Annotated in this window: 43 protein-coding genes and 1 tRNA gene; 26 read left to right on the top strand and 18 right to left on the bottom strand. The window is 68.9% G+C overall.

All coding sequences use genetic code 11. The features are described 5' to 3' along the window. The coding region (locus ACK4I0_RS11185; RefSeq protein WP_409610953.1) for an ATP-binding protein at nt 1-929 on the top strand (929 nt) is incomplete at its 5' end. Nucleotides 930-983: 54 nt separating this feature from the next. Here ACK4I0_RS11185 and ACK4I0_RS11180 read toward each other — a convergent pair. After that, on the bottom strand, nt 984-1,610 hold the full coding sequence (locus tag ACK4I0_RS11180; protein ID WP_409610951.1) for a TetR/AcrR family transcriptional regulator: 627 nt from the start codon (nt 1,608-1,610) through the stop codon (nt 984-986). A gap of 21 nt (nt 1,611-1,631) precedes the next feature. Then, a tRNA-Thr gene (locus ACK4I0_RS11175) sits at nt 1,632-1,707 on the bottom strand. A 66-nt stretch (nt 1,708-1,773) separates the two neighbouring features. Here ACK4I0_RS11175 and ACK4I0_RS11170 point away from each other — a divergent pair. Next, nucleotides 1,774-2,124, top strand: a complete 351-nt coding sequence (locus tag ACK4I0_RS11170; RefSeq protein WP_409610949.1) for a DMT family protein — start codon at nt 1,774-1,776, stop codon at nt 2,122-2,124. Between the two features lie 60 nt (nt 2,125-2,184). Here ACK4I0_RS11170 and ACK4I0_RS11165 read toward each other — a convergent pair whose 3' ends face one another. Continuing rightward, nucleotides 2,185-2,622: an HIT family protein gene (locus ACK4I0_RS11165; protein WP_409610947.1), complete on the bottom strand. Its 438-nt coding sequence runs from the start codon at nt 2,620-2,622 to the stop codon at nt 2,185-2,187. A gap of 103 nt (nt 2,623-2,725) precedes the next feature. On the opposite strand from ACK4I0_RS11165, the gene ACK4I0_RS11160 reads away from it, so the two are divergent. The 7 genes from ACK4I0_RS11160 (at nt 2,726) to ACK4I0_RS11130 (ending at nt 8,300) form a co-directional block, all read left to right on the top strand. Further along, entirely contained in the window at nt 2,726-3,076 is a 351-nt protein-coding gene (locus tag ACK4I0_RS11160; RefSeq protein WP_409610945.1) for a phage holin family protein, read from the top strand. A 174-nt stretch (nt 3,077-3,250) separates the two neighbouring features. After that, on the top strand, nt 3,251-3,724 hold the full coding sequence (gene rplM, locus ACK4I0_RS11155) for a 50S ribosomal protein L13 (protein WP_209316095.1): 474 nt from the start codon (nt 3,251-3,253) through the stop codon (nt 3,722-3,724). A 2-nt stretch (nt 3,725-3,726) separates the two neighbouring features. Then, nucleotides 3,727-4,218, top strand: coding sequence for a 30S ribosomal protein S9 (gene rpsI, locus ACK4I0_RS11150; protein WP_135062267.1), 492 nt, complete (start codon nt 3,727-3,729; stop codon nt 4,216-4,218). A 74-nt stretch (nt 4,219-4,292) separates the two neighbouring features. Next, nucleotides 4,293-5,222 carry an N-acetyl-gamma-glutamyl-phosphate reductase gene (gene argC / locus ACK4I0_RS11145; RefSeq protein ID WP_409610942.1) on the top strand — a complete coding sequence of 310 codons (930 nt, stop codon included), beginning with the start codon at nt 4,293-4,295 and terminating at the stop codon, nt 5,220-5,222. Nucleotides 5,223-5,300: 78 nt separating this feature from the next. Continuing rightward, on the top strand, nt 5,301-6,437 hold the full coding sequence (locus ACK4I0_RS11140; RefSeq protein WP_409610940.1) for an acyl-CoA dehydrogenase family protein: 1,137 nt from the start codon (nt 5,301-5,303) through the stop codon (nt 6,435-6,437). Between the two features lie 11 nt (nt 6,438-6,448). Continuing rightward, entirely contained in the window at nt 6,449-7,501 is a 1,053-nt protein-coding gene (locus tag ACK4I0_RS11135) for an enoyl-CoA hydratase/isomerase family protein (RefSeq protein WP_409610957.1), read from the top strand. 55 nt (nt 7,502-7,556) lie between these two features. Next, complete coding sequence (locus tag ACK4I0_RS11130) at nt 7,557-8,300, top strand: DUF1223 domain-containing protein (RefSeq protein WP_409610938.1); 744 nt, start codon at nt 7,557-7,559, stop codon at nt 8,298-8,300. 57 nt (nt 8,301-8,357) lie between these two features. On the opposite strand, the gene ACK4I0_RS11125 is transcribed toward ACK4I0_RS11130, so the two are convergent. Together ACK4I0_RS11125 and ACK4I0_RS11120 are read right to left on the bottom strand one after the other, a co-directional pair. Further along, on the bottom strand, nt 8,358-8,912 hold the full coding sequence (locus ACK4I0_RS11125) for an ActR/PrrA/RegA family redox response regulator transcription factor (RefSeq protein ID WP_409610936.1): 555 nt from the start codon (nt 8,910-8,912) through the stop codon (nt 8,358-8,360). 41 nt (nt 8,913-8,953) lie between these two features. Continuing rightward, a complete protein-coding gene (locus ACK4I0_RS11120; protein ID WP_409610934.1) occupies nt 8,954-10,453 on the bottom strand; it encodes an ActS/PrrB/RegB family redox-sensitive histidine kinase in 1,500 nt (499 codons plus the stop codon). On the opposite strand from ACK4I0_RS11120, the gene ACK4I0_RS11115 reads away from it, so the two are divergent. The 3 genes from ACK4I0_RS11115 to ACK4I0_RS11105 all read left to right on the top strand — a co-directional run bounded on the left by ACK4I0_RS11115 (nt 10,452) and on the right by ACK4I0_RS11105 (nt 13,151). Beyond that, nucleotides 10,452-11,075, top strand: a complete 624-nt coding sequence (locus tag ACK4I0_RS11115; protein WP_409610932.1) for an SCO family protein — start codon at nt 10,452-10,454, stop codon at nt 11,073-11,075. The two genes, ACK4I0_RS11120 and ACK4I0_RS11115, sit on opposite strands and share 2 nt — an antisense overlap. Nucleotides 11,076-11,179: 104 nt before the next feature. After that, nucleotides 11,180-12,460: a polyhydroxyalkanoate depolymerase gene (locus ACK4I0_RS11110; protein ID WP_409610930.1), complete on the top strand. Its 1,281-nt coding sequence runs from the start codon at nt 11,180-11,182 to the stop codon at nt 12,458-12,460. Continuing rightward, nucleotides 12,426-13,151, top strand: coding sequence for a M48 family metallopeptidase (locus ACK4I0_RS11105; protein WP_409610928.1), 726 nt, complete (start codon nt 12,426-12,428; stop codon nt 13,149-13,151). The genes ACK4I0_RS11110 and ACK4I0_RS11105 overlap by 35 nt, the downstream gene beginning before the upstream one ends. Before the next feature lie 4 nt (nt 13,152-13,155). Here ACK4I0_RS11105 and ACK4I0_RS11100 read toward each other — a convergent pair whose 3' ends face one another. Next, the gene (locus ACK4I0_RS11100; RefSeq protein WP_409610926.1) at nt 13,156-13,464 is read right to left on the bottom strand and encodes a hypothetical protein; all 309 of its coding nucleotides are present in this window, start codon (nt 13,462-13,464) and stop codon (nt 13,156-13,158) included. 166 nt (nt 13,465-13,630) lie between these two features. On the opposite strand from ACK4I0_RS11100, the gene ACK4I0_RS11095 reads away from it, so the two are divergent. Then, a complete protein-coding gene (locus ACK4I0_RS11095) occupies nt 13,631-15,265 on the top strand; it encodes a leucyl aminopeptidase (RefSeq protein ID WP_409610924.1) in 1,635 nt (544 codons plus the stop codon). Here ACK4I0_RS11095 and greA read toward each other — a convergent pair. Continuing rightward, nucleotides 15,259-15,738 carry a transcription elongation factor GreA gene (gene greA / locus ACK4I0_RS11090; RefSeq protein ID WP_409610922.1) on the bottom strand — a complete coding sequence of 160 codons (480 nt, stop codon included), beginning with the start codon at nt 15,736-15,738 and terminating at the stop codon, nt 15,259-15,261. The genes ACK4I0_RS11095 and greA overlap by 7 nt on opposite strands. A 107-nt stretch (nt 15,739-15,845) precedes the next feature. On the opposite strand from greA, the gene ACK4I0_RS11085 reads away from it, so the two are divergent. Next, complete coding sequence (locus ACK4I0_RS11085) at nt 15,846-17,057, top strand: TIGR03862 family flavoprotein (RefSeq protein ID WP_409610920.1); 1,212 nt, start codon at nt 15,846-15,848, stop codon at nt 17,055-17,057. Between the two features lie 9 nt (nt 17,058-17,066). Next, on the top strand, nt 17,067-18,212 hold the full coding sequence (locus tag ACK4I0_RS11080) for a serine hydrolase domain-containing protein (protein ID WP_409610918.1): 1,146 nt from the start codon (nt 17,067-17,069) through the stop codon (nt 18,210-18,212). A 5-nt stretch (nt 18,213-18,217) separates the two neighbouring features. Here the strand turns inward: ACK4I0_RS11080 and ACK4I0_RS11075 are convergent, their stop codons facing one another. Genes ACK4I0_RS11075 through ACK4I0_RS11065 form a run of 3 tightly spaced genes read right to left on the bottom strand, consistent with a single transcriptional unit; the run spans nt 18,218 to nt 21,138 of the window. After that, nucleotides 18,218-18,979: a prepilin peptidase gene (locus ACK4I0_RS11075; RefSeq protein WP_409610916.1), complete on the bottom strand. Its 762-nt coding sequence runs from the start codon at nt 18,977-18,979 to the stop codon at nt 18,218-18,220. Between the two features lie 27 nt (nt 18,980-19,006). Further along, nucleotides 19,007-20,869: a ferrous iron transporter B gene (locus ACK4I0_RS11070; protein ID WP_409610914.1), complete on the bottom strand. Its 1,863-nt coding sequence runs from the start codon at nt 20,867-20,869 to the stop codon at nt 19,007-19,009. Beyond that, a complete protein-coding gene (locus ACK4I0_RS11065; protein ID WP_409610912.1) occupies nt 20,869-21,138 on the bottom strand; it encodes a ferrous iron transport protein A in 270 nt (89 codons plus the stop codon). The genes ACK4I0_RS11070 and ACK4I0_RS11065 overlap by 1 nt, the downstream gene beginning before the upstream one ends. Nucleotides 21,139-21,288: 150 nt before the next feature. On the opposite strand from ACK4I0_RS11065, the gene ACK4I0_RS11060 reads away from it, so the two are divergent. Beyond that, the gene (locus ACK4I0_RS11060; protein WP_409610910.1) at nt 21,289-21,792 is read left to right on the top strand and encodes a c-type cytochrome; all 504 of its coding nucleotides are present in this window, start codon (nt 21,289-21,291) and stop codon (nt 21,790-21,792) included. Nucleotides 21,793-21,795: 3 nt separating this feature from the next. On the opposite strand, the gene ACK4I0_RS11055 is transcribed toward ACK4I0_RS11060, so the two are convergent. The 4 genes from ACK4I0_RS11055 to ACK4I0_RS11040 all read right to left on the bottom strand — a co-directional run bounded on the left by ACK4I0_RS11055 (nt 21,796) and on the right by ACK4I0_RS11040 (nt 27,819). Next, nucleotides 21,796-24,981, bottom strand: coding sequence for an efflux RND transporter permease subunit (locus ACK4I0_RS11055; RefSeq protein WP_409610955.1), 3,186 nt, complete (start codon nt 24,979-24,981; stop codon nt 21,796-21,798). Continuing rightward, a complete protein-coding gene (locus ACK4I0_RS11050; protein ID WP_409610908.1) occupies nt 24,981-26,135 on the bottom strand; it encodes an efflux RND transporter periplasmic adaptor subunit in 1,155 nt (384 codons plus the stop codon). Before ACK4I0_RS11050 ends, ACK4I0_RS11055 begins: the two co-directional genes overlap by 1 nt. Before the next feature lie 119 nt (nt 26,136-26,254). Then, nucleotides 26,255-27,055 carry a hypothetical protein gene (locus ACK4I0_RS11045; RefSeq protein WP_409610906.1) on the bottom strand — a complete coding sequence of 267 codons (801 nt, stop codon included), beginning with the start codon at nt 27,053-27,055 and terminating at the stop codon, nt 26,255-26,257. Then, nucleotides 27,055-27,819, bottom strand: coding sequence for a class II aldolase/adducin family protein (locus ACK4I0_RS11040; RefSeq protein WP_409610904.1), 765 nt, complete (start codon nt 27,817-27,819; stop codon nt 27,055-27,057). Before ACK4I0_RS11040 ends, ACK4I0_RS11045 begins: the two co-directional genes overlap by 1 nt. 163 nt (nt 27,820-27,982) lie before the next feature. Here ACK4I0_RS11040 and ACK4I0_RS11035 point away from each other — a divergent pair, with 163 nt between their 5' ends. From ACK4I0_RS11035 to ACK4I0_RS11015, 5 genes are all read left to right on the top strand, one after another. Beyond that, a complete protein-coding gene (locus ACK4I0_RS11035) occupies nt 27,983-29,116 on the top strand; it encodes a DUF2336 domain-containing protein (RefSeq protein ID WP_409610902.1) in 1,134 nt (377 codons plus the stop codon). Nucleotides 29,117-29,147: 31 nt separating this feature from the next. Beyond that, the gene (locus ACK4I0_RS11030) at nt 29,148-29,939 is read left to right on the top strand and encodes an NAD kinase (protein ID WP_409610900.1); all 792 of its coding nucleotides are present in this window, start codon (nt 29,148-29,150) and stop codon (nt 29,937-29,939) included. Nucleotides 29,940-29,995: 56 nt separating this feature from the next. Next, entirely contained in the window at nt 29,996-30,463 is a 468-nt protein-coding gene (locus ACK4I0_RS11025) for an Hpt domain-containing protein (RefSeq protein WP_409610898.1), read from the top strand. Nucleotides 30,464-30,533: 70 nt separating this feature from the next. Continuing rightward, nucleotides 30,534-30,938 carry a hypothetical protein gene (locus tag ACK4I0_RS11020; protein ID WP_409610896.1) on the top strand — a complete coding sequence of 135 codons (405 nt, stop codon included), beginning with the start codon at nt 30,534-30,536 and terminating at the stop codon, nt 30,936-30,938. A 170-nt stretch (nt 30,939-31,108) separates the two neighbouring features. Further along, nucleotides 31,109-33,427, top strand: coding sequence for a TonB-dependent receptor domain-containing protein (locus tag ACK4I0_RS11015; RefSeq protein ID WP_409610894.1), 2,319 nt, complete (start codon nt 31,109-31,111; stop codon nt 33,425-33,427). Here ACK4I0_RS11015 and ACK4I0_RS11010 read toward each other — a convergent pair. Further along, nucleotides 33,424-35,331, bottom strand: a complete 1,908-nt coding sequence (locus ACK4I0_RS11010; protein WP_409610892.1) for a BCCT family transporter — start codon at nt 35,329-35,331, stop codon at nt 33,424-33,426. The two genes, ACK4I0_RS11015 and ACK4I0_RS11010, sit on opposite strands and share 4 nt — an antisense overlap. A 142-nt stretch (nt 35,332-35,473) precedes the next feature. Between ACK4I0_RS11010 and clpB the strand changes: the two genes are divergently transcribed. From clpB to ACK4I0_RS10995, 3 genes are read left to right on the top strand one after another with little or no spacing between them, the layout of a single operon-like run. Beyond that, nucleotides 35,474-38,074, top strand: coding sequence for an ATP-dependent chaperone ClpB (clpB, locus tag ACK4I0_RS11005; protein ID WP_409610890.1), 2,601 nt, complete (start codon nt 35,474-35,476; stop codon nt 38,072-38,074). A 56-nt stretch (nt 38,075-38,130) separates the two neighbouring features. Beyond that, entirely contained in the window at nt 38,131-38,661 is a 531-nt protein-coding gene (locus tag ACK4I0_RS11000; RefSeq protein WP_409610888.1) for a hypothetical protein, read from the top strand. Continuing rightward, entirely contained in the window at nt 38,658-39,008 is a 351-nt protein-coding gene (locus ACK4I0_RS10995; RefSeq protein WP_409610886.1) for a hypothetical protein, read from the top strand. Before ACK4I0_RS11000 ends, ACK4I0_RS10995 begins: the two co-directional genes overlap by 4 nt. 34 nt (nt 39,009-39,042) lie before the next feature. On the opposite strand, the gene ACK4I0_RS10990 is transcribed toward ACK4I0_RS10995, so the two are convergent. After that, complete coding sequence (locus ACK4I0_RS10990) at nt 39,043-39,393, bottom strand: hypothetical protein (RefSeq protein WP_409610884.1); 351 nt, start codon at nt 39,391-39,393, stop codon at nt 39,043-39,045. Nucleotides 39,394-39,603: 210 nt separating this feature from the next. Between ACK4I0_RS10990 and ACK4I0_RS10985 the strand changes: the two genes are divergently transcribed. After that, the gene (locus ACK4I0_RS10985) at nt 39,604-40,167 is read left to right on the top strand and encodes a hypothetical protein (protein WP_409610882.1); all 564 of its coding nucleotides are present in this window, start codon (nt 39,604-39,606) and stop codon (nt 40,165-40,167) included. A 63-nt stretch (nt 40,168-40,230) separates the two neighbouring features. Continuing rightward, nucleotides 40,231-41,934: a methionine--tRNA ligase gene (gene metG / locus ACK4I0_RS10980; protein WP_409610880.1), complete on the top strand. Its 1,704-nt coding sequence runs from the start codon at nt 40,231-40,233 to the stop codon at nt 41,932-41,934. Nucleotides 41,935-41,941: 7 nt separating this feature from the next. Here metG and ACK4I0_RS10975 read toward each other — a convergent pair whose 3' ends face one another. Together ACK4I0_RS10975 and ACK4I0_RS10970 are read right to left on the bottom strand one after the other, a co-directional pair. After that, a complete protein-coding gene (locus tag ACK4I0_RS10975) occupies nt 41,942-43,585 on the bottom strand; it encodes a TadG family pilus assembly protein (protein WP_409610878.1) in 1,644 nt (547 codons plus the stop codon). A 2-nt stretch (nt 43,586-43,587) separates the two neighbouring features. Further along, nucleotides 43,588-43,995 carry a TadE family protein gene (locus ACK4I0_RS10970; protein WP_409610876.1) on the bottom strand — a complete coding sequence of 136 codons (408 nt, stop codon included), beginning with the start codon at nt 43,993-43,995 and terminating at the stop codon, nt 43,588-43,590. Nucleotides 43,996-44,266: the final 271 nt, after the last annotated feature.

Here is a 44,266-nt window from a genome sequence, read left to right as displayed (position 1 = left end):
TGCTGTTCATCGGCCCGCCCGGTTCGGGCAAGTCGATGATGGCCCAGCGTCTGCCGGGCCTGTTGCCGCCCCTGACGTCCCGCGAACTGCTGGAGACCTCGATGATCTGGTCGGTCGCCGGCCTGATCGAGCGCGGCGCCCTGACGCGCGACCGGCCGTTCCGCGCGCCCCACCATTCGGCCTCGATGGCGGCCCTGACCGGCGGCGGGCTGCGGGCCAAGCCGGGCGAGGCGTCTCTGGCGCACAACGGCGTGCTGTTCCTGGACGAGCTGCCGGAATATGCGCCCCAGGCCCTGGATTCCCTGCGCCAGCCGCTGGAGACCGGCGAGGTGGTGGTGGCCCGCGCCAACGCCCATGTTCGGTATCCCGCGCGGTTCCAGCTGGTGGCGGCCATGAACCCGTGCCGCTGCGGCCTGGGCGGGGCCGGGCGCGGCGCGTGCGGCAAGGCTCCGCGCTGCCAGGCCAGCTATCAGAACCGCATCTCAGGGCCCCTGTTCGACCGCATCGATCTGACCGTCGAGACGCCCGCCGTCACCGCCGCCGACATGGCCCTGCCGCCGGCGGCCGAAGGCACGGCCGATGCCGCCGCTCGCGTCGCCGCCGCCCGCGCCTTGCAGGCCGATCGCGCGGCCGAGGCCGGGCTAGACCCCGTTGCGTCGATCAACTCACGCGCCTCGGGCGACTTCCTGGATCGCACCGCCCGGCCCGACGACGCCGGGCGGATGCTGCTGATGCGGGCCGCCGAGGCGGGCGGCCTGACCGCGCGCGGCTGGACCCGCACCCTGCGCCTGGCCCGCACCATCGCCGATCTGGACGGCTGCGACGGCATCCTTCGCCGCCACATCGCCGAGGCCCTGCTCTATCGCCGCACCACCGTCGGCGCCCAGGGCGACTTCGACCGCCAGACGGCGAAATCACCAGTCTTCTGAAAACTAACGCGGCCCCTCAAAGCCGGGCGCGGTGCGCGCCATAGTGGTCGGTTTCTAGCGGCCTGTGGTCAGCCGCACGACAATCAGCGCGGTGGTCTCGACGATGGCCTCGTCGTCGTCGGCGCGGCGCAGCAGGTCGATGCCCGCGGCCACGCCCTCGACCAGGCTGGCGACCTCGTAGGAGGCGAGGCGTGCGCTCAGGGCCTCGGGCAGGAGACCGCTGGACTGGGCCTGGGCGATGCGGCGCTCCAGCGCCAGGTGCAGGCGGCGCAGTCGGCGGATGCGGCATTCCGCGAAGGCCTCATCGCCCTGATCGGCCAGCATATGCTCGATGCGCAGCACCGGCCCGTGGTCACGCCACAGGGCGATCATGTCGGCCACCAGGGCACGCGCCCCCTCCAGCGCCCGCTCGCCGGTCCAGTCGGTCTGAAGATGCCTCGCCAGCCGGTCGCCCTCGACGGCGATCTGCTCGCTCAGCGCCAGCACCGGCTCTTCGACCGATTTGAAGTAGGTGTAGAAGTTCGAGGGCGAGACGCCGGCCTCCGCCGCCAGGTCGGCGACCCGAACTTCGCTGAACCGCCGTTGGGTCAGCAGGCGCCGCGTGGCGTCGAGGATGGCCAGGCGGGTGCGTCCGCCGCGCGCGCCGATCCTGTGGCCCAGCTTATTGGTCTGTTCGGCCATGGACGGGCCTTCGAAAGCGAATGGTGCCGGTTGCAGGAATCGAACCCGCGACCTTCGGTTTACAAAACCGCTGCTCTACCAGCTGAGCTAAACCGGCGCCGACCTTGCGGACGGGAGCGTCTTATGATGGCGCTGAGCGCGCTGTGCAAGCCAGGCCTCGATCATGACCCTTCCGCCCCAAATCGCCCCCATCGTTCTGCTCGTCGGTTCGAACGTCTTCATGACCTTCGCTTGGTATGGCCACCTGAAGTTTGGCTCGAAGCCGCTGTGGATCGTCGTGCTGATCAGCTGGGGCATCGCCTTCTTCGAATACTGCCTGGCGGTGCCGGCCAACCGGATCGGCCACACCGTCTATTCGGCGGCCGAGCTGAAGACGATGCAGGAGGTGATCACCCTTGTGGTCTTCGCCGTCGTGTCGGTGACCTATCTCGGCGAAAAGCTGACGATGAACCATGCGGTCGGCTTCGCCCTGATCGCCGGCGGGGCCTGGTTCATCTTCCGCGGACCGCTTTAAGCGAAATCGGTTGGGTTGGACGGCGTCCAGCCCAACTCAGATCTTCGCCATCTTGCCCGGTCAGTCGAGTTGGGCGGCGATGCGTTCGGCCAGGGCCTTGAGCGCGGCCGTGTCGGCCATGGGCGCGTGGCCGTGGCCCTTCAGCTCGCGACCCGACCAGCGCGGCACGACGTGGAAATGCAGGTGGAAGACGGTCTGCCCCCCCGCCTCGCCGTTGAACTGCAGGATGCTGACGCCCTCGGGCTTCAGCGCCTTTTCGACCGCGCGCGCCGTGCGCTGTACCGCCAGCGCCAGCCGCGACAGCGCCTCGGGTTCGATCTCCAGCAGATTTCGGGCCGTCGAGGCCTTGTCGATCACCAGCACATGGCCCTCGGACTGCGGAAACACGTCCATGAAGGCCAGGACATGATCGTCCTGCCACACCGTCACCGAGGGGATGTCGCCGCGCAGGATCTTGGCGAAGATGTTGTCGGGGTCGTAGGCGCCGTGAAGGCTCATGGGCAAGCTCCGTGTCCGAGGCCGGCAGACTAGCAGGCGATTGCGCTGGAGCGGAACGGCGCCTCGTGCGCTATATGGTCAAGCTGAACAGTGGGAGCGCGTCATGCTGAGGTTCATCGTCCAGGCCGTCGTGACGGCCATCGGCCTTTGGCTGTCGGCTCGGATCGTGCCGGGGGTGGACTTCACCTCAACCGGATCGCTGATCGCCGCGGCCGTCATCCTGGGTCTGGTCAACGCCTTCGTGCGACCGATCCTGGTGGTGCTGACCTTCCCGATCACCGTGCTGACCCTGGGACTGTTCCTGCTGGTGGTGAACGCCGCGATGATCGGCCTGACCTCCATGTTCCTGGGCGGATTCACTGTCGCCGGCCTGTGGGCCGGCATCGGCGCGGCCATCGTCACCGGCGTCGTCAGCTGGATCGCCGGGGCCTTCATCGGCGACGATCGGCGTTGAAGTGTCGGGTATTTTAATACCGCAAGCGGAAAACCGTTGTAGATCATATAACTAGGCTTGATTGGCACATCTGAACCGCATTGACGACGGGCCGCGCCTGCTCTAAGAGCGCGCCTTCCGTTCGGCCCGTCCGGCCGGACCCTCGTTTTTCGTCGTCCCAGGACCCTCGTCATGCTGAAGAGCACTACGGCTTCGCTGAAGCCGGCCGAGGTCGAGAAGAAGTGGATCCACATCGACGCCGAAGGCGTCGTGGTGGGCCGTCTCGCGACCTTCATCGCCAACCGTCTGCGCGGCAAGCACCTGCCGACCTACACCCCCCACGTCGATTGCGGCGACTATGTCGTCGTCACCAACGTCGACAAGGTGGTGTTCACCGGCAAGAAGAACACCGACAAGGTCTATTATCGCCACACCGGTCACCCGGGCGGCGTCAAGTCGACCACGCCTGAGAAGGTGCTGAACGGCCGCTTCCCCGAGCGCGTGCTCGAGAAGGCCGTCGAGCGCATGCTGCCCAAGGAAAGCCCGCTGGCCCGCAAGCAGATGACGCACCTGCGTCTGTTCGCCGGCTCCGAGCACAGCCACCAAGCCCAGTCGCCCGAGACGATCGACTTCGCGTCGGCCTCTCCCAAGAACACCCGGAGCGTCTGAGCATGACCGACGTGACCAACACCGAAGCCACCGGTTTCGACGCCCTGAAGGGCCTGTCCGCCTCGGCCGAGAATGAAGCGCCCGTCCACGTCCAGAAGCTGGACGCCCAGGGCCGCGCCTACTCGACCGGCAAGCGCAAGAACGCCATCGCCCGCGTGTGGGTGAAGCCGGGTTCGGGCAAGATCACCGTCAACGGCAAGGAGCTGGCCCAGTATTTCGCCCGCCCCGTGCTGCAAATGATGGTCGCCCAGCCGCTGAACGTCTCGGACCGCGCCACCCAGTTCGACGTGGTCTGCACGGTCGAGGGATCGGGCCTGTCGGGCCAGGCCGGCGCCATCCGCCACGGCCTGTCGCACGCCCTGACGCACTATGAGCCGGAACTGCGCAAGGTCCTGAAGCCGCACGGCTTCCTGACCCGCGACAGCCGCGTCGTCGAGCGCAAGAAGTACGGCCGCGCCAAGGCTCGCCGCAGCTTCCAGTTCTCGAAGCGCTAACTGGCGACCGCCAGTCGGTTACGAAGGGGCGCTTCGGGGAAACCCGGAGCGCCTTTTTCTTTGGAGGCCAGATCATGACCCACACCATCTTCATCGACGGCGAGGCCGGCACCACGGGGCTGGAGATCCGCGAGCGGCTGGAGACGCGCCGCGATCTGCAACTGATGCTGCTGGGGGACCGTCGGCGTGACGTCGCGGCCCGGCGCGAGGCGCTGAACACCGCCGATGCGGTCATTCTGTGCCTGCCGGACGACGCCGCCCGGGAGGCGGTGGACATGGTCGAGAACCCGGCGGTGCGGATCATCGACGCCTCGACGGCGTATCGGGTCGATCCGGACTGGACCTATGGGTTCGCAGAGATGGCGCCGGGGCAGGGCGAGCGGATCGCCAGGTCCACGCGCGTCAGCAATCCAGGCTGCTATCCGACCGGCTTTCTGGGCCTGATCGCGCCGCTGGTGCGGGCGGGGATCGTGCCGGCGGACCTGCCGGTCACCGTCAACGCGGTTAGCGGCTACTCCGGCGGCGGCAAGGCCATGATCGCCGAGTTCGAGGGCGGCGCCGATCCCTTCCGCGCCTATGGCCTGAGTTTGAAGCACAAGCACGTGCCGGAGATGACCCAGCAAGCCGGCCTGACGCGGCCCGTGCTGTTTGCCCCGGCGGTGGGAAACTATCGCCAAGGGATGCTGGTCGAGGTCCCGCTGCATCTGTCGGCCCTGCCGGGCTCGCCTTCCATTGAGGTGCTGCATGGCGCCCTGGTCGAGGCCTACGCCGGCGCCCGCTTTGTCGAGGTGGCGGAGCTGGAGGCGACGGAAGCCCTGGGCGGCCTGACGCCGGAGGGTCTGAACGGCACCAACCGGCTGCGGCTGCATGTGTTCGGCGATCGCTCCGGCGAACAGGCGCGGCTGGTGGCGCTGCTGGACAATCTGGGCAAGGGCGCTTCGGGCGCGGCGGTGCAGAACCTGAACCTGATGCTGGGCCTGGACGAGGGCGAGGGGCTGCGCTGACCAGCGGGGCTGCATCGGCCGTCCGTCTGGTCTAGAAGCGCCCCAACAGCGGGGTCTGCCCGCGAGCCGGAGGACCCCATGGATTTCGCCCTCACCGAAGACCAGCGCGCCATTCAGGACGCGGCCCGCGCCTTCGCCGACGATCAGCTGGCGCCGAACTCGGCCCGCTGGGACGAAGACAAGCACTTCCCCGTCGACGTCATGAAGGCGGCGGCCGAGATGGGCTTCTGCGGCATCTATGCGGGCGAAGAGCATGGCGGCATGGCGCTGGGCCGGGTCGAGGCGGCGGTGATCTTCGAGGAGCTGTCGCGCGGCGACGTGGCGACGGCGGCCTTCATCTCGATCCACAACATGGCGACCTGGATGATCGACCGCTTCGGCTCGGACGATCTGCGGGGCCGCTTCGTGCCGTCGCTGACGAGCATGGAGAAGATCGCCAGCTATTGCCTGACCGAGCCGGGCTCGGGATCGGATGCGGCGGCGCTGCGCACCACGGCGGTGCGCGACGGCGATGATTTCGTCCTGAACGGGGCCAAGGCCTTCATCTCGGGGGCAGGCACGTCGGACGTCTATGTCGTCATGGTCCGCACCGGCGGCGAGGGGCCCAAGGGCATCTCCGCCCTTGTGGTCGAGGCCGGCACGTCCGGCCTGTCGTTCGGCGCCCAGGAAAAGAAGATGGGCTGGAACGCCCAGCCCACCGCCATCGTCCAGTTCGACGACTGCCGCGTGCCGGCCGCCAACCTGCTGGGCGAGGAGGGCGCGGGCTTCCGCTACGCCATGGCCGGGCTGGACGGCGGGCGGCTGAACATCGCCGCCTGCTCCCTGGGCGGCGCGCGGCTGGCGCTGGAGACAGCCCAGGAATACGTCGCGTCCAGGAAACAGTTCGGCAAACCGATCGGCGAGTTCCAGAACACCCAGTTCCAGCTGGCAGACATGGCCACCGACCTGGAGGCGGCGCGCCTGATGGTGCTGCGCGGCGCCTGGGCCATCGACACCGACCATCCCGAAAAGACCAAATGGTGCGCCATGGCCAAGCGGCTGGCCACCGACGCCTGTTTCCAGATCGCCGACCATGCGCTGCAACTGCATGGCGGCTACGGCTATCTGAAGGACTATCCGCTTGAGCGGATCGTGCGGGATTTGCGGGTGCACCGCATCCTGGAAGGCACGAACGAGATCATGCGCGTTATCGTGGCGCGGGAGCTGGCGCGATGAGCGAAGTCGAGATGACCCCCGAACCCGAAATCCTCGCCCGCGTCGAAAACGGCGTCGGCCGCCTCACCCTGAACCGGCCCAAGGCGATCCATGCGCTGAACAGGGCCATGTGCGAGGCGATGATCGGCGCCCTGCTGGACTGGCGCGCGGACGAGGCGGTCAAGTCGGTGCTGATCGACCATGCTGGTGAGCGCGGCTTCTGCGCCGGGGGCGACATCCGCATGATCGCCGAGAGCGGCGCGGGCGATGCCTCCGAGGCCAAGGCCTTCTTCCTGGTCGAGTATCGGCTGAACGCCCTGATGTTCGACTATCCCAAGCCGATCACGGCCATCGTCGACGGCATCGTCATGGGCGGCGGCGTCGGCATTTCCGAGCCGGCCGAGGTGCGCATCGCCACCGAGCGGACCACCTACGCCATGCCCGAGACCGGCATCGGCCTGTTCCCCGACGTAGGCGGCGGCTGGTTCCTGCCGCGCCTGCCGGGCCAGACCGGCGTCTGGATCGCCCTGACCGGGGCGCGGCTGAAGGCGGCGGACACGGTCTTCCTGGGCATCCACACCCACTATCTGCCGACCGACGCGCTCGAGGCCTTCCGGGCGATACTGGCCGCCGACCCCGCCCATCCGGCCGATGTCGCCGACGGGCTGGAGGACGACGCCGGCGAGGCGCCGATCGAGGCGCATCTGGAAGCCATCGACCGCCTGTTCGCCTTCGACACAGTGGAGGAAATCTTCGCCGCCCTGGAGGCTGACGGTTCGGACTGGGCGCGCCAGCAGCTGGACATCCTGAGAACCAAGTCGCCCCAGTCGCTGAAGGTGTCGCTGCGCCAGATCCGCACCGGCGCGACACTGGACAGCTTCGCCGACAACATGGCGATGGAATACGCCCTGGGCGGCCGTGTGGTTCGCACCCACGACTTCCAGGAAGGCGTGCGCGCCGTCATCGTCGACAAGGACAATGCGCCGAAATGGTCGCCCGCGACCCTGGACGGCGTTACCGACGCCGATCTGGACGCCTTGTTCGCTCCATTGCCGCGGGGCGACGCTTTCACCCCCCTTCCTTGACGCCTCACGCGATTATGAGGGGCGCCGCAGCCGTCGTGGGCGTAAGAGTCCGAACATGAACGTCAGGGGCTGGATCATTGCAGCGGGGCTCGCCCTCGCAGGCGGCATGGCCGCGGGCTCGTCGGCCCAGCCGGCGGCCTCGGCGCCGCGCGTGGTCGTCGCCCGCGATGCGCCGGTCGTGGTGGAGCTGTTCACCGCCCAGGGCTGCGCCGGCTGTCCGGAAGCCAACCGGGCGGTCGAGCAGGCGGCGGAAACACCCGGCGTGATCGCCCTGACCTACGGCGTCGATTATTGGGACTATCTGGGGTGGCCAGACACCTTCGCCCGGCCTGAGTTCGCCGAGCGCCAGCGCGCCTATCGGCATTCGTTGAAGCTGCGCGCCGTTTCCACGCCCCAAGTGGTGCTGGACGGACGTCGGCAGATGTCGGGGGCGCGCGCGTCAGAGCTGGCCAGCGCCATCCGCGAGGAGGCGGAGCGCCCGGTCTTTCCTCCGCAGATAGAGTTTCGCGCCACCGGTGACCGCGTCGGCGTCGGCTCGGGCCGCGCACCGCGAGGCGGGGCGGAGGTCGTGGCGGTCATCTATCGGCCGGGCGCCCAGGTGGTGACCGTCGAGAACGGCGACAACCGGGGCCAGGCCGTTCGTCACGTCAATGTGGTGCGCGACGTGGTTCGTCTTGGAGATTGGAGCGGACGGTCGGCCCTGTTCACGCTTCCCGCCAGCCGCCAGCCCGGCGAGGCGCTGGCCGTCATGGTGCAGTCCAAGGCCGATCGGCGCATTCTGAACGCTGCGATCCAATAAGCTTGCGCGCGCTCAAGCCGCGAGCGACCGCGTCGCAAGCGTAGCGCAGGACAATGCCTACTTCGGCGCGCGTTTGGCCAGGATGCGTTGCAGGGTGCGGCGGTGCATGCCCAGGCGACGCGCGGTTTCCGAGACATTGTGGTCGCACAGCTCATAGACGCGCTGGATGTGCTCCCAGCGCACGCGGTCGGCGCTCATGGGGTTTTCCGGCGGTTCCGGCGCTTCGCCCGTCGCCAGCAGGGCCTTGACCACGTCGTCGGCGTCGGCGGGCTTCTGCAGATAGTCGACCGCGCCGGCCTTGACCGCCGCGACCGCCGTGGCGATGGCGCCATAGCCGGTCAGCATGATGATCCGGGCGTCCTCGCGGCGCGCGCGCAGGTCCTCGACGATCTTCAGGCCGTTGCCGTCCTCAAGCCGCATGTCGAGCACGGCGAAGGCGGGCGCGGCCTGGCGCAGATGCTGGCTTGCCTCGGCCACGGATTCTGCGGTGGTGACCTCGAAGCCTCGGGTCTCAAGCGCGCGCCCCAGGCGTGTGCGCAAGGCCTGGTCGTCGTCCAGCAGCAGCAGGCTGCGGTCCGGCAGGGCGGCGATCTGGTCTTCGATCTCGGACATCGTCGTCATCTCCATCCCCTTCAAGTCGGAGCCCGTGAAGCTCAGGTCAAGCTTTCCGGTTCCCCCTGCGACACTTCGAGCGCCTGGCGCGGCCAGCGGACCGCGACGCGGGCGCCCTTCTGGCGGCCCTTGCCGTCGCCCGCGCCGGCCGAGACTTCGCCGCCGGTCCGCTCCAGCAAGGTGCGTGCGATAAAGAAGCCCAGGCCCATTCCGCCCTGGCTGGGCGCCACCAGCTCGGCCGGCGGCATGGTTTTCAACGCCTTGCGGCCGCCGGGGCGCGCGGCGGCGGCGGCCAGCTGGGCCGCCAGGGCCAGACGCGCCTTGCCCTGCGGCCGGCTGGTCACATAGGGCTCGCCCAGTCGAGGCAGGATGTCGCTGGCGAAGCCGGGGCCGTCGTCCACCACTTCGATGGTGATCCAGCCGGCATCCACAATAGCCGCCACCCGGACGGTCGAAGTCGCGAAATCGGCGGCGTTCTCGACGATGGTCGACAGGCCGTGGATGACCTCGGGCAAGCGCTTCACGCGCGGATGGGCGTGGCCTTCTGGCGCGCGCACCGCCACTTGGAAGTCCAGATCGAAACCGCGATGCGGCTCGACCACCTCCTCCAGCAGCGCGTTGAGGCCCACATCGGCATAAAGCGCGTCGCCGTCCTCTGGCTGCTGCGAGAGCCGAGTCAGGATTTCGCGGCATCGCTCCGCCTGCTGCAGGATCAAGGCCGCGTCCTCGGCCGCGCCCGTCCCGGCCGGCGAGGCGCGCAACAGTTCCTTGGCCACGATCTGGATGGTGGCCAGCGGCGTGCCCAGCTCATGCGCCGCCGCCGCCGCCAGTCCGCCCAACGCCGCCAGCCGCTGCTCGCGCTGAAGCACGTCCTGGGTCGTGGCCAGGGCCAGCTCCAGCTTCTCGGCGTCGGCCGCCACCCGCCAGGCGTAGCCGGCGGTGAAGACAACACCGGTCACCAGCGCCAGCCCCATGCCTACGTGATAAAGGCCCGGCAACCGCAGATGCTCGCCCTGACGCCATGGCAGATCCAGCGACCAGGTGAACAGAACGGCGGTGACGAGAAGCACCAGCACGCCCAGCGCCGCCGCCTGGCGCCCGGGCAGCGAGGCCGCCGCAATGGTGACGGGCGCGATTAGAAGAATGCAGAACGGGTTGTCCAGCCCGCCAGTCAACGCCAGCAGCGTCGCCAGCTGCAGGATGTCGAACCCCAGATGCATCGCCGTACGCGGCCCGTCGGGCAGGCCCGCCTCTGGCAAGCGCAGCCTCAAGCCCGCTGTCAGGTTGAACGCCACGCTGGCGCCGATCACCGCCAGGCACAGGCCCAGAGGCAAGGGAAATTCGAGCACATAGTGCGCGAACAGTATGGTCGCCGACTGCCCGGCGATCGCCAGCCACCGCAGCAGCACCAGGGTGCGCAGGCTCAGCCCCCGGCCCCTGCGGACGGGATCGGCGCCCTGCTGCGGCGTGAAGGGGTCTTGGGCCAAGCTCACCTGAGCCTTATAGACGCCTCCGACGCCCGCCGCGAAAGGTTCCTTCATGCCCCGTCGCCCTGTTCTGCTATTCGCTGGCGCCTGCATCGCCCTGGCCGCCGCCATCGCCATCGCCGCGATCGTGGTGACGGCGGGTCGCGATGCGCCGGCTGGGACGAACGAAGTCACATCGACGGGCCAGCCGCAGGTCGGCGGACCCTTCCAGCTGGTGGACCAGAACGGCCAGGCGGTCGATCAGACCCTGCTGGACGGCAAGTGGAGCCTGGTCTTCTTCGGCTTCACCCACTGCCCTGACTATTGCCCCGCGACCCTGGGCACGCTGGCGGCGACCAAGGAGCGGCTGGGCGCGCAGGCCGACGACCTGCAGATCGTCTTCATCAGCGTGGACCCCGAACGCGACACGCCGCAGCTTTTGAACGACTATCTGTCCTCAGACGGCTTCCCGCGCGGCGTCATTGGCCTGACCGGCACGCCCGAGCAGGTGGCCCAGGCCGCCAAATCCTATCGCGCCCATTACGAGAAGGCCGGCGAGGGCGAGGCCTATACCATGAACCACTCGCTCACGATCTATCTGATGGGCCCCGACGGCCAGTTCCGCTCGGCCCTGGCCCACGACCTGGGGCCGGATCGGTCGGCCGACGTGATCCGCCGGGCGATGGAGCGGGGTTGAGCTGATCTCCGCTGAAGTCGTGAGCGACCGGCTCTTTTAATCCTTTTGCGCCGCCGCGCGTTCTATGCTGCCCTGCACAACCCGGCGGCCAAGAACAGGACTTCATGCTCTACGCCCTTCACGAGCTCGCCTATCATTCGGCGACGCCTTTCCGGATCGGCGCCCAGATGGCGCGCCAGTTCTGGACCTCGCCCTTCAACCCCGCGTCCGACACCGCGATCGGACGCACGGCCTACGCCTCGGCCGAGCTGTTCGAGAGCGTCACGCGGCGCTACGGCAAGCCGGCCTGGGGCCTGGAGACCGTCGAGATCGACGGCAAGCCGGTGCGCACCACAGAACAGGTCGTCTGGTCTTCGCCCTGGTGCCGCCTGGTGCGCTTCGCCCGCCACGTCGGCGATCTGAAGCGGGCCGGAAAGCCGGCGGCGGCCCCGGCCGTCATGGTCGTGGCGCCCCTATCGGGCCACTACGCCACCCTGCTGCGCGGCACGGTCGAGACCTTCATCCAGGATCACGACGTCTACGTCACCGATTGGACCAATGCGCGGCAGGTGCCGATGCTAGAGGGCCGGTTCGACTTCTACGACTACATCGACCATGTGCGCCAAATGCTGGCTGTGATCGGCCCGCGCGCCCACGTCGTCGGCGTGTGCCAGCCGGGCCCGCCGGTGCTGGCCGCCTGCGCCGTGATGGCCGAGGAGAACGACCCCAACCGACCGGCGTCGATGACCTTCATGGGCTCGCCGATCGACGCGCGATTGTCGCCGACGGTGACCAACCAGCTGGCGGAGGAAAAACCCTTCACCTGGTTCAAGTCCAACATGATCCACACCGTGCCCTGGCCCTATCCGGGGTTCGGCCGGCGGGTCTATCCGGGCTTCGTCCAGCTGTTCAGCTTCATGTCGATGAACGAGGACAAGCACATCGACGCCCACCGCCGGTACTTCGACGACCTGGTGTCGGGCGACGGCGACGGGGTCGAGAAGCACGAGCAGTTCTACGACGAATATCTGTCGGTGCTGGACCTGACCGAGGAGTTCTATCTCCAGACCATCGACATCGTCTTCCAGCAGCACCTGCTGGCGCGCGGCCTGCTGGAGCATCGGGGCCGACCGGTCGATCTGGGCGCAATCACCGACATCGGCCTTATGACCGTCGAGGGCGAGAAGGACGACATCTCCGGCGTCGGTCAGACCCAGGCCGCGCACGGCCTGTGCGCCAACATTCCCAAGAAGCGCCGCGAGCTCTACGTCCAGCCCGAGGTCGGCCACTACGGCGTCTTCAACGGCCGTCGGTTCAGAGACGAGATCTATCCCAGGGTGCGCGACTTCATCGCCCGCAACGAGGCCGTCAGTGCGGTTCAGCCACGGTCAAAGACTGCCGCCTGAGGACGGGGTTCCGGCCCTTCTGCTCACGGTAAATCCGCGCGCGCGACGCCTGTCGGTGCGCATCGACGCGCGTCGGGGCGAGGCGGTGGTCGTGGCCCCGTCGCAACGCGGCCTGGTTCAGGCGGTCGCCTTCGCCCGTTCGCGCGGCGCCTGGATCGCCGAGCGTCTGGCGGCGCGCGCCGAAAGCCGGCCGCTGGAGCCGGGCGCGACCGTCAGCCTGAAGGGCCGCCCCATCCGTCTGGAGGCGACCGGCGGCGCCGGCGCGGCCCGGCTGGTCGAAAGGGACGGCGAGCCGGTCATAGCGTCCGGCGGAGAGGGCGAGGCCTTCGCCCGTCGGGTCGAGAACCTGTTCAAGCGGCAGGCAAGAGACCTCCTGACCGCCCGCACCGAACATCATCTGGCCAGCCTCGGCGGGCAGGCGGGGCGAGGCCCCGTGCGGGTTTCGATCGTCGACACCCGCTCGCGCTGGGGCTCGTGCAGCCCGCACAACCGGTCGATCCGATACTCCTGGCGGGTGGTGATGGCGCCCGAACCGGTCATCGACTACCTGGCCGCCCATGAGGTGGCCCATCTGGTCCACGCCGACCACAGCCCCGCCTATTGGGCGGTCGTGCATCGTTTGGTCGGCGACCAGCGTCCCTTCCGCCGCTGGCTGCGCGAGCATGGAGCGGCGCTCCACGCGGTCGGCTGACGGTTCAGTCGTCCAGCGCGACGAACCAGTCCGCATAGGGCGTATTGCGGGCCATGTGACGGTTGTAGTCCGGCGCCCCGTCGTCCCACCAGGGCGGCCCGCGTTCGCCCAGCGCGACCTTGGCGGCGTCGACGCGCGACCGGGCGTCCGCCAGGCCCTCGCCTGACCGGAGGGCTTCGCGCACGGCGCGACGGGCGGCCATCAGTTCGTCGACCAATTCGCCGCGCCGCTCGTCGGACAGGCCGGGATCGCTCAGCCGCCACAGGCGGCCGCGAACGACGAAGTATCGGCCGTCTGGGGTTCGGGGATGCATGGTGTCGCCAACGCCTGGGGACGCCCCTCGGATACGGTTGCAGACGGCCGGCTGTTCGCAGGGACAAAAGGTCGCGGGCGTCCTGGGGTGCGGCGCGGGCGCGGGACGGTCAAGGTGCCGCGCCTTTTCTGAACAGGCCAACGACAACCCCGGGAGTTTCACGTCCATGCGTTCCGTCGCCGCCTCCGCCCTCGCCGTCGCCCTCGGGCTGGCCGTCCTCGCCCCGAACTCGGCCGAGGCCCAGATCCGCCGTCAGAACCAGGCGTCGGCGACGATCGCAGGCGTTCAGCCGCACATCGCCGCGGCCCAGGTGAACCGGCCGGTGACCTTCGCCGCCCAGCCCGGCGCCGAAACCGGCACTCTGATCTTGCCGCTGTCGTCCGAAGCGGAGCTGGCGACCCGCGCCGCCTCTATGGACCCGGCCGTGCTTCAGTCCGTGCAGCGCGCCCTGACCTCGGCGAACTTCCGCTATGGCGCGCGCCAGACGCTGGCGCTTCGCGGCCTGGGCGGCTGGGACCGCATCGTCGTCGTCGGCCTGGGCGCCAATCCGTCGATGGCTGACGTTCAGGGCGCTGGCGCCGCGGCGGGCCGAATGCTGCACACCGACAGCGCGCCCGCAACCCTGTGGGCCGGCGGCCTGCCGGCGAATCAGGCTGCAGAGTTCCTCACTGGCTTCGGCCTAGGTGAGTATCGATCCGACCTGCACCGCACGACCGGCCGTGAACAGGCGTCGCCCGGCCCGCTGACCGTCGTCGGCGGCGAAGCCGCGCGGGCCGAGTTCGAGCGCCGCGGCCGCGCCCTGGTCGAAGCCATGGCCTGGACCCGCGACATCTCCAACGAGCCCGCCAACATCGTCTATCCGGAGAGCTTCGTGGAACGCGCGCGTCAGGCCTTTGCAGGCGTGCGGGGCGTCACCATCGAGGTGCTGGACGTGCCGCAGATGGAGCGCCTGGGCATGGGCGCCCTGCTGAGCGTTGGGCAAGGGTCCGCGCGTCCGTCGCGCCTGATGGCCATCCGCTATCGCGGTCCGGGCGCGCCCGAGGGCGGCCCGATCGCCCTGGTCGGCAAGGGCATCACCTTCGACACCGGCGGCATCTCGATCAAGCCGGGCGCCGGCATGGGCAATATGAAGATGGACATGTCGGGCGCCGCCAGCGTCACGGGCGCGGTCCTGGCCTTGGCCAAGTCGGGCGCGCCGGTCGATGTCATCGCCGTCGCCGCCCTGGCCGAGAACATGCCCAGCGCCACGGCTTCGCGGCCCGCCGATGTCGTGACCGCCATGAACGGCAAGACCATCGAGATCATCTCGACCGACGCCGAGGGCCGTATGGTCCTGTCCGACGCCCTGGTGTGGACCGAGAACACCTTCAACCCGTCGGTGGTGGTGGACGTCGCCACCCTGACCGGATCAGTCGGCGGCGCCCTGGGGTCGGAATACGCCGGCCTGTTCACACGCCACGACGCCATGGCCGACCAGTTGCAGCGCGCCGGCCTGGCGACGGGCGAGCCCCTGTGGCGGCTGCCGCTGCATCCGTCGTACGCCCGCTATCTCAGCTCCTCGATCGCAGACCTGCGCAACACCGGCGACGGCGGCGCGGGCGCCGGCACGGGGGCCTGGTTCATCGGCGAGTTCGTCCGGCCCGAGACGCCCTGGGCGCATCTGGACATCGCCTCGGCGGCCTATGGCGGCGCCAGCGACGTGCGGCCGTCTGGCTCCTACGGCTACGCCGTGCGCCTGCTGGAGCGGTTCGTTCTGGACTGGACCCCGGTCGCGCGCGAACGGGGCGCCGGCGGCTACTGAACCGCAACGATCTCGCAGGGCTGACCGGCGACGATGATCTCGTCGCCGGCGCGGCGGCCCATCGCGGCGCGGGCCAGGGGCGAGACGTGGCTGACGGTGCCGTGCGCCGGATCCGCCTCGTCCTCGCCGACGATGCGCCAGGTCTGGGTGCGGCCGTCCTCGCGCTCGATGGTGAAGCCGCCGCCGAACCGCACGGCGCCGTCCGCCTCTCCCGGCTCGACCAGCTGGGCGTTGGCGCGGCGCGCCGACCAGTAGCGCAGGTCCCGCGCGGCGCGCGCCATGGCGGTGCGGTCCGCCTCGATGGAGCCGCTGGACTGGGCCGCGCCATAGGCGGCGCGGGCTGACGCCAGCTCTGCGTCGATGGCGGCCAGTCCCTCGGGCGTGACCAGATTGGCGTGCGTCGACACCGGCCGATCCGGCAGGTCCGCCGCCGTGGCTTCCAGGTCTTCCTCGCGGGTGAAGGCTACGCTCATGGGCACTTTCCAGAGACGAACATCTGAGCCGAGCCACGAGGCGGCTCGACCGATTTCGCTTTGCAAGCGTATGGCGCGCCGCGCCGTTCCGGTCCAGGAAACAGCCGATGAGCTCCGAGGCCCCCATCCACGTCATCGGCGCCGGTGCGGCCGGCCTGATGGCGGCCGAGCGGCTGGCCCAGGCCGGCCGATGCGTGGTCGTGCACGAGCGCATGCCGTCGGTGGCGCGCAAGTTCCTGATGGCCGGCCGCGGCGGGCTGAACCTGACCCATTCCGAACCGCCGGACCGCTTTCAGCGCCGCTACGCCGAAGCCCAAGGCGTCGTGACGCCCTGGCTGGCCCGCTTCACGCCCGCCGACCTGATCACCTGGGCCGAAGGGTTGGGCCAGGAAACTTTCGTCGGCAGCTCCGGCCGGGTGTTTCCCAAGGCGCTCAAGGCCTCGCCTCTGCTGCGCGCCTGGCTGGCGCGACTCAATGGGCTGGGCGTCGAGGTCCGCACCCGCTCGCGCTGGACCGGCTGGCGCGATCAGGCTCTGGCCTTCGACACGCCCGACGGCGAGCGGATCGAACCGGCGTCGGCCGTCGTGTTGGCGCTGGGCGGCGCCAGTTGGCCGCGCCTGGGCTCCGACGGCGGCTGGATGAACCTGCTGCAGGCCGAGGGCGTCGCCGTCGCGCCTTTCCGCCCCGCCAACGCCGGCGTCGACATCGCCTGGTCCCCGCCGTTGATCGACCGCTTCGCCGGATCGCCATTGAAGGGCGTCGCCCTGTCCATCGGCGATCAGCGGGTGCGCGGCGAAGCTCTGCTCTCGGCCTATGGCCTAGAAGGGGGGGCCGTCTACGCCCTGTTTGCGCCCATCCGCGACGCGGTCGAGCGAGACGGCCGCGCCGTGTTGCACCTGGACCTGCGGCCCGACGCCTCCGTGCAAGATCTGGCGCGCCGCCTGTCGCGTCCGCGCGGCAAGGACAGCCTGTCGAACTGGCTGCGCAAGGCGCTGGGCCTGGTGCCCGTCGCCGTCGCCCTGCTGCGCGAGGCCGGCGACATTCCGACCGAGCCCGAAGCCCTGGCGGCGCGCCTCAAGACCCTGCCCCTGACGGTGACCGGCGTTCAGGGGCTTGAGCGGGCCATCTCGTCGGCCGGCGGCGTCCGGCTGGATCAGGTCGATGCGCGGCTGATGCTGACCGCGCGTCCCGGCGTCTTCATCGCCGGCGAAATGCTGGACTGGGAGGCTCCGACCGGCGGCTACCTGCTGCAGGCCAGCTTCGCCTCGGGAGTCGTGGCCGCAGAGGGCGTGCTGGCGTGGCTGGACGCGCGCGGCTAGATCAGGACCATGACCGACCTTCCCGACATCCACGGCCTGTGCCCCGACCGTTTCGGCGCGGTGAAGGACGCTTTCGCCCGCAACTTCACCGACGCGCCCGAGGGGCTGGACGAACTGGCCGCGCGCTTCTCGGTGGTCATCGACGGCGAGGTCGCGATCGATCTGTGGGCCGGATGGGCCGACACGGCGCGGACCCAGGCGTTCGACGAGCGGACGCTGGTTCCGGTCTTCTCGACCGGCAAGGCGGTGATGGCGACCATGATCGCGCGCTGTGTCGACCGGGGGCTGGCGGCCTATGACGACCGGGTCGCCTTCCACTGGCCCGAGTTCGGCCAGGCCGGCAAGGATCGCATCACCATCGGCCAAATGATGAGCCACCAGTCCGGCCTGCCGGGCTTTTCCGAGACGGTGGAGCCGGCCATCTGGTTCGACCGCCAGGCGGTGCTGGACCGACTGTGCGCCCAGGCGCCGATGTGGGAGCCGGGTACGGCGTCCGGCTATCACCCGATCACCATCGGCTTTCTGGCGGGCGAGCTGTTCCGTCGCCTGGACGGGCGGACCATGGGGACGGCGCTGCGCGAAGACTTCGCCCAGCCGCATGACCTGGACCTGTGGATCGGCCTGCCCGAGGCCGAGCATGGTCGCGTGGCGCAGCTGAGGAAGCCCTCGGCGGCGCCCGACCTGGGCGTCATTGATGCGATCAAGAAGGCCGCCTTCCTGGATCGCGGCTCGGCGCCGGGCGGGCGCGGCTCCACGGAATGGCGCATGGCGGAGATCCCGTCGGCCAATCTGCACGGCACGGCGCGCGACCTGGCCCGCATCCTGTCGCCCTTCGCCCAAGGCGGCGTCCTGGAGGGCAATGAGGTGCTGAGCGCCCGCACCGTGGCCGAGGCGTCCAGGGAGCGGATACGCGGCCGCGACCGCGTGCTGCCCTTCGACATGGGGTGGGGCGCGGGGTTCACTCTGAACGCCGGGCTGAACATCTTCGGCCCGAACGCCGAAGCCTTCGGCCACTGCGGCTGGGGCGGTTCGTGCGCCTTCGCCGATCCGAAGGCGGGGCTGTCGGCCGCCTACGTCATGACCCGCCAGTCGCCGCACCTGATCGGCGACCCGCGCGCTCTGCGGCTGGTGGAGGCGCTGTACTCGGTGCTCTGACCCCTCTAGGCCAGACCGAGCGGGCCGTAGAGCCAGGTCAGCCACGACCCGATCGCCAGGAAGACCCCGAACGGCAGTCGGTCGTCGCCGCGCACCGTCCGCCTGAGGACCAGCCGCGCCGCCACCAAGCTGAAGGCCGCCGCCCAGGCCCACAGCAGCACGCTGGGGAGGCCCATCCAGCCGACCCAGGCTCCCGCCGCCCCGAACAGGAAGGGGTCCCCCCCGCCCAGCCCGTCGCGCCCGCGCACCTGGCGATAGGCGAAGGCCAAGAGCCACAGCAGGCCGAAGCCCGAGATCACACCGACGCCGCTCGCGATCAGGCCCGGCGCCCCGCCCAGCACCCATGCGGCCACAAGGCCGGTGACCGCCAGCGGCCAGGTCAGGACGTCGGGCAGCCAGAAATGCTCGCCGTCCACCAGGGCGATCAGCAGCAACTGCCAGCCGAGCACGGCGGTCGCCGCCACGGTCATCCAGCCCTGGCCGTTCAGCGCCGCCCAGACGCCGATCAGGGCGGCGGCGGTCTCGATCAGCGGATAGCGCCGTGAAATGGCCGCGCCGCACGCCACGCAACGTCCGCGCAGGGCCAGCCAGCTGAACGCCGGGATCAGGCTCCAGGGCTTGATCGGCGTCTCGCACGACCGGCACCGCGACGGGGTGAAGACCACGTCCTCCTCGGCCGGCAGGCGCACGCTGACGGCGGCGATGAAGCTGCCGAACACCAGGCCAAGCAAAGCCAGGATCAGGACGATGGCGAGGGTTTCGGCCATGGGCGCTCCGACGGGCTCTTGTCGGGTTTAGCCGCCCCCGAGCGCCACGGCCACGCGATAGGTCACGAAGGACGCCAGATAGGCCAGACCGAACATGTAGCCGATCATGATCCAGGTCCATTTCAGCGAGTTGGTCTCGCGCCGCACCACGCCCAGGGTCGCGACGCACTGGGGAGCGAAGACATACCAGGCCAGGAAGGACAGGGCCGTGGCCAGCGACCAGTGGGCCGCCAGGGTCGAGGCCAGAAGGCCCGTCGCGCTCTCGGCGTCGGCGATGGCGTAGGTGGTGCCGAGCGCCGCCACCGCGACCTCGCGCGCCGCCATGCCGGGGATCAGCGCCACCACCATCTGCCAGTTGAAGCCGATGGGGGCGAAGATCGGCTCAAGCGCCCGGCCCAGCATACCGGCGAAGGAATAGTCGATGGCCGGCAGGGTCGCGCCTTCGGGCGGATAGGGGAAGGTTGCCAGCACCCACAGCAGGATGACCAGCGGCAGGATGATCCGGCCCGCCCGCATCAGGAATATCCGCGCCCGAAGCCACAGATTGAAGGCCACGCTGCGGGCGTCGGGAAGCTTGTAGGCCGGCAGCTCCATCATGAAGGGCTCCACCGCCCCTCGCCAGAACACTTTGCGGATCAGAAGCGACACCGTCAGGGCGCTGACAATGCCCACAGCGTAAAGACCGAACATCACCAGCCCTTGCAGGTTGGCGAAGCCCCAGACCGTCTCATTGGGGATGAAGGCGGCGATGATCAGGGTGTAGACCGGAATGCGCGCCGAACAGGTCATCAGCGGGGCGACCAGGATGGTGGTCAGCCGGTCGCGTTTGGAATCGATCACCCGCGCCGCCATGACGCCGGGAATGGCGCAGGCGAAACTGGACAGGAGCGGGATGAAGGCGCGGCCGTGCAGGCCCGCCCCGCCCATGATCTTGTCCATCAGGAAGGCGGCTCGGGCCATGTAGCCAAAGTCTTCCAGCGCGATGATGAACAGGAACAGGATCAGAATCTGCGGCAGGAAGACCAGCACGCTGCCGACGCCCGAGATGACGCCGTCCACGATCAGGCTCTGCAACAGGCCGTCGGGCAAGAGCGTCGCCGCCCCGGCGCCGAGCGCACCGATCCCAGCCTCGATCCCGTCCATCAGCGGCGCGGCCCAGGCGAAGACGGCCTGGAACATGACGAACAGCAGAACCAGCAGGATCAGCAGGCCGCCGACCGGGTGCAGGAGGACGGCGTCGATCCGGCCCGTCAGGGTGTCCGGCCGTTCGGGCGGACGCACGCAGGCCTTCATGATGCGCTCGGCCTCACGGTGGGCGGCGCGCAGCTGGGCGGCGTCCGGCGCCTGCCAGCGATTTTCGCTCGGCGCCCGCGCGGCGTCCTCGACCGCGGCGACCAGATCAGCGATGCCGCGCCGCCGTGTCGCCGTGGTCGTGACGACCGGCAGCCCCAGTTCGGCCGACAGCCGATCCAGATCGATGCGCAGACCCTGGCGCTCGGCGATGTCGTACATGTTCAGGGCCAGGATAGCCGGCCGGCCGACCGTCTTGATCTCCAGCGCCAGGCGCAGGGCGAGGCGCAGATTGGTGGCGTCCGCGACGCAGACGATCAGGTCTGGCTCGGGCTCGCCCGCCAGCCGGCCCAGAACGGCGTCGCGCGTGACCTCCTCGTCCGGGCTGCGCGCGCGCAGCGAATAGGTGCCGGGCAGATCCAGCACCGACAGGGTGCGGCCCGAGGGCGCGTGGATGCGGCCCTCCTTCCGCTCGACCGTCACGCCGGCGTAGTTGGCGACCTTCTGATGAGCGCCGGTCAGGGCGTTGAACAGGGCGGTCTTGCCGCTGTTGGGCGCGCCGACCAGGGCGATGCGGGCGGAGCGGACGGCCATATCCATCAGGCGGCGTCTCCAATCCGCACGGTCAGGCTGGCCGCCTCGTGTCGACGCAGGGCCACGCGCATGTCGTCGACCTTCAGCGCGAGGGGATCGCCGCCGAACAGGCCCTGATGCAGCACCTCGACCGTCGCGCCCTCGACAAAGCCCAGCTCCAGCAGGCGGCGCTCAAGCTCAAGCGCGTGGTCCTGATGGTGACAGTGGTCGCCGACCTTGACGATCACGCCTCGGTCGCCCGGCCGCGCCCGGTTCAGTGTGATGGTGTCGCTCATGAGATGATCCGGGAGGGTCCGTCGCATGCGGCGTCCGGCCGCAGGGCTTATGCGCCGCTGATTATCAGTCGCAAAGGGTCCGCGTCCAGCCCGATGGCTTGCCGCGCCCTGAGGGTCGGGTATTCAGACGCCAGTCAAGAGGTCTGTCCCATGCGCTCGATCTATCCGCTCGCTCTCGTCATCGCCGCCGCCCTCGCCGGCTGCGGTCAGGGCGGGGAGACCACAGCGCCCAAGGCGCCCGCGCGTCCGGCCCTGACCGACGATCAGCGCCAGGCCCTGCTGGCTTCTCTGCCCGCGCCCTACAACGCCGGCGACATGGAGAATGGACGGCGCGCCTTCGCCCGCTGCCGCTCTTGCCACACGATCACCGAGGGCGGCCCCAACATGACGGGGCCCAATCTGTGGGGCGTGTTCGGCCGCGCGGCGGGGTCGCACCCCGGCTACAACTATTCCAGTGCGCTGAAACAGGCCGATTTCACCTGGGACGCAGAACGGCTGGACGATTGGCTGGCCAATCCGCGCACCTTCCTGCCCGGCAACAAGATGAGCTTCCCCGGCCTGCCGGACGCCACGGACCGCCGCGACGTCATCGCCTGGCTGAAGGTCGAGACGGGCTATGGGCAGGCGGCGCCGACGGCTCCCGCCGGCGCCTGACCCCTATTCCGCCGCCGCCGGCAGCTTGTCGTTGGCGGTCGCCTCCTGGGCTTCCCATTCCTCGATCTTGCGAGCCGTCCATTCCGGCGACTTGGTGAAGCGCGCCAGCACGCCGTAGATCACCGGCACCACGAACAGCGTCAGCATGGTGGCGAAGATGGCGCCCCAGAAGATGACCACGCCGATGGTCTGGCGGCTGCCCGCGCCCGCACCCTGCCACAGCACCAGGGGCAGGGCCCCGAACGAGGTGGCGATCGCGGTCATGACGATGGGCCGCAGGCGCAGCGAGGAAGCCTCGATGATGGCCTCGCGGATGCTTCGGCCCTGGTCGCGCAGCTGGTTGGCGAACTCCACGATCAGGATGCCGTTCTTCGCCGCCACCCCGATCAGAATGATCAGGCCGATCTGCGAATAGATGTTCAGGCTGGACCCGGCCATGACCAGGCCGAACAGTCCGCCGGCCGCCGCAAGCGGCACCGTCAGCATGATGACCGCCGGCGTGATCCAGCTCTCGAACTGCGCCGCCAGCACCAGGAAGACGAGCAGCAGCGCCAGGGCGAAGGCCCAGGCAACAGCGCTGCCGGCCTCCTGCTGGTCGCGCGCCGCGCCGCCCCAGCGGGTCGTGGCCACGCCTTGCGGCTGTTGGGCGGCCTGATCCTGGAGGAAGGCCATGGCGTCGGCGATGGTGGTGCCGGGGTTCAGGTCCGCCTGCAGACTGATCGAGCGCTGGCGGTCCAGACGACGACGGTCGGGCGTGTCGCCCGAGGTCTGGGTCGTGACCACCGACGACAGCGGCACCAGTTGCCCCGCACCGGTCGCAACATAGAGCGCCTGCAGGTCCGAGACCTCGCGGCGATTGTCGCGGTCGGTCTGCAGGATCACGTCGTACTCCTGGCCGCCCTTGATGTAGGTCGTCGCGCGACGTGATCCGAACATGGTCTCAAGCGTGCGCCCGATCTGCTGCGACGACACGCCCAGGGCGGCGGCCTGCTGCGGATCGACATCGACCAGCAGGCGAGGCGCGTTCGGCTCATAGTTCAGGCGCGGGCGCGAGAAACCCGGATTCTCCAGCGAGGCCGCCAGGATCGGTTGAAGCCAGCGATAGATGTCTTCGTATTCCGAGCCGGTGGCGATCAGCTCGATCGAGTTGGAGTTACCGCCGCCGCGCTGGAAAGCGCCCGGCGTCGAGGCGTTGACCTGGGCGTCGGTCTGGGTGCGCAGCTTGCCGTTCAGCTCCTGTGCGATCTCGTCGGCCGAGCGGTCCCGCTCGGACCAGTCCTTGAGCGTCAGGCTGGCGTTGCCGGAGTTGAAGCTGCCGCCGCCGAAGCCGGGCGCCGAGATCAGATAGCTGTCGACCTCGCCGTTCTGCGCATATTCGGCCAGGATGGGCTCAAGCCCCAGCATGATCCTGCGGGTATAGTCGAAGCCCGCGCCCTCAGGGCCTTGCACCCGGATGCCGACGCGGCCTCGGTCTTCGGACGGCACCAGTTCGTTGGGCAGGGTGAAGAACATGCCCGCCGCCCCGGCCATGACCAGAAGCACCATGCCGGCCACCCCGGCGATGGCGATGCGACGGCCCAGGAGGGCGCCCAGCGATCGCTGATACGACGTCTTGACGCTGTCCATGATCCGATCGACCCGGCCCGCGAAGCCGCTGGACCCCTGCGCGGGCTTGAGGATCTTGGACGCCAGCATGGGCGACAGGCTCAGCGCCAGGAAAGCCGAGAAGGCCACCGCCGCCGCGATCGCCGCCGCCAGTTCGACGAACAGGCGGCCGACGTAGCCCGGCAGGAACAGCAGCGGCGCGAACACGGCCAGAAGCACGACAGTGGTGGCCACGACGGCGAAGAAGACCTGCCGTGCGCCACGCTCGGCGGCGACCAGCGGCGGCTCGCCGTGATCCAGGCGGCGCTGGATGTTCTCGGTCACCACGATGGCGTCGTCCACCACCAGTCCGATGGCCAGAACGAGGGCCAGCAGCGTCAACAGGTTCAGCGAGAAGCCCAGAGGGGCCAGGATGATGAAGGTCGCCAGAAGACAGATGGGCGCCACCACAGACGGGATCAGCGCCGCCCGCCAGCTGCCCAGGAAGACGAAGTTCACCAGGGCCACCAAGGCCAGGGCGATGCCCATGGTGATCCAGACCTCGTCGATCGCGTGCGAGGTGAACACCGAGTTGTCCGACCCCATGACCAGCTGCGTCCCCTCGGGCAGGGTCGGCTGGATCTCCTCCATCAGAGCGCGCACGCCGTCGGAGATGGCCAGGTCGTTGGACTGCGCCTGGCGTGTGACCGCCAGACCGATCTGGTCCAGTCCATTGCCTCGGAACAGGCGGCGGTCTTCGGCGGCGGCCTCTTCGACGCGCGCCACGTCGCCGAGGCGGGTGACATAGGTCGGCTGGCCCTGAATGACGCCCGAGGCGCCGCTGCCCGGCTGCGACGCCGCGCCGCCCGTGCCGATCGGCAGCTGGGCGAACTCGGCGGCGGTGGCGTAGTTGCGCGCCACGCGAACGGTGTAGTCCTTGTCGGCCGATTCCAGCGCGCCGGCGGGAAGCTCCACGTTCTGGGTGCTGAGGGCGTTCTCGACATCAGTGACCGTCAGGCCACGGGCGCCCAGTGCGGCGGCGTCAAGCCAGATGCGCATGGCGTAGCGCTGCTCGCCGTAGATCTGGACCTGGGCCACGCCGTCCACCGTCGCCAGACGATCGATCAGATAGCGGTCGGCATAGTCGGTCAGCTCCAGCCGGTTCATGGTTTCGGAGCGCAGGAACAGGATGATGATCGGCTGGCTGTCGGAGTCGGCCTTGGCCACAGTCGGCGGATCGGCCTGCTGCGGCAGACGACCCAGCACGCGGCTGACCCGATCGCGCACGTCGTTGGCCGCATCGTCGATGTCGCGGTCCAGGCTGAACTCGATATTTACGTTGGACCGGCCGTCGCGGCTGGTGGAGTTGATACGCTGGATGCCCTGAATGCCCGCGATCTGCTGTTCGATCGGCTCGGTGATCCGGCTCTCGATCACTTCGGCCGAGGCGCCGGCGTAGCTGGTGCTGATCGAGACGATCGGCGGATCGACGTCGGGCAGTTCGCGCACAGGCAGGAAGAAGAAGGCCGCCGCGCCGATGACGCACAGCACGATGGCGGCGACGGCGGCGAAGACCGGGCGCCGGACCGAAAGGTCGGACAGCATCATGACGCGGGACGCCCGGCGGTTTGGGGTGCAGCGGCGCGCGCGGCAGGCTGGGCGGCCGCCTGACCCTCCTCGACGCGGATCGGCGCGCCGGGCTGGATGCGGTTCAGGCCGGTCCCGACGATCCGTTCACCGGCGTCCACGCCCGAGGTGATCTCCACGAAGCCGTTCTCGACCGAGCCGGTGACCACCTCGACGCGCTGGGCGGTCGAGCCGCGCTCGCCGCGGGCGATGCGATAGACGAAGGCGCCTTCGCCCTCATACTGAACAGCCGATTCAGGCGCGGCCGGAGCGTTTCGGCGGCCCTGCTGTACCGACACCCGCATCAGGGTGCCCGGGCGGATGCGGTTGCCGGGATTGGCGAACTCAGCCCGGGCGGTGATGGCGCGGGTCGTCTCGTCCACCCGCGTGTCGAGCAGGGCGATGCGGCCCGAGAAGGTCTCGCCTGGATAGGCGTCGGCCGTCGCCGTGATAGGCGTGCCCGAGGTCAGACTGCCCGCAAAACGTTCAGGCACGGGGAAATCGACCCGGATAACCGCAACGTCGTCCAGGGTGGTGATGACGGCGCCCGGATTGATCAGCGTGCCGGCCGTCACCGTGGTCAGGCCCAGACGGCCCGCGAAGGGGGCGCGGATCACGCGCTCGCCCTGCTGGACCTCGGCGGCCTGCAGGTTGGCGCGGGCGCGCGCCAGGGCGGTTTCGGCCTGCTCGGCCATCATTCGCGGCGCGAAGCCTCGCTCGGCGAGGGTCGAATAGCGTTCGTAGTCCCGCTCGGCCTCGACAACGGCCGCACGGGCTTCAGCGACGCCGGCGGCCTCCTGCTGAGCGCGCAACTCCACGAGGGGCGTCCCCGCCGCCACGACCTGGCCGTCCTGGAACAGCACGCGCGTGATCAACTGAGACGTGTTGGACGTGATGTTCACCGAGCGTCGTCCGCGCGCGACGCCCAGCACCTGGAGGCTGTCGGAGAACTCGCGCGGCTGGACCGCCACCTGCGACACCAACTGACCGCCGCCTCGCCCGCCAGGGCCGCCGGGACCGCCCGGTCCGCCGCCGCCGGACTCGTCGGCGAAGGCGATGCGCAGCACCGCAGCCAGGGCCATCAGCCCGACCAGGACGGCGGCGGCGATGATGAAGAAGTGTCGCTTGATCACGCGCAGGCGGCTCCGAAACCCAGGGTCGGCTCGCCATACAGGACGGTCCTGCGGCTGGCGAGATTAAGTCTGTGTAACGATTGGGTGTTCCGGGTCCGTCGCGAACGGACGTGATTTCTTCAGAACCGACGCCAGACCGCCAGGATCGGCCCTGACGATCTTGGGGTGGAGCGGCCGGCCACGGCCTGACGCCAGCCGGCCTGGAAACTCCAGGCGCCGTGGCGGCGTACCAGCGATGACTCCAGAGACAGCCACCGGGCGCCGCTCGACGCCGGCTGGTCCTCGGCCTGCCCCGCGAAGGCCTGGCCCAGGATCATCCAGTCTTCGCCGAAATGCCCGCCCAAAGTGGCGTCCAGCCGCGTCTCGTCGGGCAGGTCGTCGCGGAGCCTGCGCGCGACCTGGACATCGACGAAGCTGCGCTCGGGCCCCCAGCCGACCGGCAGACCGATGGCGCCGTCGAACGAGCGGCCGACCGAAAGCCGCGCCTCCCAGTCGCGCCCCCCCAGCCCAGGGGCCGCATAGCCGGCGTTGCGCCCCTCGCCCGCGTCGGCATAGCCGCCGTAGATGCTCACGGCGGCGCGATCGCCACGCCACGCCTGCCAGGTCACGCCGATCTCCGCCGGACCGCGCCCTTCGTAGTCGAAGAAGGCGTCCTCGCCCCACTGCCAGTCGCCCTTGAACTGCAGGGTCAGCCGATCGGTCAGCCCATACTCGGCCAGAACGCCGACCAGGTTGTCGCGACGCTCGCCCGGCAGGGCGATGCGCTGACCGCCCTCGTCGAACCCGTCGTCCGCGCTCAGGCTTTCGGCCTTCAGGATGACCTGACCTTGGCCGCGCGGCAGCGTCCAGGGTCCAGCCAGGGCCGGCGTGGCGATCAGAAGAAGCGTTCCGGCGACGAGCCCCCGCGCCGCGCCGCGCATCAGGCGTCGTAGCCCGGAGACTTGCGATCCAGCTGGCGCAGAGCGCCCGGCCAGGCCAGGGCGGAGATGAAGCCGATCCCGCGACCCTGCTCCCTTGTCTCGGCCTGAGCCGCGTCGGGCGCGATCAGGATGTTGTCCTTGCCGCCCGACAGGGCCGCGACCTGCTGACTGCACGCCCGCTCCAGGAAGAATATCCCGACCCAGGCCGCAGCCGCCGTCTCGCCCAGCGCCAGTGTCCCGTGATTGCGCAGCAGCATCAGCGGCTTGTCGCCCAGGTCCGCCACCAGCCGCTCGCGCTCGTCATGGTTCAGCGCCAGGCCTTCGTAGCCGTGATAGGCGACCTGATGCTGCAGCAGACAGGCGTTCTGGCTGATCGGCAGCAGGCCGTGGCTCTGCGCCGCCACCCCCACCCCCGCCAGGGTGTGCAGATGGATGACGAACCTGGCGTCCTCGCGCGCCGCATGCACCGCCGAGTGAATGGTGAAGCCCGCCGGATTGATGAAGCTGTCCGTCTCCTGGACGATGTTTCCGTCCAGATCGACCTTCACCAGAGAGGAGGCGGTGATCTCGTCGAAATACCAGCCGTAAGGGTTGATCAGGAAGTGATGCTCAGGGCCCGGCACGCGCGCCGAGATGTGGGTGAAGATCATGTCGTCCCACCCGTGCAGCGCCACTAGGCGATACAGGGCGGCCAGCTCGACGCGAACCTTCCACTCCTCCTGAGACACGCGCGACTTCAGCGATTGGGCGGCGCCGTCGGCCATGATCGTTCCTCCTTTGCGCGCTTGAGGGGGCGCTCCGCACCGTCACCCTCTGACGTTGCGTCGGTCAAGAGCCCGACCTGGGCGCGGCAGGGCCATTCACGCTAAGTTAGTGACGTTTTCATCAGTCGGGTCCAAAGTGGAGCTGTAACGCCCGGAGCCGTTCTTGACCGCCGCCCCGCCACCCGATCACGTCTCCGAGCTTGAGCCGCTGCTGGCGCTGGCCCGCAGCCGCTCGTTCGAGGATCGCCGCCGGCTGATCGAGGCCGTTTCGGCGCTCTGCGACCAGCAGACGCCAGGGCGGCCCGTGCATCCGGCTCTGGGTCAGATATTCCTGGCCCTGGCCGGAGAAGCAGAGCGTGAAATTCGCCGCGCCCTGGCCGACTGTCTAGCCGCGGCGGATTGGGCGCCGCCCGCGCTGATCAACATGCTGGCGCTGGACGAGATCGAAATTGCGCGGCCCGTGATCGCCGCCAGTCCCCTGCTCGGCGACGCAGACCTGCTTCGCATCCTGATCGAGGCGTCGCTGGATCATCAGATCGAAGTGGCCCGCCGGCCCGGCCTGGGCGGCGCCGTGGCCGACGCCGTCATCGACCGGGGCGACCCGGCCGTCATGATTGCCCTGGCGGGGAACCGCAGCGCCGAGATCAGCGGCGAGAGCCTGCGCCGGCTGGTCGAGCACTCGCGCCGCATCGCCGGCCTGCGCGCGCCCTTGGTCCGTCATCCGCGCCTGACCGAGACCCTGGCCCGCGAGATGTTGGACTGGATCGGACAGGCGCTGCGCCAGGCCATAGGCGAACGCTTCGACATCGACCCCGACGCTCTGGCCGGGGAGGTCGACCGAGCCGTCGAGAAGGTGCACAGCGGCTGGAGCGCCGCCCCCATCGCCAACGGCCGGCCCGACGCCGCCGAACAGGACGAGATGGAGCGTCGCCTTGTGGTCAAGCTGCAGTCCGCCGGCCAGCTGCGGGCCGGCTTTCTGGTTCGCGCTGTGTCGGAAAAGCGTCTGGGCCTTTTCGAGCACGCCTTGGCGGCGCTGGGCGGCTTTCCGCTGTCGGCCGTTCGCGGCTGCCTGCGCGCGGACAGCGCCCGGCCGCTGTATCTCGCCTGCGCGGCGGCGGGTGTGGATCGCGCCGCTTTCGCTGACCTTCTGGCCGGCGTGCGGCGGTTGACCGGCGGCCTGCCGCACGGCGAACCCCGCGACTGGGCCGACCCCCTGACCCCGGAAACAGCCGCCGCCGCCTTCCGTCGCATGGCGGCGCCGCTGGCCGATGCGGGTGTTGCCGCGGGCGGCGTTTGACTTCCGGTCGACGCTCGGCTTGCGTGGGTTCGTGACGAACATCTCCGATCCGCCGCGCCTGGCTTTCGTCGCCAGCGAACGTCCCGAAGCCCGCGAGGCTCGCGATCGGCTGGCGTCGCGCTATGGCGACACGGCCGAAGACCAGGCCGAAGTCATCGTCGCCCTGGGCGGCGACGGCTTCATGCTTGAGACCCTGCACCGCAACCTCGGGCGGGGAGCGCCCGTCTTCGGCATGAACCGGGGTTCGGTCGGCTTTCTGATGAACGACTACGCCGAGGATGATTTGATCCAGAGGCTGTCGGTCGCCGGCCGCACTGACATTCACCCGCTTCAGATGGACGCCTGGACCGAAGCCGACGGCCTGGACGCCCTGCCCGAAAGCGGTCTCGCCATCAACGAGGTCTCGCTGCTGCGCCAAACCCGCCAGAGCGCCAAGCTGCGCATCAGCGTCGACGGCCAGGTGCGTCTGCCCGAACTGGCCTGCGACGGCTGTCTGGTCGCCACGCCGGCGGGTTCGACGGCTTATAATCTGTCGGCTCACGGACCCATCGTGCCGCTGGACGCCCGCATTCTGGCGCTGACGCCGATCAGCGCCTTTCGTCCCCGGCGCTGGCGCGGCGCCCTGTTGCCGCATGAGGCCAAGGTGACCTTTGAGGTTCTGGAGCCGGACAAGCGCCCTGTCAGCGCCACCGCCGACAGCTTCGAAGTCCGCCGCGTGTCCCGCGTCGAGGTGCGCGAGCGCCGCGACATCGCCCTGACCATGCTGTTCGACGCCGGACGCTCGTTCGAGGAACGCGTTCTGTCCGAACAGTTCGAAGGCTGACGGTGACGCCTTCTTAAGGACGAGACGTCACCCTGCGGGTAACGCAGGAGTATCTCGTGAGCGCCCAGGTCATCCGTCCGCCCAACACCCTTCGCGCCAAGGTCGGTGGCGGCTTCGCCATAAACGCCGACGCCGTGGCCAAGGCGGAACAGGCGCTGGCGGCCATGTCGGCCCAGTTCGGCCAGTGGCTCCAGGACGAGATCGACAAGCTCGAAAAGGCCCAGGCCGATATCCGCGCCAAGGGCTACACCGCCGAAACGGCCGAGGCCCTGTATTTCCGCGCTCATGATCTCAAGGGGTTGGGGACGACCTATCAGTATCCGCTGGTGACTCGCCTGGCGGGATCGCTGTGCAAGATGCTGGATGATCCGGCCAGACGGCTGGACGCGCCGCTGGTCATTCTGGACGCCCACATCGACGCCATCCGCGCAGTGGTGCGCGACAAGATCCAGACCGACGATCATCCGGTCGGCAAGACGCTGGCCGAGACGCTCGAAGCCCGGGTCAAAGACTACTTGGGCTGACAGCCGTCGCTTGACGCCCGATGTCGGCGACGTCCATCAAGACCACATCTGAGAACTCGGGGAGAGCGTGATGCGGGGCATGGGCCTGACCGTGGGGTCGATACTGGTGCTGGTGGTGATCGGGGCGGTCGTCCTAATCGGCTTCCCCACCTACAACGTCTACGCCAAGCAAATGCAGGGCCGCGCCGCCTATGAGGAGGCGGTCCAGAACCGTCGCATTCGCGTGCTGGAGGCCCAGGCCGCGCTGGATTCCGCCAAGCTGACCGCCGCCGCCGAGATCGAGCGGGCCAAGGGCGCCAACGAGGCCAACCGCATCATGGCCCAGGCTCTGGGCGGGCCCGAGGCCTATCTGCGCTGGAGCTACATCAACATGCTCCAGGAGACGGCGGGCAAGGAAGGCCGCCAGACCATCTACATTCCCACCGAGGCGGGCATGCCCATTCTCGAGGCCGGCCAGCGCCCGACCATCCGCTGATCGACAGCCAAGCCCTCTCAGGTTGCCCGCCGCGATCCGGCCTTGACCATGAACTTCCTGTAACCTTCTGAAAACACGTCATTTCATGACGCCGATGTAACTAGGGTCGATACGCGGCTGCTGGTATCGGCGGAGCTGGAACGGGCCGCTCGAGCCCGATGGGGCTCATCATGATCCGACTGAAGACCGTCCTGCTCGCCAGCGCCGCGCTGGCCGCCGTGACCTCGCCCGCGCTGGCTCAGACCGCCACGCAACAGACCGCGCCGCGTCCGGCCCCGACGACCACGGCGCCGGCGCAAGACCAGAGCCAGGCTCAGGCCCAGCCCGCCCGGCAGGACCAGACCCCGCCGGCGAGCTCGACGCAGGCTCCGCCCCAGTCTCAGGAAGAGGAAACCGCCGCGGTCGCCGACGTGGTGGTAACCGGACAGTCCAACGGCGTCCGCACATCGATCGACTCCATCAGCTACAGCCTCGCCAACGACCTGCAGGCGACGACTGGAAGCCTGGCCGACGCCCTGCGCAACGTGCCATCGGTCGACGTCGATCCTGAAGGCAATGTGTCCCTGCGCGGCGATTCGAACGTCACCATCCTGGTCGATGGCCGCCCCTCGGGCATCTTGACCGGACAAGGCCGCGGCCAGGCGCTGATCCAGCTGCCGGCAGATCAGTACGCCCGCATCGAAGTCATGACCAACCCGTCGGCCGCCTACAGCCCCGAAGGCTCGGGCGGGGTCATCAACCTGATCACCAAGCCCACCGCGCCGCGCCCGGGCGTCCAGACCACCGGCTCGATCCGCGCCAACGTCGGCGATAACGGCCGCTGGAACGCCGGCGTCAGCGGTTCCTATCAAAAGGACCGCCTGACCCTGTCGGGCGACCTCAGCTATCGCGCTGACCCGCAAGTCGTGAACTTCCTGCGCACGCGCGAGCGGCTTGACCCGACGAGCGGCGCGGTTGTTTCGACCAGCATCACCGACCAGAGCGTGGACACCGATCAGAACGGCGGCTTCGGGCGTTTCACGGCCGAGTACCGCCTGACCGACAAGACCCAGCTGACCGGCGAACTGCGCGGCGTGGCCTTTTCGGGCGAAGGCGAGACACTTGGTCTGTTCGAGACCCGCGACGCCTCCGGCGCCCTGACCAGCGCCTACCGGCGGGATGGCGGCACCGACTTTGACTTCGTGAACTGGGGCGCGACCGCCCGCCTGCTGCACCGGTTCGACACGTCTGGGCACGAGTGGTCCAACGAGCTTCGCTATGACAGCAACGGCACCGAAAGTTCGGCCCTGTCCGTCAATCGCTTCACCGTCCCGGCGACGCCCGATCTCTTCGAGCTCAGCCAGTTCGACAATGACCAGGTCACCCTTGGCTTCACGAGCGCCTATGTGCGCCCCATGGAGGACGGCGGCCGCCTGCGCGCCGGCTATGAGCTGAACCAGCAGCGCCCCGATCAGGACGTGACCCTGTCGCGCGGTCCGTCCGAGGGCGGGCTGGTGGTCATGCCGGGCTTCAGCAATCGCTTCGAGGGGCGTCAGACCGTCCACGCCCTGTACGGCACCTATGAGCGTCCGCTCAGCGAGAAGCTGTCGGCCCAGGCTGGCCTGCGCCTGGAGCAGGCGGACATAAAGATCGACGACGTCACCGGCGGCGCCTCGGCGACCCAGGACTATTTCCGCGCCTATCCGACCGCGCACCTGCAATACCAGCTGACGGACAGCCAGACCCTGCGCGCCAGCTATTCGCGCCGAATCCAGCGGCCCCAGCTGACCCAGCTGAACCCCTTCGTGATCTACTCGGATCAGCTGAACCTGCGCTCGGGCAACCCGGACCTGGAGCCGCAGGAGACCGACGCCTTCGAGGCCATGTGGCAGATGCGGTCGGGCCAGACCTTCTATCAGGCCACCGCCTATCTGAGGGACACCGACAAGGCCTTCACCGAGGTGGCGACCGATGTGGGCGGCGGCGTGCTGCTGACCCGGCCCGAGAACCTGGGCTCGCGCCGCGATATCGGCCTTGAGGTGACCGCCAACGGCCGCCTGCATCCCACGCTTCGCTATAACGCCTCGGTCAACGTCTTCCGCCAGGAGATCGACGCAGCCGGCATTCCCGGCGGGGGCGACCGCCAGGCGACGCTGGCCAGCGGCCGGGTCAGCCTGTCGTGGCAGCCGACGCCCGAGGACTTTTTCCAGCTGACAGGCTTCTGGCAGGGCGAGACCCTGCTGGCCCAAGGCACGCGCGAGGCGGGCGGCATGGTCAACATCGGCTACCGCCGCAAGCTGAACGACAAGCTGTCGCTCAACGTCACCGGTCGCGACATCTTCAACACCTTCAACAATGACACCGTCTACGAAACGCCGCTGTTCCGCGACCGGTTCGAGCAGGACATCAAGCTGCGGGCCTTCTACATCGGCCTGACCTACAACTTCGGCTCCAGCCCGCGCCGTCAGCCTGAGCAGTTCGACTTCTCGACCGGCCCGACCGGGGGCTAAGCCAGACGCCAGACGGCCAGCTGCTCCAGCACGTCGGCCGTCAGCTGTGCGCGGGTGAAGCCGGTCACGTCGCGTGGCCGGCCGCCGTCGCCCGTCTGGGCCGTCAGCCGCCATTCGATGGGGCGGCGCCCTTCGGACGCGTTCAGCGGGGTGGCGGCTGGCAGAGGCCGCGAGCGCGGCCCCAGGCGGTACAGGAAGTCGCGGCCCGCACCGCTTTCGACCACCAGCCACACGGCGTCGCCTTCCATCTCGACCTTGGCGCCCTCCAGGCCCTCGGCGCTCAGGGCGTCGCGCACCTCGACCAGGGCCGGGGCGCCGTTGCGCTCGATCTGGCGCGCGATCTCGGCCCGGCTGGCGGGCTGGAACAGCCGCTTCAGCTGCTCGCCCAGCGGCGGACTTTCGGTCTCGATGGCCCGCCCGCTGAGGTCGGCGTTCATCTGACGGATCAGCCCGGCCGCCAGCAGGATCATGATGATGCAGAACGGCAGGGCCGCCACCAGCGTCGCCGCCTGCAACGCCCCCAGGCCGCCCGCCAGCAGCAGGGCCGAGGCGGCCAGGCCCTGGAACAGGCACCAGTAGAGGCGCTGCCAGCGGGGCGTATCCTCCGCCCCGCCCGAGGCCAGGGTGTCGATCACCAGCGAGCCGGAATCCGCCGAGGTGACGAAGAACACCGCCACCAGCGCCACCGCCAGGGCCGAGGTGAAGCCCGCTCCCGGCAGATATTCCAGGAAGCGGAAGATGGCCGTCGATAGATCGATCTCCACCGCCCGCCCGATGGCACCGGCCGCCCCGCCCATGTCCAGGGCGATGGCCGTATTCCCGAACACCGTCATCCACAAGAAGGTGAAGGCCGTCGGCACCAGCAGCACCCCGGCGATGAACTCGCGCACGGTGCGGCCGCGCGAAATGCGGGCGATGAACATGCCAACGAACGGCGACCACGCGATCCACCAGGCCCAGTAGAACAGGGTCCAGTCGGCCATCCACGCCCGCGGCTCATAGGCGTACAGGGTGAAGGTGCGCACGAAGAAGTGGTCCAGATACAGGCCGAAGTTCTGCACCAGGGCCTTCATCAGAAAGCCCGTCGGTCCCGTGACCAGCACGAAGATCATCAGGCAGACGGCCAGGCACAGGTTCAGCTCCGACAGCCGCCGCACGCCCTTGTCCAGGCCGGTCATGACCGAAACGCAGGCCGCCCCCATGACCACCGCGATCAGGACGACCTGGGTCCCCGCCCCGACGGGCATCCCGATCAGCTCGCCGAGCCCTGCGTTGATCTGGCCGACGCCCAGGCCCAGCGAGGTGGCGATGCCGAACAGGGTGCCGCAGATGGCGAAGATGTCGACCGCATCGCCGATCGGTCCGTTGATGCGCCGGCCCAGCAGGGGGAACAGCCCGGACCGCAGCGTCAGGGGCAGCCCCTTGCGGTGTGCGAAATAGGCCAGGCTCAGCCCCACCACCGCATAGATGGCCCAGGCGTGCACGCCCCAGTGGGTGAAGGTGATGACCATGGCCTCGCGCGCGGCGGCGAAGGAGCCGGGCTCGACCTCGGGCGGGGCGATATAGTGCTGGATCGGCTCGGCGACGGCGAAATACATCAGGCCGATGCCCATGCCCGCCGCGAACAGCATCGCCAGCCACGAGATGTAGGGGAAGTCCGGCTCGGCGTCGTCGGCGCCCAGCTTCAGCTTGCCGGTCGGGCCCAGCGCCAGATAGGCGACCACGCCCAGAAAGCCCGCCACGGCCGCGACGTAGAACCAGCCGAAGGTGTCGATCACCCACGACTGGGCCAGCTTGAAGGCGTAGTCCGACCAGCTCGGCGCCACGAACGCCAGGAGCAGCAGCCCCCCGGCGATTCCGCTCGCGCCCCAGAAGACGCGCGGGTTCATCTTGGTCTTGGGCATCGGGGGCAAGCGCGCCTTTCTGATCAAGGTTCCGAAGCCTAACCCCTTGCGGGGCTGTCGGGCCACGCCCACGTCGGTTTCAGCGGTTGGCGTCGCCCGAACGGGGGCGCCGAACCGGGTCCGCTTTTCGAAGGGATGCGCCGTGAACCTCGACCTCTATTCCGACCGCGCCAAACAGGCCGTTCAGTCCGCCCAGTCGCTGGCCCTCGCCCGCCGGCATCAGCAGTTCGCGCCCGAACACCTTCTGAAGGTGCTGCTGGAAGAGCGCGACGGCCTGGCCCGAAATCTGATCACCCAGGCCGGCGGCGACGCCAAACGCGCCGAGACCGACGTCGAGACCGCGCTCAGCAAGCGCGCCCAGGTCACCGGCGGCTCGGGCCGGCTGTATCTGGACGGAGACACCGCCCGTGTCTTCGCCTCCGCCGAGGCCGCGGCCAAGAAGGCCGGCGACCAGTTCGTCACCACCGAGCGTCTGCTCAGCGCCCTGGCCCGCGAAGGCGGTGTGGCCGCCACCGTGCTGAAGGCCGCGGGCGCGGACGCCGACAGGCTGGATGCGGCCATCACCGAAATCCGCAAGGGCAAGACCGCCGACAGCGCCTCGGCCGAGGACGGCTATGACGCGCTGAAACGCTATGCCCGCGACCTGACCCTGGCCGCCGCCGACGGCAAGATCGACCCCGTCATCGGCCGCGACGAGGAGATCCGCCGCACCATCCAGGTCCTGGCCCGGCGCACCAAGAACAACCCCGTCCTGATCGGCGAACCCGGCGTGGGCAAGACGGCCATCGTCGAGGGCCTGGCCCTGCGCATCGTCAACGGCGACGTGCCCGAAAGCCTCAAGGACAAGAAGGTCCTGGCTCTCGACATGGGCAGCCTGATCGCCGGCGCGAAATACCGCGGCGAGTTCGAGGAGCGGCTGAAGGCCGTGCTGAACGAGGTCTCGGCCGCCGAGGGCCAGATCGTCCTGTTCATCGACGAGATGCACACCCTGGTCGGCGCCGGAAAGGGCGACGGGGCCATGGATGCGTCCAATCTGCTGAAACCCGCCCTGGCGCGCGGCGAGCTGCACTGCGTCGGCGCCACCACGCTGGATGAATACCGCAAGCACGTCGAGAAGGACGCGGCCCTGGCCCGCCGCTTCCAGCCCGTCATGGTCGAGGAGCCGACGGTGGAGGACACCGTCTCCATCCTGCGCGGCCTCAAGGAGAAGTATGAGGTCCACCACGGCGTGCGCATCTCCGACAGCGCCATCGTGGCCGCCGCCAGCCTGTCGAACCGCTACATCACCGACCGCTTCCTGCCCGACAAGGCCATCGACCTGATCGACGAGGCCGCCAGCCGCGTGCGCATGGCGGTCGATAGCAAGCCCGAGGCCCTGGACGAGATCGACCGCCGCCTGGTCCAGCTCAAGATCGAGCGCGAGGCCCTGAAGAAAGAGACCGACAAGGCCTCGGTCGCCCGGCTGGAGAAGCTTGAGGACGAGATCGCCGACCTGGAGGGCCAGTCCGACGACCTCACCGCCCGCTGGAAGGCGGAGAAGGAGAAGGTCGGCCAGGGCGCCCAGCTGCGCGAGACGCTGGACCGCCTGCGGCTGGAGCTGGCCGCCGCCCAGCGCGCGGGCGATCTGGGCCGCGCGTCAGAGATCGCCTACGGCCAGATCCCCCAGATCGAGAAACAGCTGGCCGAGGCCGAGGCCAATGAGTCTGGCAGGGACTCTGGCAAGTCCGGCCCCCTGACCCCCGAGGTCGTCGACGCCGAACAGATCGCCGCCGTCGTCAGCCGCTGGACCGGCGTGCCCGTCGACAAGATGCTGGAGGGCGAGCGCGAGAAGCTGCTCAAGATGGAGGACGCCCTGCGCGGCCGCGTCGTGGGTCAGGAAGACGCCCTGATCGCCGTGTCGGACGCCGTGCGCCGGGCGCGCGCGGGCCTGAACGACCCCAACCGCCCGCTCGGCTCCTTCCTGTTCCTGGGCCCGACGGGCGTGGGCAAGACCGAGCTGACCAAGGCCCTGGCCGAGTTCCTGTTCGACGACGAGGCCGCCATCACGCGCCTGGACATGAGCGAATACATGGAAAAGCACAGCGTCAGCCGCCTGATCGGCGCCCCTCCGGGCTATGTCGGCTATGACGAGGGCGGCGCCCTGACAGAAGCTGTCCGTAGGCGCCCCTATCAGGTCGTGCTGTTCGACGAGGTCGAAAAGGCCCACCCCGACGTGTTCAACACCCTGCTTCAGGTGCTGGACGACGGCCGCCTGACCGACGGCCAGGGCCGCACCATCGATTTCCGGAACACCCTGATCATCATGACCTCCAACCTGGGCTCCGAAGCCCTGGCCAATCAGGGCGAGGGCGACGACGTCGAGGCCGTGCGCCCCTTCGTCATGGAGGCCGTGCGCGCCCACTTCAGGCCCGAGTTCCTGAACCGCATCGACGAGATCGTGCTGTTCCAGCGCCTGGGCCGCGAACAGATGGGCGGCATCGTCCGCATCCAGCTGTCGCGCTTCGAGAAGCTGCTGGCCGACCGCCGCCTGACCCTGGCGCTGGACGACAGCGCCGCCGCCTGGCTGGCCGACAAGGGCTACGACCCCGTCTACGGCGCCCGCCCCCTGAAACGCGTCATCCAGAAGGAGCTGGTCGACCCCATCGCCCGCAAACTGCTGGCCGGCGAGATCGAGGACGGGAGCGTGATCGCGGTTTCAGCCGGGTCGGACGGGTTGGAGATCGGGAAGGCGCGGGTGCATTGACTTGCCTGCGACGCGACATTCCCTAAGCTACCAACTCAGCTGTTGAGAATTTGGGAGTGCGTCAGATTCAGGCCTGGGCATCCATTGCTGAAAACTCAGTCAGTCTCTCCATCTGGTCCTTCTACCTTGGGATAGCGGGGCTTTTCGCATCAGTCATTGGGTTCAGTATTACGCTATGGCAACTTGTCAGAACTGCGTCTGCTGCAAAGGCCGCGACCTTAGCTGTGACGGGAATTAAGAGTAAATTTGCTGCGTATGACACTTTGACCGAGATGACAAAGGCTAGCTCTTCTCTCAAAGAGACTTTAAAGCATCTTAAAAATGCTGCCTGGCCAGATGCGATCGATAGCTACTCTGCCGCCATGTCGTCCACCGTCAGGGTTGCTGAGCTATCAAATGATTTGACAGAATCTGAACGAGACTCGCTTGGGTCTGTAACTGAAGGCATAAAGCGATCATCAAATCGCTTGGAAACTGCAAAATCCAAGAATATTGAAAGATTTGATGGAAGTAAAGAATCGGCCTTAATCAGATCTCACATGACCATCTTGACCCAAATTACCGTATCAGTGGAGAGAGTTTTATGAGCGTATCCACCGTTGCTGGTCGACACGCAAAGCTTATTGATTCTCTTTACGAGAAAAGTCTAAGTGGAGACGTCGAATGGAGTCAGCTTTCAGACAAAAACTATTCTTCAAATCTTAAGTCTGGCTCGATAAGATTTTTTCCGTCGGGCGCGGACTTCATAATCCAAATATCCGATGCTAGCGGAAATATTGTTGATAGATTTTCAGACGTTGATCTCGAATCTTTCGACCCAGGCAAGCCTTTTGAGTCATATTATGGGAAAATGGGTGAGCTGCATAAGTTTATTACTCGAAAAACATCCGGAGCCGATGACGTTTTAGATAGTATGATTTCTGAATTGGGCTGACGTATTGATCGTCAACGTCGAATAATAACCGAAGTTACTCCCCCAACACCGGCATCACCTCCACCCCGTCGCAGGGGAAGATCTTCATGTGGGGGTGGTCTGCGAACAGGCGGGCGGCGGCCTCGTGGGTGTCGGCGCGGACCACCACGAAGACGGTCAGTTGATTGACCGCATCGGCGATCCGGCCCGCGTCGTCGATGCGCAGGGTTGGGCCGAGCGGACCCCCGATGTGGACGATGCGGCCGTGGTGCGCCGCCTCCCAGGCCTTGACCGCCGCCAGGCCGACCTCGGCCCGCGCCGCCTGATCGGCCTCGCTCATCGCCTTCCAGGCCCGGAACCTGGGCCCGGCCTTGTCCATGGTGAAGACCGCCAGATAGTGCGCCATGCCGCACGCTACCCCCTTCCTTCTCCCATTGGGAGAAGGTGGCCCCGAAGGGGTCGGATGAGGGGCGGCGGCGTGCGGCGGCGAAGCCCCTGGCGGGCGGTGAACCCTCACCCTTTCGCCTGACCGATCGCTACGCTCCCGGAGGCTCAAGCCCTCTCCCAGCGGGAGAGGGATGGGCGTAAGCTGAAGGTCTCAAGGAAAGGAACCGCCATGACCCGCGTCGCCCTGTTCGCCCTGACGACTTCCGCCCTCGCCCTGACCGCCTGCGGCCAGCCCGCGCCGAGCGAGCCCGCGGCCCCGGCGGCCGCTCCCGCCGCGCCTGCCGCCGCCCCCGCGCCCGCGCCCGCCGGGCTGGAGGCCGCGTTGCGCGCGATGCACGCCGACGACGGCGACCTGACCTACGCCTTTGCGCCAATCGACCTGAACGGCGACGGGGCCGACGAGGCGCTGGCCTATGTCATGGGGCCGATGGTTTGCGGCTCGGGCGGGTGCAATCTGTATGTGATGGCGCGCGAGGGCGAGGGCTGGCGGATGGCGGCGCGCACCACCGTGACCCGCACCCCCATCGGCGTGCTGCCCACCTCGACCAACGGCTGGCGCGACCTGGCCGTGTCGGTCGGCGGCGGCGGGGCCGAGGCCGGATCGGTGCGCCTGGCCTTCGATGGCCGGACCTACGCCGCCAACCCCACCACGGCGCCCGCCGCGCCGCTGGGCGCCGGCGACCAGGTCGACATCCTGATCCCCGCCGTGCCCGACGCCCGCCCCCTGCCCTGACGCGGGATGACGCCGGGCCGGCGGCGGCCTATATCGGTCGCCTCCCGAACGCTTCGAGACCCCATGGCCCGCATCCTCGTCACCTCCGCCCTGCCCTACATCAACGGCGTCAAGCACCTGGGCAATCTGGCGGGCTCCATGCTGCCGGCCGATGTCTGGAGCCGCTTCAAGCGCGCTCAAGGCCACGACGTCCTCTACATCTGCGCCACCGATGAGCACGGCACCCCGGCCGAGCTGGCCGCCGCCGCCGCCGGCCAGGACGTGCGCGCCTATTGCGACGAGCAGCATCAGGTCCAGAAGGCGGCCGGCGAGGCCTTCGCCCTGTCCTACGACTGGTTCGGCCGCTCCTCGTCCGACGCCAACCGCCGCCTGACCCAGCACTTCGCCAAGGTTCTGGAGGAACGCGGCCTGATCGAGGAGCGGGTCGACCGGATGATCTATTCGGTCGCCGACGCGCGCTTCCTGCCCGACCGCTATGTCGAGGGCACCTGCCCTCACTGCGCCTATGAAAAGGCGCGCGGCGATCAGTGCGACAACTGCGGGCGGCTGCTGGACCCGACCGACCTGATCGAGCCCTATTCCGCCGTCTCGGGCAGCCGGGATCTGGAGGTGCGCGACACGCGGCACCTGTATCTGCTGCAGACCAAGGTGGCCGACGACATCCGCGCCTGGGTGGACTCCAAGGACTGGCAGCCGCTGGCCAAGTCGATCGCCTACAAGCACCTGGACGAAGGCCTGATCGACCGGGGCATCACCCGCGACCTGAAATGGGGCGTGCCGGTGGTCGGGCCCGACGGCGGTCCGCGCCCGGGCATGGAGGGCAAGGTCTTCTACGTCTGGTTCGACGCCCCTATCGAATACATCGGCGCGACCGAGGAGTGGGCGCAGGCGAACGGCCGCACCTGGCGCGACTGGTGGCGCACCGACGAGGGCGGCGAGGATGTCCGCTATGTCCAGTTCATGGGCAAGGACAACGTGGCCTTCCACACCGTCAGCTTCCCCGCGACCATCATCGGCTCGGGCGAGCCGTGGAAGACGGTGGACCAGCTGAAGGCCTTCAACTGGCTGAACTGGTACGGCGGCAAGTTCTCGACCTCGATGAAGCGCGGCGTCTTCATGGACCAGGCGCTGGACATCGCGCCCGCCGACGTGTGGCGCTGGCACCTGACGGCCTATGGTCCCGAGCACTCCGACGCGGCCTTCACCTGGGAGCAGTTCCAGTCGACGACGAACAAGGACCTGGCCGATGTGCTGGGCAACTTCGTCAACCGCATCGTCAAGTTCACGGAATCCAAGTTCGACGGCCTGGTCCCTAACGGCGGCGAGGCGGGCCCGGTCGAAGCGAAACTGCTGGCCGACGTCTCGGCCGGGATCGCCGAGGCCACGGCCCAGTTCGAGGCGATGGAGTTCCGCAAAGCCTGCCAGGCCCTACGCGCCGTCTGGGTGCTGGGTAATGAGTATCTGCAGGAAGCCGCACCCTGGACCGCGCTGAAGACCGACCGCGACCGCGCGGCGGTGGGCGTGCGCACCGGCCTGAACCTGGTCGCCCTGTTCGCCCGCCTGGCGGCGCCGGTCATGCCGGACACGGCGGGCCGCATCGCCCAGACGGTCGGCGCGACCGACCTGTCGTGGCCCTCGGCCGGCGGCGACTGGATGCAGGCGATCCAACCCGGCCAGGCTGTATCGGCGCCCTCGGTGCTGTTCGCCAAGATCGAGGACGCCCAGGTGGCCGAATGGTCCGAACGGTTCGGCGGCGCCGAGAGCTGAGAGCGCCTCAGCCCACCAGCACCGCCGAGGCCGCGCCGCCGGCGGCGTCCGGACAGCGCAGCCCGTGCACCGTCACATGCGCCTCGCCGAATTTCAGGCCCAGCGGGTCCAGAACCGCGTTGACCACGCCGTCCAGCACGGGCCCCAGCGGGGTCAGAAGCACGCCCAGCGCCTGGGTCAGATTGCCCAGACCCAGTCCCAGGCCGATGACCCGCACATCGACGTCCAGCCGCTGGATCAGAGTGGCGACAAGGCCGCCGGCGAAGCCCCGCGACGAGGCTGACCGCGTCCGGCGCGCGGCGATGTCGTCGGCCGAGAAGCCGACCGTGCGGAAGCCGGGGTCCGCCGCCTCGACATCGGCCTGAGCCGCCACGGAGACGAGGCCCGCGACCGACAGCAGCGTCGCCTTCTGGGTCGGGATCGGCGTCTTGAAGTCGGCCAGTCGGCGCGTATCAACCGCCGTCACCCGCGCCCTTGCCACCCCCGGCCGCACCGCCAGGTCTACGCTCCTGGACGGGGTGCAGCGCAGGGCCTGAAGCCTCGCCTGGGCGGGGGCCAGTTCAATCAGGATCGGCAGATCCACCCGGGCCAGGCCGGCCAGCGACTGGGCCGTGCGGGCGCGTATGAACAGACGGGCCTGGGCCGTGCTCAGCACCGGCTCGCCATCGGCCGTCACGGCCAGCCACGGGGATTGGTTGGGCCGCTCGCCGATCGCCAGCCAGACGTCCAGGTCTGCCAAGCCCGTGCGCGCGCCGAGGTCGAGCGACAGCTGCCGTTCGCCGTTGGCCGTCTCCAGCCCGGCGAAAAGAGCGTCCAGCGCCGACGCCCGGGCGTCCAGCCGCTCCAGGCCCGCCCCCACGCCCTGGCCTGACAGATCGACCAGATCCCCGACCCGCAACGAGCGCCCCTCCGCTGCGGCGCCAACCCGCGAAAGCGCGGGCGTCGCCCTCGCCGTGTCGCTGGTGGCCAGGGCCTGCGCCAGGGCGCGGGTGAGGGCGGGACCGTCGATCCGGGCGTCCGCCAACCGGTCGAACCGCCCGGCGGATACATTCGCCTCGGTCGCCAGGGCGCGACTGAAGCCGAGCAGGTCCACCTGCGCGTCGACCAAGGCCTGGTAGTCCGCCGCCGTCAGGGACAGGCTGGAGCCGGTCAGGCCGCTGAGAATCTGATTGGCCACGCCGCCGTCCAGCCGCGCCAGGCGCGAACCGAGGGAGAAGGCCGCCAACGGCTCGTCCGCGCGCCGCGCCGCCCGCGCCGTTCGGGTCACCGGAGTGCTAGGACGGCCGAGAACCCAGCGCCCGAAATAAAGCGGCGCCTCGCTTCGCACCGTCACGCGGGCGGCGTTCACGCCGGCCCCGCCGGCCGAAAAGCGCGCCTCGGGGGTGACAGTCGGATCCGGCGCGTAAAAACCCCGTTCAACGACAGTCTCTGCGCCCATGCCCAGATTGTCCGTGACCGTGGCCAATCCCGCTTCCTCGGCCCTTTCCAGGTCGCGCGCCGCCGCAAGAGCGCCCAGATCCGCCGCCGTCTGCACCGTGCGTGCGTGCAGGGCCACGGAGCCCACATCTATGGTCAGGGCGGCCAGGCCGCAGGCCAGGGCGGCCGCGACGCAGCCCATAATGCTTACGCCGCCGCGACGGTCGGACCACATGCTCAGGCTCCGCCCGCGCGGATCACCGCCGAGCGCTGGATGAGCACGGGCGGCGCCGGCAGCAGCCCCTTCAGCATCATCACGGGGTGGTCGCTGGCGTCATAGGCGGCGTCCACCGTCAGGACGCCGGCCTCCGAGCGGACAGCCAGGCTCAATCGCTCGGGCTCGAGGCCGACCGAGTGGCTGCGCGCCGCAATGGCCTGGGCCAGGCTGTCCCGCTCGGCCTCGTCCAGCCCGGCCACCGCCGCACGGGCGGCTTCGGACGCGGTCGTCTGGACCGACTGGGCCAGCCAGAACCAGCCGCCGTAAACGACCATGGCGACCAGCATCAGAATGAAGACGGGGCCCACGATGGCGAACTCGACCGCAGCCGAGCCGGATCGATCTGAAAAGGGTGGAGAGCAGCGCATGAAACAACCTCCGGTCACTCATGTGCACAATCCTGGATTAATAGCGCCCTAACATTCGTCTTTAAGCCGACGCGCCCCCTTCCCTTGCCCGCGGCTGTCCCGATAGGCTCCACCGGTCGCCAAGGAACCCTTTCATGCCCGTCGCCCGCATCGCGCCCAGTCTGGCCGCTTTGGCTTTTGCCCTGGGACTGTCCGGCGGACCCGCCATGGCGCAGCAGCGGCCCTCCCCACCCGCCGCCATCTACGACGCGCAACGCGGCGTGCTGACCTT

Origin of the sequence: Brevundimonas sp. (genome assembly GCF_046295775.1) — a bacterium.
Taxonomy (GTDB): domain Bacteria; phylum Pseudomonadota; class Alphaproteobacteria; order Caulobacterales; family Caulobacteraceae; genus Brevundimonas.
The sequence above is the reverse complement of the archived record's forward strand: the minus strand, read 5'-3'. Positions and strand labels throughout refer to the sequence as shown.

Bases quoted from the DNA above. Each gene is read 5' to 3' on its own strand.
- ACK4I0_RS11180 (WP_409610951.1), bottom strand. From the start codon at position 1,610: ATGGCCGAACAGACCAATAAGCTGGGCCACAGGATCGGCGCGCGCGGC.
- ACK4I0_RS11170 (WP_409610949.1), top strand. From the start codon at position 1,774: ATGACCCTTCCGCCCCAAATCGCCCCCATCGTTCTGCTCGTCGGTTCG.
- ACK4I0_RS11165 (WP_409610947.1), bottom strand. From the start codon at position 2,622: ATGAGCCTTCACGGCGCCTACGACCCCGACAACATCTTCGCCAAGATC.
- ACK4I0_RS11160 (WP_409610945.1), top strand. From the start codon at position 2,726: ATGCTGAGGTTCATCGTCCAGGCCGTCGTGACGGCCATCGGCCTTTGG.
- rpsI (WP_135062267.1), top strand. From the start codon at position 3,727: ATGACCGACGTGACCAACACCGAAGCCACCGGTTTCGACGCCCTGAAG.
- argC (WP_409610942.1), top strand. From the start codon at position 4,293: ATGACCCACACCATCTTCATCGACGGCGAGGCCGGCACCACGGGGCTG.
- ACK4I0_RS11140 (WP_409610940.1), top strand. From the start codon at position 5,301: ATGGATTTCGCCCTCACCGAAGACCAGCGCGCCATTCAGGACGCGGCC.
- ACK4I0_RS11135 (WP_409610957.1), top strand. From the start codon at position 6,449: ATGACCCCCGAACCCGAAATCCTCGCCCGCGTCGAAAACGGCGTCGGC.
- ACK4I0_RS11130 (WP_409610938.1), top strand. From the start codon at position 7,557: ATGAACGTCAGGGGCTGGATCATTGCAGCGGGGCTCGCCCTCGCAGGC.
- ACK4I0_RS11125 (WP_409610936.1), bottom strand. From the start codon at position 8,912: ATGTCCGAGATCGAAGACCAGATCGCCGCCCTGCCGGACCGCAGCCTG.
- ACK4I0_RS11115 (WP_409610932.1), top strand. From the start codon at position 10,452: ATGCCCCGTCGCCCTGTTCTGCTATTCGCTGGCGCCTGCATCGCCCTG.
- ACK4I0_RS11120 (WP_409610934.1), bottom strand. From the start codon at position 10,453: ATGAAGGAACCTTTCGCGGCGGGCGTCGGAGGCGTCTATAAGGCTCAG.
- ACK4I0_RS11110 (WP_409610930.1), top strand. From the start codon at position 11,180: ATGCTCTACGCCCTTCACGAGCTCGCCTATCATTCGGCGACGCCTTTC.
- ACK4I0_RS11100 (WP_409610926.1), bottom strand. From the start codon at position 13,464: ATGCATCCCCGAACCCCAGACGGCCGATACTTCGTCGTTCGCGGCCGC.
- ACK4I0_RS11095 (WP_409610924.1), top strand. From the start codon at position 13,631: ATGCGTTCCGTCGCCGCCTCCGCCCTCGCCGTCGCCCTCGGGCTGGCC.
- greA (WP_409610922.1), bottom strand. From the start codon at position 15,738: ATGAGCGTAGCCTTCACCCGCGAGGAAGACCTGGAAGCCACGGCGGCG.
- ACK4I0_RS11085 (WP_409610920.1), top strand. From the start codon at position 15,846: ATGAGCTCCGAGGCCCCCATCCACGTCATCGGCGCCGGTGCGGCCGGC.
- ACK4I0_RS11080 (WP_409610918.1), top strand. From the start codon at position 17,067: ATGACCGACCTTCCCGACATCCACGGCCTGTGCCCCGACCGTTTCGGC.
- ACK4I0_RS11075 (WP_409610916.1), bottom strand. From the start codon at position 18,979: ATGGCCGAAACCCTCGCCATCGTCCTGATCCTGGCTTTGCTTGGCCTG.
- ACK4I0_RS11070 (WP_409610914.1), bottom strand. From the start codon at position 20,869: ATGGATATGGCCGTCCGCTCCGCCCGCATCGCCCTGGTCGGCGCGCCC.
- ACK4I0_RS11065 (WP_409610912.1), bottom strand. From the start codon at position 21,138: ATGAGCGACACCATCACACTGAACCGGGCGCGGCCGGGCGACCGAGGC.
- ACK4I0_RS11060 (WP_409610910.1), top strand. From the start codon at position 21,289: ATGCGCTCGATCTATCCGCTCGCTCTCGTCATCGCCGCCGCCCTCGCC.
- ACK4I0_RS11055 (WP_409610955.1), bottom strand. From the start codon at position 24,981: ATGCTGTCCGACCTTTCGGTCCGGCGCCCGGTCTTCGCCGCCGTCGCC.
- ACK4I0_RS11045 (WP_409610906.1), bottom strand. From the start codon at position 27,055: ATGCGCGGCGCGGCGCGGGGGCTCGTCGCCGGAACGCTTCTTCTGATC.
- ACK4I0_RS11040 (WP_409610904.1), bottom strand. From the start codon at position 27,819: ATGGCCGACGGCGCCGCCCAATCGCTGAAGTCGCGCGTGTCTCAGGAG.
- ACK4I0_RS11020 (WP_409610896.1), top strand. From the start codon at position 30,534: ATGCGGGGCATGGGCCTGACCGTGGGGTCGATACTGGTGCTGGTGGTG.
- ACK4I0_RS11015 (WP_409610894.1), top strand. From the start codon at position 31,109: ATGATCCGACTGAAGACCGTCCTGCTCGCCAGCGCCGCGCTGGCCGCC.
- ACK4I0_RS11010 (WP_409610892.1), bottom strand. From the start codon at position 35,331: ATGCCCAAGACCAAGATGAACCCGCGCGTCTTCTGGGGCGCGAGCGGA.
- ACK4I0_RS10995 (WP_409610886.1), top strand. From the start codon at position 38,658: ATGAGCGTATCCACCGTTGCTGGTCGACACGCAAAGCTTATTGATTCT.
- ACK4I0_RS10990 (WP_409610884.1), bottom strand. From the start codon at position 39,393: ATGGCGCACTATCTGGCGGTCTTCACCATGGACAAGGCCGGGCCCAGG.
- ACK4I0_RS10985 (WP_409610882.1), top strand. From the start codon at position 39,604: ATGACCCGCGTCGCCCTGTTCGCCCTGACGACTTCCGCCCTCGCCCTG.
- metG (WP_409610880.1), top strand. From the start codon at position 40,231: ATGGCCCGCATCCTCGTCACCTCCGCCCTGCCCTACATCAACGGCGTC.
- ACK4I0_RS10975 (WP_409610878.1), bottom strand. From the start codon at position 43,585: ATGTGGTCCGACCGTCGCGGCGGCGTAAGCATTATGGGCTGCGTCGCG.
- ACK4I0_RS10970 (WP_409610876.1), bottom strand. From the start codon at position 43,995: ATGCGCTGCTCTCCACCCTTTTCAGATCGATCCGGCTCGGCTGCGGTC.